This window comes from Streptomyces sp. SID3343 (assembly GCF_009865215.1).
Lineage (GTDB): Bacteria > Actinomycetota > Actinomycetes > Streptomycetales > Streptomycetaceae > Embleya.
Map to the genome: position 1 here is coordinate 1 of NZ_WWJX01000770.1, position 57,671 is coordinate 57,671.

The following is a 57,671-nucleotide window of genomic DNA, read 5'->3' on the forward strand; positions in this document are numbered from 1 at the left end:
CGGCCGGCGGGTGCGAGGGGGTGGGTGCGACGGGGGGTCGACGGGCATCGGCGTGAGGGTGGGTGCGACGGGCGCGAGGGGCGGGGCGGGTGCGACCGGCATCGGCGGGAGAGCGGGTCCAACCGGCGGGTGCGAGGGGCGGTGCGACCGGCGTCGGCGCGAGGGTGCGGGTAACCGGCGGGCGCTGCGAAGCGGCCGACGGGGTGGGTACGGCCGGCGGGTGCGAGGGGGTGGGTGCGACGGGGGGTCGACGGGCATCGGCGTGAGGGTGGGTGCGACGGGCGCGAGGGGCGGGGCGGGTGCGACCGGCATCGGCGGGAGAGCGGGTCCAACCGGCGGGTGCGAGGGGCGGTGCGACCGGCGTCGGCGCGAGGGTGCGGGTAACCGGCGGGTGCTGCAAAGCGGCCGACAGGGTGGGTGCAACGGGCATCGGCGTGAGGGTGGGTGCGGCGGGTGCGGGGGGCGGGGCGGGTGCGACCGGCATCGGCGGGAGAGCGGGTCCAACCGACATCGGCGCGAGGGCACGTGCAACCGGCGGGCGCTGCGAAGCGACCGACAGGGTGGGTGCAACGGGCATCGGCGTGAGGGCGGGTACGACGGGCCCGAGGGTGGGTGCGACGGGCGCGAGGGGCGGTGCGGATGCGACCGACATCGGCGCGAGGGCGCGTGCAACCGGCAGGTGCTGCGAAGCGGCCGACGGGGCGGGTGCGACGGGCATCGGCGCGAGGGCGCGTGCAACCGGCGGGCGCGAAAAGCGGTGCGACCGGCATCGGCGCGAGGGCGGGTGCAACCGGCGGGTGCGAGGAGCGGTGCGACCGGCATCGGTGCGAGGGCGCGTGCAACCGGCGGGTGCGAGGGTGGGTGCGACCGGTCGGTGTGACGGGCCGGGCCGATGTGGACGGCGCGAGAGGGCCCCGCGACTCCGACGGGGGGCGGACGCGACGGCCTCCGTGTGGTGTGACGCGCCGGCGCGTGTCGCGGCGATGTGTGTCGCGGCGACCACCCGACGGCGGGCGCTCGCGGGCGCGGGCGATCACGTGTCACCGGTTCGGTGATGTCCGCCACTTTCTCTGACTGCGCGTCAGATTGCGGGCGGACCTGCGGGGAAACCAGGGGCACCGGAACGGAAAAAGACGGGCGTCTCCCTTCAGGTGACGGGTCGTCAGGTGGCATGGTGACCCCAGCGCAGGGCTTCGTGCCCCGCGTGCAGGACCACGTGCCGCGCGAGCGGGAAACCGGTCCTGGCGAAGCGACTATGCAAGCGATCCACAGTGAGGTGCCTCCGTGCTGCTCGACCCTTCCGCCGCTCTGCTCACCGACCGCGTCGCCGTCGTCACCGGCGCCGCCCGGGGGATCGGGGCCGCGACGGCCGTCGCGCTGGCCCGATTCGGCTCGGACGTCGCCATCTGCGACCGCGAGAGCACGGGCCTGCAGGAGACCGCCAAAGCGATCGAGGCCACCGGACGGCGGGCGCTCGCGGTCGAACTCGACGTCCGCGACGGCGACGGCGTGGAGCGCTTCGTCCGCGAGGCGCACAGCACCCTCGGCCCGCTCGACATCCTGGTCAACAACGCCGGCGGCGGCTTCTGGTCGCCGTTCATGGAGATCCGCCCCAAGGGTCAGGCCGCGCTCGTCGACGAGAACTTCACCTCCGTCACGCACGTGATCCGGCACGGCGCACCGCTCATGCGCGAAGGCGGCTCGATCGTCAACGTCACCAGCATCGAAGCGTTCCGCGCGGCGCCCGGCTTCGCGGTGTACGCGGCGATGAAGGCCGCCGTCGAGCAACTCACCAAGTCGCTCGCACTCGAACTGTCGCACCGCCGAATCCGCGTCAACTGCGTAGCCCCCGACGCGATCCCCACCCCCGGAGACGCGGGGCTCGCGGAGACGTTCGAGACCGACGAAGGCGCGTACGACTACGGCGCCAAGGTCCCGCTCGGCCTCGGCGAGGCCGACGACTGCGCCGCGCCGATCGTGTTCCTCGCGGGCGACCTCGCGCGCTTCGTCACCGGCACGACCCTGCACGTCGACGGCGGCACGATGGCCGCCTCCGGCTGGGTACGCCGCCCGGACGGCACCTTCACGCCCTGACCCGCAGGGCCCGCAGGGGCCACGTACGACGCGCCGGCGCCCGCACCCGCACCGCCTGCATCCGCCCCCGCAACCACCTGCGATCCCCCGCACTCGCGACCACCACCCGCCCGCCACTCCCCTCACCTGCGACCACTCGACCGCCCTCGCCACCACCACCCACAACCGCCAAGTCACCACCGGCGACCGCACCCGCGACCGCCCGACCACAACCGACTCGACCCACCCGCACCCGCAGCCCCACTCAGCGCCTGCGATCACACCCCGACCGGCACGCCATCCGCGACCACTACCCACCACCACCCCCTCCGGCGACCGCAACGGCCCTCACCACCACTCCACCGCCAACGCACCGCCCGACCACCACTCGCGACCACTGCCCATCACCGCCCCCACCCGCGACCGCCGCCACCACATCACCCGCGCTCGACCGCACGACCACACGGCCACACCCGCAGCCCCATCCACCCGCGACCACCCCCACGACCGCCGTCCACCACAGCCCGCGACCGCCCACCACGCCACCACCACCCGCCGCCCGCGACCACGTCCTCCGCACCTGCACCCGCGCGCCCGCGCCCCATCGCACGTCCCGTACCACCGACCCGACCTCGGAACTGGGAGCGTTATGGAATTCGGCATCTTTCTTCAGGGGTACAACCCGTCCTTCCGGCGCGAGGGCAACCCCGACGCCGAGCACGAGGCCCTGATGAACGACATGGACTTCGCGATCGCGGCCGACAAGGCCGGGTTCAAGTACGCGTGGCTCAGCGAGCACCACTTCCTCGACGAGTACTCGCACCTGTCCGCCAATGACGTCATGTGCGGCTACCTCGCGCACGCCACCGAGCGGATCCACATCGGCTCGGGCATCTTCAACCCGCTCCCCCAGGTCAACCACCCAGCCAAGGTCGCCGAGCGGGTCGCGATGCTCGACCACCTCAGCAAGGGCCGTTTCGAGTTCGGCACGGGACGCGGCGCCGGCAGCCACGAAATCCTCGGCTTCCTCCCCGGGATCACGGACATGTCCGAGACCAAGGCGATCTGGGAGGACGTGATCCGGGAGTTCCCGAAGATGTTCCTCCAGGACACCTACGAGGGCTACAACGGCACCTACTGGCAGCTCCCGCCGCGCAAGATCCTGCCCAAGCCGTACGGCAAGTCGCACCCCGCGATGTGGTACGCCGCCGGCAGCCCGCCCTCGTACGCGATGGCCGCGCGGATGGGCCTGGGCGTCCTGGGCTTCTCGATCGGTGACCCGGAGAGCGCCGAGAAGCTGGTCTCCGGTTACAAGCGCGAGATCGTCAACGCCGAGCCGATCGCCGACTTCGTCAACGACAACGTGCTCGCCGTCAGCACCGGCTTCGTCGCACAGACCAAGGAACAGGCGATCCGCAACGCCGTCGAGGCGCGCCCGATGTACCTCACGAGCAATGTGTTCCGCTACCACGACACGTTCCCGCACCCCGAGGGCATCCCCTACTGGCCCGAGTTGATGGACGACCTGACCCCCGAACTGGTCGAGTTCGCCGCCGACGCGGGCGCACTGATCTGCGGCGACCCGGACAGCGCGCTGAAGGCGGTCAAGGCGTACGAGGCGGTCGGCGTCGACCAACTCGTACTGGGCCTGGGCTGCGACAGCCGCGAGAACACGCTCGAGACCATCGAACTGTTCGGCAAGCACATCATCCCCAAGCTCGACACCGACCCGGAACACCGCACCACACGGTTCCGCCGACAGGCCTGATCCCCCGTCCCGGTCGACACCGCCGACCGGGACACCACCCCGCCCGACACGTGTCACCGCACCGAACGCACGACGCGAACGCCCGAAAGGTCAGCCATGAGCTTCAAGGAATATCCGATCAAGGTCGGCAGCATGCTGTTCACCGCCGTCGACCCCGAGCGCGGCCACGAGGTGAGCTACAACCGCTGGTACGAGCGCGATCACTACTACGCCGGCTGCATGATCGGCCCCGGCATGCTCTCCGGCAGCCGCTGGGTGGCCACCGCCGACCTCAAGGCGCTGCGCTTCCCGGCCGACAGCGACGTCGTGCCGAGCATCGAATCCGGCTCCTACGTCGCGATCTACTGGATCAACGACGGCCAGTTCGACGAGTGGAACGCGTGGGCCGTCGACCAGGTCAACTGGCTCTACGGCAACGACCGCGGCTTCCAGCACCGCGTCCACGCGCACACGGGCATGTACCTGCACGACAGCCGCTGGTACCGCGACGAGGACCCGGTCCCGCTGGAACTGGCGCTCGACCGCAACTATCAGGGTCTGGTCTCGCTGACCGTGCAGCGCAACGAGGGCACCACGCAGGAGGACTTGGAGGCGTGGTTCTCCACGAACCTGCCGGACTTCCTCAAGGGCTCGCCGATCGCCTCGGTCGCCGCGTGGACCGCCGTACCGCTCAAGGACGACGCTCCCGCGTTCGTCCCGCGCGACCCGAACTCCGCCACCCGCAGCATGCAGTTGTACTTCCTCGAGGGCGACCCCCGCGAAAGCTGGGACGCGTTCGAGGCATGGGCCGAGCGGATCGACGCCTCGGGCATCGGCAAGGTGTCCTACTGCGCGCCGTGGATCCCCACCATCGTGGGCACCGACACGTACACCGACGAGCTCTGGGGCTGACCTCCCGCCCGCCGCCCTCGCCACCGCCGCCGATCCCCCGATTCGGCGGCGGACGAGAGCGCGCCCGGACCACCCGTACCGCCTCGCGACGGCAAACCCGCGAAACCTCCCGGGACGCCCGCGGGGCGGTACGGGCCGCCGCGGTCCACGCGGGCAACCGCCCCCGACATCACCCCAGCCGGCTGTGCCGCCTCCCGTACGTGAAGTAGATGCCGAAGCCGACCACCATCCACACCGCGAACCGGATCCACGTCTCGGCACTGAGGTTGAGCATCAGCCACACCGTGGCCAGCATCGACACGATCGGCAGCCACGGCACGAACGGCACCCGAAAAGCGCGCGGCAATTCGGGCCGAGTCCGCCGCAGGATCAACACACTCGCCGCGACCACCAGGAACGCGAACAGCGTGCCGATGTTGACCATCACGTCGATCTCGTGGATCGGCGTGAAGCCGGCGACCGCCGCGACCACGACCGCGATGAGCAACGTACTGACGTGCGGCGTCCCGTACTTCGGGTGCACCTTCGCGAACAGCGGCGGCAACAAGCCGTCGCGGCTCATCGCGAAGAAGACCCGGCTCTGCCCCATCATCAAGATCATGCACACCGTGGTCAGCCCCGCGACCGCGCCCACACTGATGATGGTCGCGATCCACCCCTTGCCCACCGACCGAAACGCCTCGGCCAGCGGTGCTGACGCCGAGAGCGTGTCGTACTTCTGCATGCCCACGACGACCAGGGACACCGCGACGTACAACACCGTGCAGATGGCGAGCGAGCCGAGAATGCCGATCGGCATGTCGCGCTGCGGCTTCTTCGTCTCCTCCGCAGCGGTCGCGACGACGTCGAAACCGATGTACGCGAAGAACACGAGCGCCGCGCCGGAGTAGATCCCCATCACGCCGTAGATCTGCGGATCGAACCCGAACAACGTCTGAGCGATCGGAGCCTTGAGCCCGCCGTGGCCGGCCGCCGGCGGCTGCGCGTCGGGCACGAACGGCGTGTAGTTGCCGGCTTTGACGAAGAACAACCCGGCGAAGATCACGAGCAGCACGATCGAGATCTTGATCGTGACCATGACCAGGTTGAAGCGCGCCGACAACTTGACCCCGAACACGAGGACCACCGCGACCCCGAGCACGAGCAACAGGGCGGGCAGGTTGACCACTCCGCCGTCACCGGGCGCGGCCGTGATCGACTCGGGCAGATTGATGTCGGCCTGCGACAGGAGCGAGGTCAAATAGCCCGACCAACCGATCGAAACGACACCGACGCCTAGCGCGAGTTCGAGGATCAGGTCCCATCCGATGATCCACGCCGGCAACTCGCCGAGCGTGGTGTAGGAAAACGTGTACGCGGATCCGGCCACCGGCACGGTCGAGGCGAACTCGGCGTAACACAGCGCGGCGAGCCCACACACGAGCCCGGCTCCCACGAACGACAACGCGACGGCGGGACCGGCGTAGTCCTTCGCGGCGGTGCCGGTCAGTACGAAGATCCCCGTGCCGACGACCACGCCGACCCCGAACACCATCAGGTCGAGCGCGGACAACTCCCTGCGTAGGCCGTGCCCTTCGGTGACATCGGTGTCCTGAATGGACTGCTCGATGTTCTTGGTGCGAAACAGCGCGTTGGCCATGGCAACACCTCCTGGTGGCGGAGACCGTTGCCATGATCCGGGTTTTCAGTCCTGTTTCCGGGTGACCAATCCCCGGCGCGTCAGGGTGATCCTCGAATCGACCCGCGATCGGAGCGCCGGACGGCAGGCCGGGGCACACAAAAACGACCTCGGAGTCGTAGGTGGCAGAACGTGGCCTGCCACCCACGACTCCTAGATCGTCTCGGCGCGCGGGTGAAGCGGATGGAACAGGTGAAGCGGATGGAGCGGGTGAAACGAGTAGAGCAGGTGAAAGGAGTGAAGCGAAAGAAACGAGTGGAGCGGGGCCTTCGATCAGGCGGACGTCTCGTGGGCTTCGGTGTCCGCCGTCTTGCGGGCGATCTCCTCGACCACCTGGCGCGAGATGTCCTGCGCGTTCAGGCCGATCCGACCGAGGATGTCACCGCGCTCGGCGTGGTCGAGGAACTCCTGCGGAATGCCGAAGTCGCGCAGCGGGACGTCCACGTGGGCGTCGCGCAGAGACTGGGCGATGGCGCAACCGACGCCGCCGGCGCGACCGTTGTCCTCGATGGTGACCACGAGGCGGTGTCGGGCCGCGAGCGGCGCGAGCGCGGCCGGGACCGGCTTGACCCAGCGCGGGTCGACCACGGTCGCGGCGATGCCCTGGTCGGCGAGCCGGTCGGCGACCTCGATGCCGACCTCGGCCATCTGACCCACCGTCACGATCAGCACGTCGCCGTGCTCACCGCCGCCGTTGCGCTCCGGGCCGGTGCGGCGCAGTACGTCCATCTCGTCGATCTTGCCGATCGCCGCGATCTCCGGACCGACCGCGCCCTTGCCGAACCGCACCACGGTAGGCGCGTCGTCGACCTCCATCGCCTCGCGCAGCTGCGCGCGCACCTGCGCCGCGTCACGCGGCGCGGCGAGCCGCAGACCCGGGACGACCTGGAGAATCGACATGTCCCACATGCCGTTGTGGCTCGCACCGTCGGGGCCGGTCACCCCGGACCGGTCGAGCACGAACGTGACCCCGCACTTGTGCAGCGCGACGTCCATCAGCACCTGGTCGAACGCGCGATTGAGGAACGTCGCGTACACCGCGACCACCGGGTGCAGACCACCGGTCGCCAGACCCGCCGCAGAGGTGACCGCGTGCTGCTCGGCGATCCCGACGTCGTACACGCGCTCCGGATACTTCGCCGCGAACTTGTGCAACCCCACCGGAATCAGCATCGCCGCGGTGATGCCCACGACGTCCTCGCGCTCGTCGGCGATCGTGACCATCTCGTCGGCGAACACCGACGTCCACGACGCGCCGGACTTCTTGACCGGCAGGCCGGTCTCGGAGTTGATTACGCCCACCGAGTGGAACTGGTCGGCCGCGTCGTTGACCGCGTGCGCGTAACCCTTGCCCTTTTGGGTGATGCAGTGCACAATCACCGGTCCGCCGAAGCCGCGGGCGCGGCGCAGCGCCGTCTCCACCGCCTCGACGTCGTGGCCGTCGATCGGACCGACGTACTTCAGGCCGAGGTCCTCGAACAGCCCCTGCGGCGCGACCGCGTCCTTGAGGCCCTTCTTGGCGCCGTGCAGCATGTCGTACACGGGGCCGCCGACGACGGGAGTACGGCCGAGGACGCCCTTGCCCCACTCCAGGAAGCGTTCGTAGCCGCGGGTCGTCCGCAACGTCGCGAGGTGGTCGGCGAGGCCGCCCTGGGTGGGTCCGTACGAGCGCTCGTTGTCGTTGACGACGATGATCACCGGGCGGTCCTTGGCGGCGGCGATGTTGTTCAGCGCCTCCCAGGCCATGCCGCCGGTGAGCGCGCCGTCGCCGATCACCGCGACCACGTGCCGGTCGTGCTGCTTGCGCACCTGGTACGCCTTGGCGAGACCGTCCGCCCACGACAGCACCGTTGAGGCGTGCGAGTTCTCGATCACGTCGTGCTCGGACTCGGCCCGGCTCGGGTAGCCGGACAGGCCGCCGGCCTGGCGCAGCCGCCCGAAGTCGTCGCGGCGGCCGGTCACGATCTTGTGCACGTAGCTCTGGTGGCCGGTGTCGAACAGGATCTTGTCGCGCGGCGACTCGAACACACGGTGCATCGCCAGCGTCAGCTCGACCACACCCAGGTTGGGTCCCAGGTGCCCACCGGTCTTGGAGACGGACTCCACCAAAAAGGTGCGGATCTCGTCCGAGAGCTGTGCCAGTTGCTCGGGCGAGAGGGCCTTGAGATCACGGGGTCCTCGAATGCCGTCCAGCAGGGCCACCCGTTCCTCCTTCATCGGATCCGTCACCGCCTCCAAGGGTCTGCGAGCAGCAGAGGCGTTCATCGAGTCTAGACGTGGCTGCGCCGCCGGATGGTTCGCATCGCGGTTCACGGCTGGACCATACGTGAGGAAACCCTCACCGACGGGCGCCGGCGGCCTGTACCTCGGGTGCGCGTTCGACCGAGAACGGGGTCGTCTCGCTCATCACCATCGCCATCGCACCGAGCACCTCGGCCCGCTCGCCGAGGGAGCCGGTGACGACGGTCAACCGGCGTGACGCGCTCGGGATCGCGTAGCGCCCGACCGACTCGACGATCGGCGCGATCAGCAGGTCGCCGGCGCCTGCGAGGTCGCCGCCGAGGATGATCCGCTGCGGATTGAGCAGGTTCGTCAGGCTTGCGACGCCCACTCCGACATGCCGTCCGGCGTCCGCGACCACTCGCCGGCAACCGGCGTCGCCGGCCCTGGCGAGCTCGATCATCCGCTGGATGGTGAGGTCGGGGCCGTGGCTGGCGCGCAGGAGGTCGAGCAGGTATGAGGCGTTGGTGAAGGTCTCCAGACAGCCGCGGTTGCCGCAGCGACACACCGGACCCGACTCGTCCAGTGTTATGTGACCGATCTCGCCTGCGGTGCCGCCGGGACCGCGGTACAGCCGGCCGCCGATCACCAGGCCCGCGCCGACGCCGCCGGAGACCTTGAGGTAGGCCATCTCGCTGCACCCCAGCCCGGCGCCCCACACGAGTTCGCCGAGCGCGCCGAGGTTGGCGTCGTTGTCGACGAGGACCGGGAGGCCGAGGCGTTTCTGCATGGCCTCGCGGGGGTGGCACCCCACCCAGCCGGGCAGGATCGTGGTCGAGCCGAGCGCGCCGGTGTCGATGTCGATCGGGCCGGGGACGCCGAGGCCGACGCCGGTGACCTCACTGCGCATCACGTCGGCCTGCTCCAAGAGGGTGCCCAGCAGCCGGTCGGCGAGCGCGAAGCCCTCGTCGGCGGAGGAGTCGACGTCGATGGGGACGTGCTCCTCGGCGAGTACGCGATGGGCGAAGTCGCCGATCGCCACCCTCAGGTGCCGGTGGCCGAAGTCGATACCCACGACGACGCCGGAGGCGCGGCTCAGCGAGACGTTGCGAGCGCGCCTGCCGCCGGAGGAGGTGGGGGTCACCTCGACCATGTCGAGGGCCTTCAACTCCCGCACGATGTTCGACACCGTCGCTGCGGACAGGCCGCTGCTTCTGGCGATCTCCGCCTGGGTGAGCGCTCCCGCCATGCGAACCACGTGCAGGACGCGATCGAGGTTCGCGCGATGCAGCGAGGACTGCGACCCCGACGACTGTGACCCCGGCGACCGGTCCTCCTGAAAACGGGACCCTGTCATGCCGTCGGACATCTGCGATCCCCTCGCCCCGGTGAAGCCGACCCACTTGATGTGTGCAAGTCCTGAACTCTATTGCGCCCTTCACTCGCACAGAAGAGTCAAACCTGAACACAGGCGTCACGATCGGGCTTCTATTGACCCTCCCGCGTACACATGCTGCATGGAACGTTACAAACCCCCCTTCCGTCGCGGTCCGGCAGCCCACAAGGCTCGCCGGCGAGCGAGCCGCCGCGTGCGCCCGCAGGCGCTTCCCCGCCCCTCGCGGGCATGACCCACGGCCCCGCCGGCGCCCGACACCGCACGGAGCACCGGCGGGGCACCGGTGGGACGCGGAGCGTGGGCTTCGCGCGTCGTCGTGGTGACGGCCTACAACTGGGGTTCCCAGCGTTCGCCGGCGAGGGCCTCCTCCACGAGGAGGACCGCGCGCTCGGTGGCCGCGGCACGCGAGCCCTCGTACTCGTACATGCGCAGCGCCGCCTCCAGTACGTGCACCGGCACCGCGTCCTTGAGGTCGACGCGCGCCGTGCCGTACCCGTGGCGCGCGGCCGCGAGCGCGGCGCCGACGTGTTGGCGGGCCATCCGGGCCAGGACGACCGGGTATTTGCGGAGTACTTCATGGCTTCGATACCCGGGAGGGCACAGGTCGTACAACCAGACGACGGCCGTGTGCTCCCAGTCCGGTACCCCGGGTGGCCGAACACCTCGCGGCCAGCCAGGTGGGGCGAAGCCGTCCTTCCCGCGTGGCTTCGCGTCCCCCGCTCCCCCGGCCGGTGTACGTGTGAAACGGCCCGGCTGCTCCCATGCCGGGGTGTCTCGATCGCCATTGCCGTACATATGTTCGATTATGCGCGGTGGTTGGCCGGAAATGAACTGTGGATCATGGAGGGGACGCCACCCGCAACAGCGTTCGATCCGATTCACTTCGCTTCCGTCCGCCTCCCCCTTGCCTCCCCCCTCAGGAGAACCCGTGAATCACGTTGCTTCCCCCGGCCACGAGGCCGCGTTCGCTCACATACCGCTGGTCGGCGTGTGGCGCAACGGCTTCCTGGAGTCGGTACACCACGGCACGGCCGTGCTCACCGGCACCGATGGCACCGTGGTCGAGGGGCACGGCGCGGTCGACGCGGCGATGTTCCCGCGCTCGGCCAACAAGCCGTTCCAGGGCCTCGCGATGGTGCGCAACGGGCTCGACCTGGACGGCGAGTTGCTCGCCCTCGCCTGCGCGAGCCACTCCGGCGAGGCATTTCACCTCGACGGCACGCGCCAAATCCTGGCCCGTGCGGGGCTGACCGAGGACGCGCTGCGCTGCGTGGCGGACCTGCCTCTCGGCGTCCCACAGCGCGACGCCTGGTTGGCCACCGGCAAGGGTCCCGAGCGGATCGCCATGAACTGTTCGGGCAAGCACGCCGCGATGCTGCTCACCTGCGTACACAACGGCTGGTCGACCGAGGACTACCTCGATCAGGGCCACCCGCTCCAAGGGGCCGTACGCAAGGCCGTCGAGGACGTTGCCGGCGAACCGGTCGCGGCCGTCGGCGTCGACGGGTGCGGCGCTCCCCTGTTCGCGATCTCACTCGCGGGCCTCGCGAGGTCGTACGGTCGCTTCGCGGGGGCGCCCGCAGGCACCCCCGAACGGCGTATCGCGGACGCCATGCGCGCGCACCCGCAGTGGGTCGCGGGCACCGGTCGCGACGTCACCGACCTCATGCGGGCGATACCGGGGCTGCTCGCCAAGGACGGCGCGGAAGCGGTGTACGCGGTGGGGCTGCCCGACGGGCGCGGCGCCGCGGTCAAGATCGCCGACGGTGGCGGACGGGCGCACATCGTCGCGATCGCGGCGCTGCTGTGGCGGATGGGCGCCGACGAGGACGCGCTCGCACCGTTCGCGCACGCACCCGTGTACGGCGCGGGCGACGTAGTCGGCGCCGTTCGCGCGTTCCCTCTTTTGGGTGAACCGACGGTCTAACCCTGTCGACGCGACCGCATGCGGCGCAAAACTGACGATGCGGCCGGTTGGGAAACCAACCGGCCGCACCAATTCTTCAGATGTGACTACGTGTCAGCCTGGGGGGCGAATCCGACCCCGCAGGCCGGACTCACTCCCCCGACCGGCGACCCGGTCGCGACCGGGTCAGCCCTTGTTGACGAGCGAACGCAGCACGTACTGCATGATGCCGCCGTTGCGGTAGTAGTCCGCCTCGCCGGGGGTGTCGATGCGCACGACCGCGTCGAACTCGACGCCCGTGTTGGTCGAGACCTTGACGGTCTTGGGCGTACGGCCCTCGTTGAGCGCGGTGATCCCGGTGAACGAGAACGCCTCCTCGCCCGTCAGACCCAGCGACGCCGCGGTCTGACCGGCCGGGAACTGGAGCGGGATGACACCCATGCCGATCAGGTTCGAGCGGTGGATGCGCTCGTACGACTCGGCGATCACGGCGCGCACGCCGAGCAGCGAGGTGCCCTTGGCCGCCCAGTCGCGCGACGAACCCGAGCCGTACTCCTTGCCCGCGAGCACGACCAACGGGATGCCCGCGGCCTGGTAGTTCACCGACGCGTCGTAGATCGTCGAGACCGGGGCGTCGGCCTGCGTGAAGTCACGCGTGAAGCCGCCCTCGGTGCCCGGCGCGATCTGGTTGCGCAGGCGAATGTTGGCGAACGTGCCGCGGATCATCACCTCGTGGTTGCCGCGGCGCGAGCCGTACGAGTTGAAGTCCTTGCGCTCGACACCGTTCTCGGCGAGGTACTTGCCCGCCGGGCTGTCGCCCTTGATCGAACCCGCCGGCGAGATGTGGTCGGTGGTGACCGAGTCGCCGAGCTTGGCCAGGACCCGCGCGTCGGCGATGTCCACGACCGGCGACGGCTCCATCTGCATGCCGTCGAAGTACGGGGGCTTGCGCACGTACGTGGAAGTCGGGTCCCACTCGAACGTGTTGCCGGTGGGGATCTCCAGCGACTGCCACCGGCGGTCGCCGGCGAAGACGTCGGCGTAGCGGTCGACGAACATGTCCTGGTCGATCGAGGAGGCCACCACGTCGGCGATCTCTTCGTCACTCGGCCAGATGTCGGCGAGGTAGACCGGCTTGCCCTCGGTGTCCAGGCCCAGCGGCTCGGTGGTGATGTCGATGTCCATCGAACCCGCGAGCGCGTACGCGATGACCAGTGGCGGCGAGGCCAGGTAGTTCATCTTGACGTCGGGGTTGATCCGGCCCTCGAAGTTGCGGTTGCCCGAAAGCACCGAAACGACCGCGAGGTCGGCCTCGTTGACCGCCGCGGAGACCTCCTCCGGCAGCGGGCCGGAGTTGCCGATGCAGGTCACGCACCCGTAGCCGACGAGCGAGAAGCCCGCCTTCTCCATGTACGGAATCAGGCCGGCCTTCTCGTAGTAGTCCATGACGACCTTGGACCCGGGGGCCAGCGTCGTCTTGACCCACGGCTTGCGGGTGAGGCCCTTCTCGACGGCCTTCTTCGCAAGCAGCGCGGCGCCGAGCATGACCGACGGGTTCGAGGTGTTCGTGCAGGACGTGATCGAGGCGATCACGACCGCGCCGTGGTCGATCTCGTACTCGACGCCGTCGTCACCGACGACCTTGGTCGGCTTGTGCGCGCGACCGTTGCTCGGGGTGGGCGCGTCCGAGGCCGGGAAGGACTCGATACCGCTCTCGTCGCCGTTCTCGGTGACGTAGTCCGAGAGCACGTCGCGGAAGCGGGTCTTGGCCTCGGCGAGCACGACGCGGTCCTGCGGGCGCTTGGGGCCGGAGATGGAGGGGACCACGGTCGAGACGTCGAGTTCGATGTACTCGGAGTACTCCGGCTCGTGGCTCGGGTCGTGCCACAGTCCCTGGGCCTTCGCGTATGCCTCGACCAGCGCGAGCTGCTGCTCGGTGCGGCCGGTCAGGCGCAGGTAGGTGATCGTCTCGCCGTCGATCGGGAAGATCGCGCAGGTCGAGCCGAACTCCGGCGACATGTTGCCGATGGTCGCGCGGTTGGCGAGCGGGACCGAACCGACGCCCTCACCGTAGAACTCGACGAACTTGCCGACCACACCGTGCTTGCGCAGCATGTCGGTGATCGTGAGCACGACGTCGGTGGCGGTGACGCCGGGCTGCGCCTTGCCGGAGAGCTTGAAGCCGACCACCCGCGGGATCAGCATGCTGACCGGCTGGCCGAGCATCGCGGCCTCGGCCTCGATGCCGCCGACGCCCCAGCCCAGTACGCCCAGGCCGTTGACCATCGTGGTGTGCGAGTCGGTGCCGACGCACGTGTCGGGGTACGCCTGGCCGCCTCGGACCATGATCGTGCGGGCCAGGTGCTCGATGTTGACCTGGTGCACGATGCCGGTGCCCGGCGGGACGACCTTGAACTCGTCGAACGCGGTCTGGCCCCAGCGCAGGAACTGGTAGCGCTCCTTGTTGCGCTCGTACTCGATGTCGGTGTTGATCTCGAACGCGTCGGGCCGGTTGAACACGTCGGCGATGACCGAGTGGTCGATGACCATCTCGGCGGGCGCGAGCGGGTTGATCCGGGAGGCGTCGCCGCCGAGTGCCTTCACGGCCTCGCGCATCGTGGCGAGGTCCACGACACACGGCACACCGGTGAAGTCCTGCATGATCACGCGCGCCGGCGTGAACTGGATCTCTTCGCTCGGCTCGGCCTTCGCGTCCCAGCCACCCAGGGCACGGATGTGGTCGGCGGTGATGTTCGCACCGTCTTCCGTGCGGAGCAGGTTCTCCAGCAGGACCTTCAGGCTGTAGGGGAGGCGCTCGCTGCCCTCCACCTTGTCCAGCCGGAAGATTTCGTACGACTCGTCACCCACATTCAGGGTGGAGCGAGCGTCGAAGCTGTTCGCGGACACGACGGTCTCCCTTGATCTTGTGCGTTTCTCCCGCATCCTGCCGACACCTGCTCGGCGTACGCCAAGCAAGGTGACCCTAAGTAGGGGATGCCGGGGTCTGCGCCCCGCAGATATCTTGATGTCAAGACAAGTCTAGTCTAGGCCCCGAGTCACCCGTGCGGGTACCCGCCACGCGCGCGTCGACCCGTCGCCGAGGATTCCCTCCGGGCCCCCCGGCGAGCGCAGCCCCTGCAAGCGCCCCCTCAGGGTCCCCCTCGCGACCGCCGACGAGTCCACCCGCCGAAGCCGCCCGCAAGCACCTCGGGCGAAAGAGTCTGGCGAGCCGCGGTCTTCGCAGGTGGTGCGGGCGGGCGGCCCTTGCGGGTGATTCGTCCGGCGCCCTCGCCGGCGACCCTTGGGCAATGCCCTGGGAAATCCTGCGCGTGATCTTCTCCCACGCGCACGCGTGCGCCCCTACCATGCGGGGCAGCGAATCCGGTGGGACCGCGCATCGCGTGTGACAGCGCATCGTGTCGGGTGGCGACGAGGGGGATGACGCCATGAGGCGGATCAGGATCGGCGTGTTGGGCGCGGCTCGGATCGCACCACTCGCACTGGTCAAGCCCGCGCGGATGATCCCGGAGGTACAGGTCGCCGCCATCGCCACACGCGACCCTGCCAAGGCCGACACGTTCGCGCGGCGCCAGGGCATCCCCCGCGTGCACACCACCTATGACGCACTGATCGCCGACCCGGAACTGGACGCGGTGTACATCCCGCTGCCCAACGGGCTGCACGCGCAGTGGACCATCCGCGCCCTGGAGGCCGGCAAGCACGTCCTGTGCGAAAAGCCGCTGGCCGCCAACGAGCTCGAGGCGCAGGAGATCGCGGACCGCGCCCAGCGCTCAGGCCTGGTCGTGATGGAGGCCTTCCACTACCGCTATCACCCGCTCGCCAAGCGCATGCGCGAGATCCTGGACGACGGCGAACTGGGCGAGATCCGGCGGATCACGACGTCGATGTGCTTCCCGCTGCCGCTGCTCGGCGACATTCGCTACCGCTTCGACCTCGCGGGCGGGTCGTTGATGGACGGCGGCTGCTACGCCGTGCACGCGATGCGGCTGCTCGCCGGCGACGACACGGCGGAGCCGATCGAGGTGCTCGACGCAAAAGCGCTGACCGTGCCCAAGGACCGGCGCATCGACCGCGCGATGACCGCCCGCCTGCGACTGCCGGGCGATGCGGTCGGCGTCGTCCACTCGTCGATGCTCTCGCGCCGGATCCTGGACATGCACGCACATGTGGTGGGCGAGTACGGGGAGATGCGCGTCCTCAACTACGTCATGCCGCACATGCCCCACCGGTTCAGCGTCGTCGTCGGCGGACGCAGGCGACGCGAACACCTGGGGCAGGCCGCGAAGACGCCGACGTATCGCCTGCAGTTGCAGGCGTTCGCGGACGCGATCCGCTCCGGGGAGCCGCCGCTCACCCCCGCTTCGGACGCGGTGCCAACGCTGCGGATCATGGACGCGATCTATCGTGCGGCGGGACTTCCGCTGCGTGGGCAGACGCCGGCGGCGCGGTGACCGCGAGCCCACTTCGGGGCGATTGTGCAGGTCAGCGGGTGATGTAGTGCAGGATGACGTCGTGCACGTGGCGACCCTTGTCCTCACTGCGGAACTCGACGCTGTAGGTCTGCGTGCCGACGTGGATGGCTATTTCGCTCGACGACAGATACGAGCCGGTGAAGGACTTGTTCGAGACCATGCTGACGCTGCTGATCTTCGAATAGGGCAGGCTCGTGATCGCGACCTTCTTGCCCACGAAGCTGTTGTCCTGGATGATCGCGCGCCGGTCGGTGAGGCCGATGAACCCGGTGCCGACACCCTTCGCGTCGTAGACGGCGAGGAGTTGCTCACCCTGCAGCAGACCACTTTGGATCTTCTCCAGCTGCTCGCGCTTGTCGAAGACGACGTCGCTCATCCCGTGCTCCTCCTCGTTGGGCCACTCGGCCTGGATCCGATCTCCCCGACCACCCTACGGCCGCCCGATCAGCGCCATTCGCTGGTCGAGTGGAAGTGGCGCAGAGTCGCCTCGTACGGAGCAACGTCCATGCCTTGGCGCGCGAGCCACTCGTCCGAGTAATAGGAATGCGCGTAGCGCTCGCCGCCGTCGCACAACAGCGTCACCACCGAACCGGTGCGGCCCTCGGCGCGCATCTCGGCGACCAGGCGCAGAGCGCCCCACAGATTGGTACCGGTCGAGCCGCCGGCCTTGTGCCCGGTCAGACGGTGCAGGTCGCGCATCGCCGCGACGGACGCGGCGTCGGGGACCTTGATCATCCGGTCGACGATGTCCGGCATGAAGCTGGCCTCGACCCGGGGCCGGCCGATGCCCTCGATACGCGACGAACACGCCTGCGTGTAGGACGCGTCGCGGGTGCGCCAACCTTCGAAGAAGGCGGAGTTCTCGGGGTCGACGACACAGATCTTGGAGTGGTGGCCCTGGTAGCGCACGTAGCGGCCCATGGTCGCGCTGGTGCCGCCGGTGCCCGCGCCGACCACGAGCCACGTGGGGATCGGATGGCGCTCCAGGGCCATCTGCTCGAACACCGACTCGGCGATGTTGTTGTTGCCACGCCAGTCGGTCGCGCGCTCGGCGTAGGTGAACTGGTCCATGAAGTGGCCGCCGGTCTGCGCCGCGAGAGAGCGTGAGACGTCATACACGGTGGACGGGTCGTCGACGAGGTGACATCGGCCGCCGTGGAACTCGATCAGTTCGATCTTCTCGGGGCTGGTCGTACCCGGGATCACCGCGACGAACGGCAGGCCGAGCTGCTTGGCGAAGTACGCCTCGGAGACGGCCGTCGACCCCGACGACGCCTCGATCACGGTGGCGCCCTCCTCGATCCACCCGTTGCACAGGGCGTACAGGAAGAGGGAGCGCGCGAGTCGGTGCTTGAGCGAGCCGGTCGGGTGGGTGGACTCGTCCTTGAGGTAGAGATCGACGCCCCATTCGGTGGGCAGCGGATATGCGAGCAGGTGCGTGTCCGCGGAGCGGTTCGCGTCGGCGTTGACCTTGCGGATGGCTTCGTCGACCCAAGCCCGCTTCTTCGCGCTGAAGCGGTCCACATCGTTGGTATCCGGCGTCACGTCGGCTCCCCTGGCTCGTTCGTTCCCCCGCGTCCGGGTCCCGGCCGTACAAGGGCTGCGGAATCGATGGTGATCGATCGTGGCCCAGGCTACGGGCCGACTCGCAGGCCCTGTCCGCAACCCCTCGGATGGGCTACGAGCTGGACTTTCGTATTGTCCGAGGAATTGTGTGACGTGCCGGGGGGGCCGCCGCGTCAATGGGGTGGGTACGCGCAAGGGCGCGTAGGGACGAGGAGGGCCTATGGCGGGCTTCGATGCTGAGCCGGCCGATTTCCTGGACTTCGCCAACGCGTGCAGCGGTCGGCTGTTCCGGACCGCATGGCTGCTGTGCGGCGATTGGCATCTGGCCGAAGACCTCGTACAGACGACGTTGGGCAAGCTGTATCGGGCTTGGAAGCGGGTGAGCCGAGCGGACAGCCCGGAGGCTTACGCGCGCACCGTCCTGACCCGGACGTACCTCTCCCATCGTCGGCGCATGAGCAGCTCGGAACAGCCCTATGCGGCGCTGCCCGAGGGGTCGGGGCACGAGGTCGACCAGGCGTTGCGGGTGACCCTGCTCCGGGGTCTGGCCGAGCTTGCGCCCAAAGACCGCGCCGTACTGGTGCTGCGGTACTGGGAGGACTTGAGCGTCGAGGAGACGGCGCGTCAGATGGGGGTGTCCGAGGGGGCGGTGCGAAGTCGGTCGATGCGGGCGCTGGAGAAGTTGCGGCAGGCGCTCGGGAGCGATGTGGCTTGGCTCTCTGTCGCGTGAGAGGTCGCTGAGTGCACCGCCGGCACGGCCGTACGGCTGGTGAGCAGTACGACCTGTGTTCCAACGGATGTCGAGGAGACAGTAGGTCTATGGGGTCTGACGAGAAGGAACTGGCGACCGCAATGCGGACGTCGGCGTCGGGGCTGGTCCCCCCGACGGGATTGGTGGCGGGTGGTATCGCGCGCGGCCGACGCATGAAACTGGTGCGCCGCATCCAGGTGGGCACATCCGCCGCGGCGGTATTGGCCGTCGCGGGAACGACACTCGCCCTGGTGTCGGGCACGAACGACGAGGGTGGCCGACAGCAGGCGGCCGGGCCGGCGAGCTCGACTTCCGTAAGCGCGACGCCCGTTCCGCCGACCAGGACTCCCAAGTCGCAGCCGACGCTGCCCGTGCCTGCGGGCATGGCCGTGGCGTCCCCGCAGTTTCTGCTGCAGGCGCTCTTGCCCAAGCTGCCGGCCGCTGTCGTGGGCCAGGCCACCACGGGGGTGGGGGTCACGGGTGGGGACACGTCGAACGTTCGGGACGGCGCGATGTACAGCGCGGGTTCACATGTGGAGTTGATGATCGAGGACGCCAAGGGGCCGACACTGCTGTCGGTGTCGGTCGGCTTGGACCCACACAATCCGAATTCCATTGTTTGCCCTCCGGTGGAGGGCACCAACGCCTCCTGCAGCGACTCGGTGCTGGCCGACGGGTCGCGGTTGCTCGTGAACAAGAACTGGGTCTATCCCGCGTCGGCGAACACGCCGGAGAACATCGCCGACGACAAGTGGGGCCCCAACGGCAGGGGCCCCAAGGAGTGGTCGGCGCACGTCGTGCGGCCCGACGGGGTCCAGATCATCGTCGACGAGATCGCATCGCGCGAGGAGAAGGGCGAACCTGCCCGGGACACTCCGCTGTTGCGGACAGAGCAGTTGCAAGCAATCGCGACCGATCCGGGATTCCTGCTGTGGGTGGCTCCGAGTGAGAATGCGACGGCTGCGGCTCGCTTCCCGAAGATGCAGGTGAGCGAGCCGCTGAGCAGCAGGATGTACCCCACGTCCAAGGCCCTGCCCGACCGGTCCGCAAATTCCCCGAGCTCCGTTCGAAGCCCCGGTTAACCCGGGTCGACACCTTTGACGTCGAGGTCGACGTCCTCGGGGTCGGTGGCCGAGGGGAACCGACCCCGACTCTTCGGGCCGATAATCTCCGGCGCCCGCTCGGTATGACTTTGCGTCAGCCGGGCAGGCGCCGGGTGTCGAGTCCCCGGGCGCCTCTGACTCCCCCCTCACGCTCCGGGGGCTCGATGCCGTCCGCGCCTGCCTTCTGGGATCCTGATGTGGGGGGTCCTGCCGACCCCGAATCTCGAGGGAGGCGGTCGCAATGGCCGAGGGCGTAGGTATCGGTCTGGGCGGCGTGGGGTTCGAGGGGGGCTACGCGGCGTACGGACCCGCAGATCCCGAACAGCGCGCGCAGCACATCCTGGAGGTCTTCGAGCGGGCCTTCGGCACTTTGATCGACGGCGACCCGGCCGCATTCCGAGTCAAGTTCCGCAAGATGGCCGCCTCGGCGTTCGCGTTCTACCGGGGCACGGCCTGCCTGTTCTACGCCGACCTGGACGAACAGGAGGATCCGTTCCTGGACGAGCGGACCTCGCGCGTGTGGATCCACGGTGACCTGCACGCGGAGAACTTCGGCACGTACATGAACGCCGACGGCAAGCTCGTCTTCAACGTCAACGACTTCGACGAGGCTTACGTGGGGCCATGGACGTGGGACGTCAAGCGCTTCGCGGCAAGCCTGGCCCTGATCGGGCACAGCAAGGCACTCAGCGACGACGCGATAGCGGATCTGGTCGCGCGCTACGGCGCGGCATACCTGGATCAGTTGCGGCTGTTGACCGACAAGACGACGCCTGAGCAGGCCGCGTTGACACTGGCGACGGCCCAAGGCCCGCTGCTCGACGTGCTGCACGAGGCCCGCCTGCAAACCCGGATCGGCCTCCTGCAGTCCCAGACCGTCGTGGTCGACCACGAGCGCCGGTTCGCCATGTCGGGCGGCGCGTTCCCGCTCTCGGACGAGGTCAAGACGACGGTGTTGGAGGCGTTCGGGCGCTACCTGGACACACTCCCGCCCGCGACCCGGCAGCGGCCGGACACCTACGACGTCAAGGACGTGGTCGGCCGGCGCGGGGTGGGCATCGGAAGCGCGGGCCTCCCCTCGTACAACCTCTTGATCGAGGGCAACACGGAGGCGTTGGAGAACGACGTCATCCTGTACATGAAGCAGGGTCAGACTCCGTCGGTGAGCCACCACGTGACCGACCCGCTGGTGCGCGCGTACTTCGAGCACGAAGGCCACCGAACGGTCATCTCACAACGCGCGCTCCAGGCTCACGCCGACCCGTGGCTGGGCTTCACCGACATTGACGGGATCGGGCAACTGGTCGCCGAGGTGTCGCCCTACGCCAACGATCTGGATTGGTCCGATCTCAACGAGGTGGGCACCATCGCGGAGGTCGTCGACTACCTCGGCCGGGCCACGGCGACGATGCACGCGGTTGCCGACGAGGAGAGCGGACACACCCTGGTGCCTTTCTCGACCGAGGACGCGATTCGCGAGGCGATCGAGCGCGACATCAAGGGCTTCACCGCCTCCCTCGTCGAATTCGCGCACGCATACGGGGCACGGGCCCGCGCAGACCACGCGATCTTCGTGGACCTGTTCCGTAACGGTCTCATCCGGGGGTTGTAGCCCACGACGGTGCTGTCCGATTCCCGCCGGCTACGGGTCGGCGGTCGCGTAACACTGGTTGGCGTGATGGACGACGAGCAGTGCTACCGAGCATGCAGCAGTCGAGACGGTCGGTTCGACGGCTGGTTCTACATGGGGGTCACGAGCACCGAGATCTACTGCCGACCGAGTTGTCCCGCGGTCAAGCCCAAGCGGGAGAACGCGCGTTTTTACCCCTCGGCCGCAGCGGCACAGGCAGCAGGCTTCCGAGCTTGCAAGCGGTGCCGCCCGGATACCTCCCCCGGTTCACCGGAGTGGGACGTACGGGCCGACGTGGTCGGACGCGCGATGCGCCTGATCGCGGACGGCGTCGTGGATCGCGAGGGCGTCGGCGGTCTCGCGGCGCGCCTGGGTTACAGCGACCGGCAGTTGAATCGATTGCTGATGGCGGAGGTCGGTGCGGGCCCTCTCGCGCTGGCGCGGGCCCGGCGGGCGCAGACCGCCCGAGTGCTGCTGGAGACCTCGGACCTGCAGATCGCGCAGGTCGCGTTCGCCGCCGGCTTCGCAAGCGTGCGGCAGTTCAACGACACCGTGCGCGAGGTGTTCGGGCGCACCCCGTCCGAGGTGCGCGGGCGAGCGGGAGTTCGAGGTGGGGAACCTGGTGAAATAAGGCTTCGGTTGCCGTACCGGACACCGATCGCGCTCGAGCACACCCTCGGCTTTCTGGGCGTGCGGGCCGTCCCAGGCGTCGAGGAGTTCGTGGACGGCGCGTATCGCCGGGTGTTGTCACTACCGCACGGTACGGGTGTGGTCGAGCTGTCACCCGGCCCCTCCTGGGTGTGGTGCCGGTTGGTCCTGGGGGACCTGCGTGATCTGGGCGCCGCGGTACAGCGGTGCAGACGACTGCTCGACCTGGACGCGGATCCGCTGGCGGTCGACGAGGCACTGGCGAGTGGCGGCCTCGCAAGGCTGGTGCAAGCCGTACCCGGAATGCGTTCGCCCGGTCACGTGGACCCGGACGAGCTCGCGGTGCGAGCCGTGCTCGGCCAGCAGGTCTCGGTCGCGGGAGCGCGCACGATCGCGGGCCGCCTGACGGCGTTGTACGGCAAGCCACTGGCGGCCCCGCAGGACGGACTCACGCACGCCTTTCCCACGGCGGCAGCCCTCGCGGACGCCGATCCGGCCGACCTGCCGATGCCCAACGCCCGCAAGAAGGCACTGTTCGCGCTGACCGGCGCACTCGCGTCCGGCGCGGTCCGGCTCGACTCGGGAGTCGATCGCCCGGCGGCGGAGGCCGCGTTGCTGGCGCTTCCGGGCATCGGGCCTTGGACAGCGTCGTACATTCGACTGCGAGCACTCGGTGATCCGGACGTGTTCCTGCCGACCGATCTGGGCGTCAAGCACGCCCTCGCACGGCTCGACCCGCTCGCCGCGGACCCACAGTTGTGGTCCCCATGGCGCTCATACGCACTGCACCACCTGTGGGCGAGCCTGTCCGCAGCCCCCACCGCCCCGGCGAAGGAAGTCGCATGAAGCAAGACGCCCTATTCGAAGCCGTCGAAGCGCCCGAGCCGAACCTGCCCGCGATCGAATTCCGGGCCACGTCGGCGGCCCCGCGGCGATACGCCGTGGCCGAATCCCCGGTCGGCGAACTGCTGTTCATCGGCGACGGCGAGTCGCTGACCGCGCTGTACATGGATGCCTCGCCCGAGCCCGACTGGGTCCACGACCCGGGCGCGTTCGTCGAGGCGCAGGCGCAGCTGCGCGCTTACTTCGCCGGCGAATTGCGCGAGTTCGACCTGCCGTTGGCGCCGGCGGGCACGGCTTTCCAGCTCAAAGTGTGGTCGGCTTTGACCACGATCCCGTACGGGCACACGATGTCCTACGGCGGCTTGGCCACGAAGTTCCTCGGCCAACCGACCGCCTCGCGTGCGGTGGGACTGGCCAACGGCCGCAATCCGATCAGCATCGTGATCCCGTGTCACCGGGTGATCGGTGCGGACGGCACGCTCACCGGATACGCGGGCGGCCTGCCCCGCAAGCAGCGGCTGCTGGCCTTGGAGCACGTGCGCGTCACCGGTTAGCCGCCTGTTGGGGTGCGTCACGACTGGAAGGCTCGGCGTACCACCTCCGCGATCCGCCCTCGTCGCAGTGTGTCGTACCACGTGAACCGAAGCACGAGGGCGCCCACCAGAGCGAGCTCGTTGGCCCGGGCCCGATCCCGGAACAGGGCGTCGGGCCGCGAGTGCACGTCTGCGCCATCCGCCTCGGCGAAGACCGGCCGCAGTCCCTTCAGCCACGCGAGATCCACGCGTGCCCGCCCGCCGCCGGCCAACGCGACCTCGTGCTGGAGTTCGTCCGGCGCGACTCCGCCCCGGACGCAGTCGAGTCGCACCCGCGACTCCAACGGGCTCTCGGCCCGCGCGTCCGCGATCTCCAGCAGAGGTCGCACGTCCGCGGCCCCGGGTCGGCCCGCCACCGCCCGCTTCACCTCGGCGAGTTCCTGCGGCGCGACCAGTCCCAGGTGAAGCGCCGAGTCGAGTACCGCGAGCCCTTCCTCCGCCGGCAGTCGCGGCACGAGGTCCGCGAGTGTGCGCACGGCCGTCGTTACGGGAAACCCGTCCACCACTTCGATCTCGTCCGCCCTCAGCCGTCGCCGATGTGGCACGATCCCGGGTCCACCAAGACGCGACGCGGTATCGGGCGTTCCGATATGCACGCATTCCACGCGCGGTACGCCACGCATCCCGTGCACGTACGCGGCACTGTGCAGCACGGCCACGGCCCGTTCCCCATAGGCGGCGAGCCCGGCGCGCAACAACCCGCGCGAGGTCGGCGCACACCGATCGGCATCGACGAATCCCACGCCGCGCGCAAGTTCGCGCATCCGTCCATCGCACACGAGCCCCCTCCACGCCCGCGCGGAAATCCCGGCGGCCGCCGCCCATTCCCGCGTCACCACTCCATCGCTCTGCCATGCCAACCTCCGCAAGACTTGTACTGCCTGATCCATTTCCGGATCCTCGCCTGCGGGTTCGACGCCCGGCGGAGAGAGCCTGCGATCTGTGGACAACTCGACTCTTGTGGACAACGGATGGCTCACTTTGCCCGGATTCTCGGATGATCTTCAACAGTTCGTCATGTTCGTGATCATCAAGTGCCACCGACCGGTTGGATCCAACCGATGTGATGGAGGCGTCCCCACATCTGCCTCCGTCCCGAGGATCGTCATGTCTACCGTCATGAAACGCCGGCGTATCGCGGCCGTGTGTGCCGCGCTCGCGCTCACCGCCGGTGCCGGCGCCGCCTACGCCGAGAATCGACCCGCCTCGCGCGAGTCCGCGCCGGTGACTGCCGCCCCCGCTCAGGCCAAGGTGTCCTTCAACGTCGTCAGCGACGTGCAGGGCGACCTCGCCGACTTCGGGCGCGCACTCGACCAGATGAAGGTCGTCAACCCTGGCAGCAGCGCGCTGGTGGTCAACGGCGACATCACGCCGCGTGGCTACAAGGCCGAGTACGACCAGGTAAAGCAGGTGCTGGACACGCGTCCGCACCCCGCGAACACGTTCTTCACCATCGGCAACCATGAGTTCTATGTGCCGAAGTACTGCTCCCCCGACAAGCTGTGCCAGGCCACGTGGCCCAATGGCACGACCGAGCAGTCCCTGTTCCAGAACTTCTACGACTTCACCGGCCTGGACAAGGTCTTCTACGAGCGTGTCGTCGACGGCGTCCCGATGCTGTTCCTGGGCACCGAGAAGTACATGAAGTACCACGACGACACCAAGTGGGACGAGGTCTGGTTCAGCGAGGAGCAGCTCACCTGGCTCGAACAGCGGATGAACTACTGGGAGTCGCAGGGCAAGCCCACGTTCGTCTTCTCGCATCACGTGCTTCCGGACACGGTCTCGGGCACGCGGAACAAGCTGTACAGCGCCGACTATCTCCAGGCCGACCGGATCATGAAGATTCTCGGCTCGCACAAGGACGCCGTGCTGTTCACGTCACACACGCACTGGGACCTCAACCTGTCCGACTGGGCCGTGCGCAAGGTGGTTCCGGAGACCGGCAACCTCGAAGGCTTCACCGTGGTGAACACCGGGGCGATGGAGACCCAGTGGACCGACAACGGGACGGGCGGCGAGAAGTCGCTCGGCCGCACCGAGAACAGCGGTCTCCAGGTCGAGGTCACCAACGACCGCGTAGTGATCAAGGCTCGCGACTTCCTTCGTAACAAGTGGCTCAAGGAACTGAGCGTTCCGCTGCACACCAAGTGCGCCGCTGCCAAGCCGTGGACCGACTCGGCGACCTACACCAATGGCGACACCGTCGTGTGGAACAACCACACGTGGCGTGCCAAGTGGTGGACTCGGGGCGAGCAGCCCGGAACCACCGGCCAGTGGGGCGTGTGGGAAGAGCAGGGCGCCTGCTGACGAAGGCACCGTCGGGCACGACGAGGGGGCGGGACCACGAGTTCGTGGGCCCGCCCCCTCGCGTGGTCTCACTCCATGGCACCGACACCGCCGCCACTGGCGTCGGATCGCAGGCGGCGGGCGGCGCGGGCTCCGAATGCGCGCAGCCCGGCTACGGCAGCACACGGTCCAGTGAAGTCGGCGGCCCGCGCTTCGTGTTGTCGAGCCGGCGGCTCGTCGTGGCGGGCACCGGAATCGACCGAACGAGCATCGCGTCGATAAGGGCAGCGACCACCACGCCCGCATCCATCGTCTTCGGCGTCACGTCAAAAGGGGACGCGACGCCGCGGGACCCGGCGATCATGATGAGTGCGGCCGAGCCGATCACTCGCCCGATCCGGGCCAGGCCGGTGACCACACTGCTCTGGGCATCGCCTGTGCGCAGCCACTTCATAGTCCATGGACTGTCCGAACAGCAGCGAACAACAAAATCGGCAGTCGCTTGAGGCCGCGCGTGATCGGCTTGAGCGAGCTTTTGGCCTGATCCCCTCGCCTGATACGCCTCCGAGCGTCGATAAACTCCCGAGCGACCGTGCCACGTCAGACAACCGAGTCGATGCGGACGATCGTCAGGTCCCCGTCGCCGAGTTCACCGGAGCGGCGCCGAGGGCCCGCCCATCGGGCCACGTCGCGGGCACTCCCACCGGCGGGCTCGCCCAATTCTTCCCACGGCTGCCCTCCGGCCTGCGCGGTCCGGAGAAACCACGCCCCCGCAGCGTCGTTGGCCAAAAACAGCCGGTCGCGGTCGGTCCACGTGCCGCGCGCACAGCGGATCCGCCCTGCGACCGCGCTGGGGCCCGCCCCGTTGCTCGTGACGAGGTCGACCCTGCGAGTCGTCGGGAACACGCGCCACAGGCGGTCGCCGCGCACCTGGAAGAGATACGCGTCGCCAAGCACCGCCGCCGCCCATTGACCGCGTCCGGACAGCCACGGGTGCGGTGCCACGTGCGCCGCGAGCACCGCCGACGCGTGCGCGCCGAGGTCGAGCTTGCGTAGTTCGTACGGCTGTACCGGCATGCCGCGTCGGTCGCGCTCGACCAGGTACCGCTTGGTCAGGGCCGGCCAGCGATCGGCCGCCCGCGCCAGTACCTCGGCAAAGCCCGTACCTTCGCACAGCAGCGGCGTGGGCGCCGCGCCGCACGCCCGCACCAGGAGTTCGGCCCAACGGCGCGCGAGCAGGCTCTCGGCCGCGCCGTCGGCCAGTGCGATCCGCAACGCGCCGGGACGATCCACCCGGGCCCGGTGGCACGCGGGCCCGGCCGCCGGCAGGAACCCGCGCCCGGCTCCGTCGCCGACCCACACCGCGTCCTCGTATTCGAGAGGTTCGCCTTCGTGCCGGTGCAGGGCGAGGACTGTGACGTTCGCGCGCACCGTGCCGTCTCCTCTGTGGTGGTACCAGAACCGCTCAGCCGCGTACGTCCGCGATCGGATTGGGTATGTCGACGTAGACGGACTGCGCTTCCAACGGGACTTCGAGTTCGTCCAGACCTGCGACTCGCGTGAGCAGGTTGGCCTTGCACCGCAGTGTGGCACCGTCGAGGAGGCGCTCAACGAGCGGTCGTCCGGCGGGGTGATCCGCGCGCGTGCGCACCAGCCGGTTCCGAAAGATCGAAATCAACGCCCCTTCGTCGGCGAGATTTTGGGCACCCATCGCGCCGACGAGGCCCAGTACGTTGTTGATCGCGAGGTAATAGCCCAGCCGTTCGTCGATCACGTGGTCCGGGCACCACGTGCCCAGGTCGCGGCCGGCGCCCGGCAGCCAGCGCGCAAGGCGCGCGCCGCGTTCGGCCGAGAAGTAGTAGCCCTGGTTGCCTCGATAACGCCCACCGATCGGGCACCCGTCGGTGTCCAGGACCACAAGCGTGTTCTGTTGGTGGGCCTCCAAGCCCAGGCCGTATTCACCGTGCAGCCACAGGATCGGCGCGACCAAGACGTCGAGGTAGCGGCGGAACCACGACTCGGCCGTCTCACGCAGCGGCGTCGCGGTGCGCGCGGCGAGTGTGTACAGGACCTCGGCCAGCATCGAGCGCCCGCGTGGCAGGTCGGGACGCGGCGCGGCGAGTCCCGCGATGCAATGGACACGATCGCGTGGCCCGAACGGGTTGTCACGCACCACGAGTTCGAGTCCGGATTCGCCGCGTCCACCGGGAATGTTCACCGCTATCCAGCCAAGATCGCGCAGCACGTCGAAGCCCGGGTGCGCGGAGTGCATGACGCGTTTGAGTCCGGCGTCGAGCATGCGGTGTACGGCGAGGCCTCGCCGCAGCTCGCCGCGGTGGTTCTCCCTACGCGAGTTGGTGATCTCCACGCCCAGTGACGTCTTGAGCATCACGGCCGCGCCCGAGCGGTACACGGTGCGAATCGACGAGGTCGCGGACCACGCGGGGCCGCCGGGGCCGAGGTCGCGCAGCAGGCCCCGATCGAGCAAGGCCGCGACGCCGGGCCGGCTGAGCACGTCACGCGCCTGCCACGGGTGAGCGGGCAGTGCGACGGTGCCGGGCGGGAAGTCCACGCCACCCTTGGCCAGGGCCGCCAGGACGACGGGTACGGGCAGCCCCAGGTCGCCGTCATATACCGCGACCGAGGGGTCGACGGCGAACCAGTGCAGCGGGAACGAGCCACGTAACTCGGGCGAGTAGCGCAGTGAGGAAGGCCCGTACATGCCCTGTCGGGACGCCGGCGAGGGGTGCATCGGGTGGCCGAGCACGATGGACTGCTCGGTACTCAGGAACGGCGTCGTGCCCGGCACATCCTCGGGCACTTTGCGGCGTTCGGCGAGGTGGTGTGCGACGCGCCGGGTCGAGTCGATCACGCGGTCGGTCATGTCGGCGATCGCGGTGATCGACCCGACCCGCCCGTGCGCGGCCTCGATCGCCAGGAGTACGGCGAGCGTGGTCGCGTCGAGCGCGACCCCGCTGCTGAGCCGTACGGGGCCGAAGCGGTGCATGCCGGTCTCGGAGCGATACAGGATCGGCGCGACGACGGTACTCGCGGTCGCGGGCAACGGCAGGCGCAACGTCCCGTCGGTAGGCAGCGCCGTGCCGCTCTCACGAATGCGGCAACGCAACAGGTTTTCGATCGCCGCGTGGTCGGCGGCGCGGGAGGGGGAAGGATCGAGCAGTGGGTCGCTTTCGACGTCGTCTTGTGGCTCGGTGTGTCCCGCCGTGCCCAAGGCAGCTTCAGGGCACGGGTGTTCGGGTTCGATATGGGCCGGGTGGGCGCGCGCCGGTGACGGTTCGTCGCCGGCCGGGGCCGGGGCGGGCGCCGGGATCGGCGTTCGCTGGCTTCCCGGTCGCACCGGCTCCGGAAGCGCCTCCGCGGATGTCGACATGTGCGGTACGTACCTCCCCTGGTCTGCACGGCCGTGGGTCGGGTCCGGTTCGATGGGTGGACGCGGCCCGTTCGTCACCGCTCCGAGGGACGTTCACCGTACGGCAATCCGTCGGTTATCAGAATCATGTCCCGCATCGGGCTCTCGTGTGCGGGCTTTCGCCGATGGCAACCCTTTGTCGTCGTCGACGACAGGGCCGCCGCGGCGACCGACTGCGGTTTCCTGCCGTCGACCGGAGATCGGCAACGGCAGGGCGCCGGGCCCGCGTCCACGATATGAACGCCCTCGTAAGAGCGCCGTCAGCACCCGGAGCCGAACGCGCCGATCCAGGCGCCCGTTGTGCGCACCGGTCGCGGCAAGCGAGCAGGGCGGGCCGGCCCACGACCTCGCCTGGGCTTGGTCGAACCCGGCCGCAGCGCCTGTACAAGCGCCCACTCCGGCGCCGCGGGTGGCGAACGGCGCGATGCCGGTCGACGCACCGGACGACCAGGCGCACGTCTTTCTCGGAGGTGGTCCACTCCACCCGGCAGCGACTCGAGCACGTGGAACTTCCCGGGTATTCCACTCGAATGAGTGCGCGCGTCACGCCACCGGCCACGGGAGAATCACCCACAGGGTCTTGCCGTCGGGGTGTGCCTCGATGTGGATCTGACCGCCGAACTCGGTCACGATGTTGCGTACGATGAGCAGGCCGCGGCCGGAGGTGTCGTCGACGGTCTCCAGCAGTGCGACGGGCCGGTAGGGGTGGCGGTCGCGAACTCCCAACCACAACCACCCGTCGTGCACGGTGCATGTGACGGACACCTCGGGCGACAGGACGGCCGCGTGTTCGACCGAATTGGTGATCAGTTCGGATGCGACCAGTTTCAGGGCGTAGCCCAAGTCGTGTCCGTAGGGCAGTCCCCAGTAGGTCAAATGGTCCGCGAGGGCCCGTCTGGCCTGGGAAACCGAGGCCGGTAGGGCGGGCAGGGTGAACCAGCAGGAGCGTTCGTATCCGGTTCCCATGTCACCCCTTTCGGCGCCGCGCCTCAGCGTACTGACCGGCGCGCGTGCGGGCGCGCGGTTGACGATTCGTCATATCGCTTCGATTCGATGATCGGTCGCGTGTGTGAGTGAAGGTCGACATGGGCAAGACCACCGCAGTCCACGCCCCTCCCGGCGCGTGACCGTGAGCGCCGAACAGCGGCATTCCTGTGCGAATGACCGACTTGTGAACGGCGCGGATTCCTGAAGGGTGACTACCTGTGGGTGAAGATCTCGACGCCGTCGAACAGGTCATGCTGGCCAACCTTCTCGACGGTCGGCGACCTCGCCGGCGTAGTTCGGAGATGCCGACCCGGTCCAATCGACAGCATCAACCACCGCAACAGCGCCGCCAGGCGCAGTCGGTGCCCCGTGCGGTGATTCCGGCCCCCGCGCCGGCCCCCGCCGCCAATCGCGACGCTACGCGCGTTCTCGACATCGGTCGAGTGATCAAGCAAATCGACCCGCGCACGACCCCCGAGCAGCGGCACGCGATGGCGACGAGCTGGACGCAGTTGGATCTGACCGCCGCACAGGTGTTGGCGTGGCTGACGGCCGGCATCTTGCCGAGCGAGCACGCGCTCGCGGCCACGTGCCTGGATCGAGGGCTGACCCCGCAGGACATGAAGACCAGGGTGGAGGGCGTGCGCGTGGTCGAGCGGCTGCGCAGCGAAGGCGTGGACGGTGTGGTGGCGTTGCTGCGCACGGGTACCGCGTAGGGATTCCGTCGGCAGGTTGCCGAGGATGATCATTGACATGGTTCATTACCAAGCCTAGTTTTTAGCGATGTGAAGGATTCGGGGGCGGGTACTGCCGCCCCACACTCTCTGACGCACCGCCAGATCTTGTTGGTCTTCTGCGGGTTGATGCTCGGCGTCATGCTGGCCTCGCTCGACTCGACCATCGTCTCGACGGCGATGCCGACGATCGTGGCCGACCTCGGTGGGCTCGAACACCTGGCGTGGGTGACCACGGCGTACACCCTCGCCACGGCGGTCTCGATCCCGCTGTACGGAAAGCTCGGCGACATGCACGGCCGCAAGCGGCTGTTCCAGTTCGCCATCGTGCTCTTCCTGGTGGGCTCCATGCTGTGCGGAATCGCGCAGTCGATGGGGACTCTCATCGCGTTCCGCGCGATCCAGGGGCTTGGGGCCGGTGGGCTGATGAGCAACGCGCAGGCCATCATCGGTGACCTGGTCCCGCCCGCCGAACGCGGTCGATACCAGGGATTCATCGCGTCCACGGTCGCGCTCACGACCGTGTGCGGCCCGCTGATCGGCGGGTTCTTCACCGAGGCGCTGTCGTGGCGGTGGGTGTTCTACGTGAACATCCCACTCGGCGCGGCGGCGCTCGTGGTCACCTCCGTCGTGCTCAGATTGCCGCGGAAGACGTACCGCAAGCAGCCGTTCGACGGGTCGGGGCTCGCGCTGCTGACGTGTGGTACGAGCGCGTTGATCCTGTTCACGAGTTGGGGCGGAACGCAGTACGCGTGGCTGTCCGCTCCGAGCGTGGGTCTTGGCGCCGCCGCGGTCGTGGCGCTACTGGGGTTCGTCCTGGTCGAGCGGCGCGCGGCGGATCCGTTGATCCCGCTGCGGCTGCTCTCGCGCAACACGATCGTGCGCGTGGCCTGTCCGCTCACCATGGTCACGGGGTGCCTGACGGTGGGCATGAGCACGTTCCTGCCGCTGTATCAGCAGATCGTGCGCGGTCACGGGCCGACCGCCTCAGGGTTGCTGCTCGCGCCGATGATGCTGTCGATGATGGTGTGTTCGACGATGTCGGGGCGGCTCATCTCGCGGATCGGCAAGTACAAGAGGTTCCCCTTGGTGGGTACGTTGCTCGCGGCCGCAGGACTCGTCGTGTTGTCGTGGCTGGGCACCGACAGTCCGTATTGGCACCTGTTGATCGGCCTGATGGTGCTCGGGTTCGGACTGGGCACGATCGGACCGGTGACCACGCTCGCAGTGCAGAACTCGGTGGAGCAGGCGGACATCGGGGTGGCCACGGGGCTGAATTCCTTCGCCCGTTCGATAGGGTCCGCGCTCGGCGCCGCCGTGCTCGGCGCGGTGTTCGCGCATCAACTGGGCGCCGGCGGCGGGGTGTCGGGGGCGGACGAGGGGGGCATGGGGGTGACCCGTCAGGCGATAGACGCGTTGCCGCCTGCGCAGCGCGACGCGGCGCTGAGCGGATTCGCGGACGCGCTCGACGCGGTGTACCTCGCGGCCGTCCCGATCGCGCTCGTCGGGTTCGCGTTGGCCCTGATGCTGCGGGAGATTCCCTTGCGCCGCGGCCCCAAGCCTGTCGCGGGCGGATCATCCGGCGCCGAGCACAGGCTGTCCGGTACGGCCTGACAGGTCCCGAAGATCCTCTGCGGCGTCCCAGGCCCAGTGGTTCGGGTTCTCCGTGAGCGCCTCGTCGGTCTCCAGACGACGCAGGGACAGGATCGCGAGGTCGGTGACGAGGTCGTGCTCGCTTTGTCCGCGCAGGCGGTGCAGGACGCTCACAACGTCGCACACACGTCGGGTGAGACTGCGTTCGGGGACGCCTTCGATCAGCCGGGACAGGCCGTAGCCGGCCATCAGGCCCAGGATCATGCCCCGTATGGCGGGTAGGTCGTGCCGGTCGCGAACCGGTTCGAAGCGTCGCCACCAGCAGGTCCACGCCTCGGCCTCGGTGGTCGCGCGAGCCTCGATCGCGTTGCGTCGCGGCGCCGTGGGCGCGGCCTGCCCGGAGTCGGCCTGAAGCAGTTGCTCCAAGGCAGTGTCGACCGCTGCTTGCAACTCGGGGCGGAACTCGCCGCTTTGCGTGGTGTCCACAAGCGCTTCGGTGGCTGGCAGCGTCATCGTCGTCATGCGATGTATGGAAGCGGAGTGTCGCGTAGCGGCGCCCTGAGATCACTCGAACGAGGGACACTGTGTCGTATGAACGAGTGGGAGTTGTGGCGTCAGGACGACAATGGCGCCCGCTTTCGAATCCGGGGCTACACGGATCGTGTCGCGGCGTTCGCCGGCCTGTTGGTGATCGAGTCCGGGATGCCGCACAAGCAGGTGTACTGGGTCGAGGGGCCGCGTGCCCCGGCCTGCCCGACGCTTGCCGCGGCGGCGGATCTGATCGAGGTTGCGACTGCGGGTCGGGAGCCGTCGCCTGCCGCGTTCGTGGCGGCCTTTCGGCATGTGGGGGTGTCGTTGCGGGACGAGCAGCGGCTGGCCCCGGACACGATCGCGGCCGTCTTCCGCGCGGCGTGGGACACCGCAGTGCCCGATACCGATCCGGCTGCTGCCACTGATGTTGCCTGTGGCGACACTCGGCTGCTCCTGTCCCGCGCCACCGCCGGGCTGCGGGCTCACGAGGTCGACGCGGTCCTGCGGTGGCCGGATCTCGTCGGCCTCGTGGTGGCGGCGCCGTGCTGACCGCGGTCGGCATCTCCCCTGACAGTTCGTCGACTCGGCGGGAATCGGTGCGTGAGCCGCCCCCCGGCACCCCGGCACCCCGGCACCCCGGCCCGGAACGGTCCCTAACCGATCCGGGCACGTCTCGGCGCGGACGGTTTGGGCTGTGTGTTCGTGAACCGTCCACCAGTGACGACCCATCGCTCGACATCCGGGGCGGCGACCGGCACGGGCGCGGTGAAGAAACCAGTCCGGGCGCCACCACCCCGGGCCCGGTCTCGCCCGCCCCTGTGGACCGTCCCCACCGAAACGGCTCGACCGCGCTGACCGGCTCGGCTGCCCCGGCTGCGGCGGGCCCGACGTCGAGCGCAGATCGATCTTTGGCGGCGAGCGAGATTCGGCACAACCTGCAAGGCACCACCTTCTCGGTGCCCGCAGGCTGGGCCGTGGCCCGGGGCTCGACCGACCGAACGTCATCGTTGTGCTGCCACCCGCCGCTTTGGTGGGTCGGCCGTTGGACGGTTGCGACGTAGACGGCGTCGAGATCCGCCTCCCCCACCTACCCGGCGACGAGTGGGGTCGCGCCGTGGACTCGAATTCGGCTCGGGCCCGGTCCCGGGCGAGTGACCCCTGGTGGCGCGACGTCGTGCCGCGCGGCCGTTCGATGCCCACATCGTCCGCGATCATCGAACGCGGCTTTCGTTCGGTGGGCCCAAAGACAACCGACAACCGCCGCCGGCAGGAGACTTGTGCCACCGACCGGTCGTATCACCCACGGGTGGGATGGTCGCCGGTCACGAAGCTCTCCATCCAGACGTTCGCGATTCCCCCGAGTCCGGACGCGACGATCGATCGCATCGCCGCGTCCTTCGACTTCTCCGGCTACGCCGGAGCCCCCGGCTTAGCGCAGCCGGTCAGGGCTTCTCCCAGATCTGGAATGCGCGTACCACATACGGCACTTTGGGCACGAAAACGCCTTGGCCCGGATACGTACTGAAATCGCCCTCCGTGGCGCACTCGCGGCTCTGATACATCGTCACGTATCGATCCATGCGGTTGGCGAACGACAACGCGTCGACACCATCGGGCAGCGACACACACTCGTTGGCGTTGGTCGTCGCCAATTCGAAAGTCGCCGCAGGCGTGCCGGTGAAACCCGGCGCGGCCCAGAAGCAGACCTGCCCCGGTACGCAAGATGCGGCAGTGGCCTCGCCTGCGAACGCACCCGGCGACGCCATCGCGGACAACAGGCTGGTGGTCAAAGCAAGAGCGCAGACAATACGACGTCGCATGCCGCTCATCGGTAATCCCCGTTCGTCGAATCCTTGCCCCGGTTCCGACGTGCCCCAACTGTCACCCGTAGAGCGTGAGATCGCATGCGAATCGGGTCTGATTCGCTCGAAAGAGTGCAGTAGGCCGCAAGTGACCCTATTGGGGAACCGACCCACGAAACGTTTCGTCTCAGTTGATATCGCGTCTCTCGGAGGCTGTCATGACTGTTGCGTCCACTCCTCGCCGCCGTCTCGCCCGTTCCGCCCTCGGCGTCGCCGCCGTCGCGGCTATCGCAGCTACCACCGTGTTGTCCGGCACCGCGCAAGCAGCCGGACCGACCTACCTGACCGACATGCGCACCGGACAACACGCGACGTACGACCGTGTTGTGCTCGACTTCTCCACCGGCGTACCCGCGTACGGAACGACGACCACGAGCGGGCTCGAGAACTGCGGGAGCGGCAAGCCGATCACATTCCCCAACAGCGCCGCGTACGTCGAACTCGACATCGCGAGCGCCGCCCACGACCCGAACACCGGCCAGCCGACCTACACCGGACCGCGCACCGTCGTCACCAATCTGCCTTCGGTCACCGGTTATGCGATCACGTGCGACTTCGAGGGCCATTTGTCGGTCGGCATCGGTTACAAGAGCAACGTGCGCGAGGTGTCCACAAGCATTCTCACCAACCCGAGCCGCGTCGTCGTCGACGTCAAGCGCTGAGCCTCACCGCCCGAGGACACGCCCACTTCGCCGTCCGCGGGCACACGCTTACTGCGCCATCCGCCGTTCGACCGCCGCCAGTTCGGCGGCGGTCAGGATGTTGGGTGTCCCGACCGCGAGCGAACGCACATAGACCTCGCACAACCACTCCAAGACCCGCGTACGGTCGTACGCCTGGGTGAGGTCGCGTCCCACCGTGACGCCCCCGTGATTGGCCAGCAGCGCCGCGCTGCGGCCACCCGCGACCGCCTCGCGGACGGCCGCGGCCAACTCACGGGTGCCGTAGGTTGCGTACGGTGCCACTCGCACGTCGTGCCCGCCGAGCAGCAGCACGTTGTAGTGGATGGCCGGCAGGACGGGCAGCGTTGTCGCGACGACCGCGCCGAACACCGCGTGCGTGTGCACCACGGCCCCCGCGTCGGGGTCGGCTTCGTACAGCGCGAGGTGCATCGGGGTCTCGGAGGACGGTGCCCGCGTGCCTTCGACGACGGTCCCCGACAGGTCGACGACCACGCAGTCGTCCGGCGTCATGCGCTCCAACGGTGCTCCTGAGGGCGTTACCGCGATCAACCGTCCGCGGCGCACGCTCAGGTTGCCCGACGAGCCGACGACGAGACCGCTCTCGACGATCAGCCGGCCGAACTCGCACAGTTCCCGACGCTCGTCCTCCAACAACACCGCGGCCTCCAGCCGGATCACGATCACGAGGGGATCCGAACAGAACAGAACGAATCCGAACGGATCCAATCAGACTCACGGCGCCTGGCTCCGCGCCACCCGGCTCTGCGCCCTCGAATGCGCGCTCTCGAATCCGATTCTGTTCGACCGTGCGCCCGCGGTCGGAGATCGATCGGTCGGGCCCGGCCCGATCTCGCGCCCCCTTCTCCGCGCCGGCTCGATCAGATCCCTCCGTGGTGGCGGTGAAACGCCTCCACGTCGATCTCGTCCTCCTCGTCGCCCACCGTCGTCCGCACCACGTCGGACAGTCCGCGTGGCCGAATCCGACGTGGCCCCGGTGCCACCATCGGGTCACTGCTCAGATCCTTGACGAGTGCGACGCACAGCGCGAGCATCACGAGCACGAACGGCAACGCGACCAAAATCGTCGCCTGTTGCAACGACGTGAGGCCACCCGCGACCAGCAGTACCGCGGCCACCGCCCCGATCAGCACGCCCCACCCCACCACCAGCCACCGAGCGGGCTTGAGCGACCCGCGGCTGGTCAGCGAACCGAGCACAAGCGATGCCGAGTCGGCGCCGGTCACGAAGTACAGCGCCACCAGGACCATCGCCACGATCGCGGTGATGGCGTACAGCGGGAGCGCGTCGAGCATCGCGAACAAGCCCGACTCAGGCCCCTCCGCGACCTTGGACACCAGATCGGCCGCCCCGGTCTGCTGAAACCGCAGCGCGGTTCCGCCCATCACCGCGAACCAGATCGTGCTCGCCCCGCTGGGCACGAGCAGTACGCCGATCACGAAATTGCGCACCGTGCGACCACGAGAGATGCGAGCGATGAACGTCCCCACGAAAGGTGCCCAGGACAGCCACCACGCCCAGTAGAAGATCGTCCACTCGCCCATCCAGGCATCACCGCCGAACGTCCCGGTTCGAGTGGCGAGGGTGAGCAGGTCGTTGAGGTAACTGCCGACCGACGCGGGCAGCACCCCCAGGATGTACACGGTCGGCCCAACCACGAACACAAACAGCATGAGTACGAGCGCGAGCATCACGTTGGCGGTACTGAGCCACTTCACGCCGCGATGGATCCCGCTGAACGCGGACACCACGAACGCCGCCGTGAGCGCCACGATGACGACCACGTGCAACGTCGACGTGTCCTTGATGTCGGTGGTCAGGTCGAGACCCTTGCCCACCTGAAGCGCGCCCAGGCCCAGGCTCGTGGCCGAGCCGAACACGGTGGCGAAGATCGCCAGCAGGTCGATCGCTTGGCCGGCCGCACCGTCAGCGTGGCGCCCGAGCAGCGGTACGAACGCAGCGCTGACCCGGTTGCCACGACCACGACGAAACGTCGCGTACGCCAGCGCGAGGCCGGCGATCGCGTAGATCGCCCACGGGTGCAGCGTCCAGTGGAACAACGTCCACTCGATGGCGGCCCCGGCGGCCTTGGGAGTCCCCGCGACCGCGCCCGAGGCCGGTGGCGGGGTCGCGAAGTGCTGGATGGGTTCGGCCACCGCGTAAAACATCAGGCCGATGCCCATCCCGGCGCTGAACATCATCGCGACCCACGCGCCGGTACCGAACTCCGGTTCGTCGTCGTCCTTGCCGAGTCGGATACGGCCGTACTTGGACACCGCGATGAACACTGCGAGTACCAGAAAGATGTCGGCGGCGACCACGAACAGCCAACCGAAGTTGCGGATCGTCCAGGCGAGACCGTGCGAGGACGCGCTCTCGAGGGACCCCTTCGCGAGTACGCCCCACAGCACGACACCGAGGACGGCCGCGAAGCCGACACCGGCGACTACCGGGTCCACACCGGGCGCAGCGGCGGCATCTCGGCTCGATCCGCTCACTGAGTCGTCCTTTTCATCCGCTTATCTGCCATACGACATCGTGCGGTCTGGCGGTCCCGGCGCTGCGGGGCGCGCCGACCATCCCTTGGGCATCACCCCAATGCCGCACGTACTCAGGGCGGTCGCGGGCGCACCCCTGGGGCGGACGCGGGGATGCCTGCGGAGAACGTCGGGCTGTGGTTGTTCCGGGCTTCCTCTCGAACGCCCGCAGGTGTGCGGCCGGCTCGCACGAAAGCATCGGCCTCGTCGCAGACACACGTGCCGGTCGTCGAAACAGGACAGACCTTCGCGGACGGACGCGCCCGGTTGCGCGCGTGTGGGGCACACAGGGCAAGCGCACACCGGGTCGCGGGCGACGCCTTCAGCAGCCCAGCCTCACGCAGATTTGGCTGCCTGCGCCTGCCGGCGCCCTCCGGCGCCGGCAGGGCCGCCCGCACGCGCACCGGGCACCGGGCGCCCGCAGGCAAAGCCCACTCCACGCGCGCAGTCGCAGTCGGCGCGCCGACCCTCCCGGGCCTCCCGGAACCCCGCCGTGACCCCGGCCATGGCCGCAGCACCGGCTCCGGGAGGCATGTGCCCCGCGGTGCGACCAGCCCGCCTCGGACCGCGATCCCAAAGCCCGACGAGAGCGGACGCGACCGGCGAGAGCGGCGGGACCGCACTCGCCCGCCCGGTCTCGCCGGCCCTCCCCGCCCACCCGGAGGCACCCCCACCTCGACTCTCCTCCGTTTCCCCGGCGCGCCGCTGCGGGTGCTCCCTCGAATCGGCTGCCTCGACCCGCTGCCGTCCGCCCCGGCCCCCGCGCCCACCACCGAACGCGCCCGCATCGCTCGAGACGTCCTGAGCCTGCGGCGATCAACGGCCGTCCCCGACACCGACTCGGCCGCGACCGCCCCACCCGCAAGCGCTCACGCCGGCGGCCCCAAGCCCCTCACCACCCACTGCCGCTCGCCCGCCGGCGCCGCGCCCCGCCGTGTCGGCGCACCGCTCGCGATCACCCCCGCTCACCCCCGGTACAGCCGTGCCACCACTTCCTCGATCGTCGGTTCGAGCACGGACACGTCCCGCAGCCCACCTCCGTGCGCGATGCGTGCGATCAGTTCACCCGCCGGCACGCCCTCCAGCGCGAAGGTCACCCGTCGCCCTTCCGCCTCGACGCTCTCGACCGTGACGCCGGGCATGGCCGCGTCCGCGTCCACCGCCCTCGGCTCCTCCAGATCCACCACGACCCGCCGGCGCGAGCCGTAGCGTGTGTGCAGTGCCTCCAAGGTCCCGTCGTGCACGACGTGCCCGTGGTCGATCACGATCAGCCGCCGGCACAGGTGCTCGATATCGGCGAGGTCGTGCGTCGTGAGCACGGTCGTCACGTCGCCGCGATCGCGAATCTCCCCGAGAAACGCCCGCAGCGACTGCTTGCTGACCACGTCGAGGCCGATCGTCGGCTCGTCCAGAAAGAGCACGTCGGGCGCGTGCAGGAGCGCGGCGGTGATCTCGCCGCGCATCCTTTGCCCGAGCGAGAGTTGGCGCACCGGCGTGTCCATGAACTCGTCGAGTTCGAGCATCGCGCGACACTGCCTCAGTCGGGCCTCGTGGTCGGCTGCGGGCACCGAGTAGACGTACCCGAGCAGCCGGAACGACTCGCGCAGCGGCAGGTCCCACCACAGTTGCGACCGCTGCCCGAAGACCACGCCGATCCGGCGGGCGAGCCGTCGTCGGCGCGGGACGGGTTCAAGGCCGCACACCCGCACGTATCCCGAACTCGGCGACAGGATGCCGGTCATCATCTTGAGCGTCGTGGACTTGCCGGCGCCGTTCGGGCCGATGTAGCCCACCGTCTCGCCACGCGTAATGCTCAGCTCGACCCCGTCCACGGCCGCGACCGTGTGGCTCTCGCGCCGGATTCGGCCGACCTTGCGTTTGACGGTGAACTCCTTGCGCAGGTCCCGCACTTCGATCATCACCTCGGCCTCGCCTGCGCCCCTGCCCCTGGTTGCGCCCTTGGTCGTGGTCGTGGTTGTGGTCTCGCCCTCGGCCTCGACACCGGCCCCGTTGTCTGCTCCGGTCACCTGCACAGTCACGATCCCGTACTCCTGTAGTGCCGAATGCCCGTACGCCACACGAACAACGCGAGTGCCCACGCGCCCAGTGCGGCGATCGGAACGAGCCACGCGAGCCAGGACGGCCCGCCGAGCGGATCCGCGCGTCCGGTCAGGACCAGCGCGGGGTGATAGCCGACGAGCGCGAGGCCCAGTCCGTACCCGAACACCCGGCGCAGTGCGACCGGGTAGATCGTGGCCGGGTAACGCGCGAACTCTTTGCCGCCGTAGGTGAACGCGTTCGCGATTTCGCCCGACTCGACGAACCAGAACGCGACGCTCGCGCCCAACACGAACGTCGCCGCGAACAGCGCGCAACCGGCAATCGGAGTGACCACGAGCAGCAGCGCGCGCCCTGGCGTCCACTCGATGTCGACGTACCAGAGCACGACCACCAGCAGCAGCGCCGATTGCGCGACGCGCCCGATCCGCCGCAACGAGAAGTCCGTACACAGAAGTTGCGGCAGTGCTCCCAGCGGACGAACCAGGATGGTGTCCAACAGACCGGTGCGAACATAGCGTGAGAGCCGTTCGATGTTGCCCACGAGAAGGTCGGCGAGATCAAACGAACATGACGCGAGCGCGGACATCAGCAGCACTTCGCGTAGGTCGAATCCGCCGATCGTGGGCGTGACGCGGAACAGGACCAGGACCACCGCGGCCTCGATCAATGTGGTGAACGCGGCCATCACCAGGTCCACGCAAAACGACGCGCGGTATTGGGTCTGGCTGCGGATCTGGGCCCGGACGAGCCGGGCGTACGCCTCAACCACCCTGGATCACCAACCGGTGGGTCGCGGCCCGTTGTACCCGACGCGCGAGCGGTATCAGCACGGCCACCCACGCGAGCTGGAGGGCGACGCTGCCCCATTGGAGGGCGGGGTCGGCGCGTTCGACCAGGACGTCGAGGGGGATCTGGTAAAGCCCGGGGAACGGCGTGCCGAACCACAACAACACCTGCGCCCATTCGGGCAGGAAGCGCAGCGGAAAGAAGGTGCCGGCGAAGACGCTCGCCGCGAGTACCCACACCGCGTTGAGTCCGCGTACGTCGAGGAGCCAGAACGAACCGAGGTTGACGAGATAGCGCAGCGTGAAACTGATCACGGTGCCCAGGGCCAGCGAGAGCGCGAACAGCGGCCATGTATGGGGACGTTGTGGCAGATACATCGAGAAGACGAGGGCGCCGACGAGCACCGGAACCAGCATCCGGGCCAGCACGCTGTAGAGGGCACGGCCCAAGTCGGCGGCGAGGAACGCCTCGAACGGGTCGATGGGACGCAGCAGGTCGGCGGTCACGTCGCCGCTGCGGATGCGATCGGCGAGTTCGTTCCAGTTCCAGACGTGGACGACGCTCATGATGCCTTGGCCCACCCACACGTATGTCGCGAGCTGTGCGGCTTCGTAGCCTCCCGGACGGCGACCGTCCGCGGCGACGGCAAGCATGAGCGAGTAGATCATCACACCGAAGACGGTGTTGGTGAACAGCCCGGCGAGGGCTGCTTGTCGATAGGTGGCCCAGCGGCGAAAGCCCGCACCGACCAACGCGCCGAAGCAACGCGCGCGATCATGCGGGCCGGGTCTGGGCCGGTCCGCAGGGCCGCGGGCGGTGGAGGAGCCGGCCGGCGCATCAATGGGTGGATCCATCGCAGGATCGGCGGTGCGATCGGCCCTGAACAGGCGTGCGAAAGCGAACGGCATGGTGAAAAATCCCTTTCCCGGGACGGGCTGCGCCGGGCATGCCGAGGGGGCCTCGGCAGGAGGCGTGGGGGATGCTCACTCTTGGTTTCGTTGCGCCGGGCCTGATGCGTGTCGAACGCCGGCCCCGGCTCGCAACACCCCGGGCAAGGCGAACAACCCTAGCCCATCCTTCGGGCGCACTCTCCCTCTTTGGGCTGACCCGTACGAGTGGGCACCCTAATTTTTCGCGGCAAAGGATGAACCGATCAGCACACTCGTGTGACGATCGTGCGCATGGTGCAGCAGCTGGGTAAGGGACAGAACACGCCGGTGACCGCGACGAAAGTGCGTGCGGTCTTCGTTTGGCGCCCGGGGCCGGGTAGTCCGGGCCTGGACGCTTCGGCGCTGTTGCTGGGCACGTCGGGTCGAGTGGCCGGCGACGAGGACTTCGTGTTCTACAACCAACCGACCCATCCTTCGGGCGCGGTGCGACATGCCGGCAAGGAGGAGGGTTCCTTCTCACGCGACGCGTTGGACATAGATCTGGGCGCATTGCCGCCGAGCGTGGACCGCGTCGTGCTCGCGGCCTCGGCGCACAGTGGCACGTTCGCCGGCATCAGCGGCCTGCACCTGTTGGTGAGCGATCCGACGGCCGAGGTCGATCTGGTCAGGTTCGACATCGAGAACGCGACGGTCGAGACGGCGATGCTCGCGGGTGAGCTGTACCGGCGCGGCGGTGCGTGGAAGTTCCGCGCGATCGGCCAGGGCTACTCGACGGGTCTCGAAGGACTCGCGACCGACTTCGGCATCTCGGTGAGCACGCCGGCCCCGGCCCCGCGGTCGCAGGCGGTCCCGCCGGCGCCCCCGCGACCACATATCGCTCCCACACCTGCGCCTGCGACCGCGCCCGCTCCCCGCCTGAATACGCGCAAGCCCGAACGGGCGCCGCGCCCCGCCCCGCAGGCTCCCGCGGCGCCTGCGCCGGCGAGCGCCCCCGCACCCGCGCGCCCGCCGGTGCGTTTGAGCAAGGTCACGCTCACCAAGGCGTCCCCGATGGTCTCGCTCGCCAAAGAGGGCATCACCGGCAGCCGGATGCGGGTCAACCTCAATTGGGTACAGGCCGCCCCGGGCCGAGGCATGCTCAAGCGGCTGATGGGCCCGACCGACCTCGACCTGTGCTGCCTGTGGGAGCTGAGCGACGGCCGCAAGGGCATCGTGCAGGCCCTCGGCAACATGTTCGGCTCCAAGGACTCGCCGCCGTACGTGTTCCTCGACGGCGACGACCGCACGGGCGCGGTCAGCACCGGCGAGAACCTCTACATCAACCTCGACCACAAGGCCAGCTTCAAGCGCCTGTTGATCTTCGCGTTCATCTACAAGGGCGTGACGTTCGACGACGCGCAGGCAGTCGTGACGTTGACGCCGGCGACCGGTCCCGAACTGGAGATCCGGCTCGACGAGACCGGCGGCGGGGCGCGTTCGTGTGCGATCGCGCTCGTGCAAAATCAGGGTGGCGATCTGACCATCCAACGCGAGGTGCGCTACATCAAGGGCAACCAGGCAAAGGTGGACCAGGCCTACAACTGGGGCCTGCAGTGGACGGCGGGCAGCAAGGACTGACTTCGCGTCGCTCGTGCCCGACACCTGGCCCGCGCCCGCGTCGGCGACACCGTGAGGGACTTCGTACCGGCGCCGGCGCCGGCCCTGCGCACGGTGTTCACCGGCGCGACCGCGCCCGCGACCGCCGGCGGCGTCGCCCGGCCCACCGTCACGCGTCGTCGGGGTGGGTGCCCTCGGGGCGTACGCCGATACCGGGCAGGTCGACGTAGCCACCCGAGGTCCACGCCCGGGTGCGCAGCCGGCGGGCGCGGTCGATGCCCCAGAACGCGAACGCCTCCAGGATCGACTCGGCCGCCGTGGCTGCGTGCTCGGCGCCGGGCCGCAGCCACACCTGGCGACCGTTCCCGGGCACGTTGCCCAGTTCGAGGCGGTCCTGGCCGACCCGGACCTCGGCCGTGTGCGCGGGTTCGAGCACGTCGCCGAGCACGAGCAGGACCGGTTCGACCCAGCCGACCAGCGGCATGTCCACGACGAGCGAGGACAGTACGCGTGGCAACGCCGCGTGGAAGTCGACCCAGTCGCGCGGTTCCGGGCCGAACGGCAGGAACAGTTCGGCCAGGCTCATGTCGGGACGGCTGACGCACCAGATATAGGGCAGTTCCGCGAGCGAACCGGCGGTCTCGAACGCGCGGCGCTCGAAGGCCTCGCCCACGCGGGTGGGAAACAGTTCCATCACGAGCGCCTCGTGCGCGTCGTCGCGCAAGAGCCGCAAGGTGATCCCGCGCGACCGCCAGCGCAGCCACGCGTTCGGCCCGCCGCGCCAAGGCGCGGGCCCGAGCGTCGCGGTCAGCGCGGCGCCGAGCCGGGTGTGCGCGGCGTCCAACTCCCGCCCCCGGTCCCGGACGTAGGGCACCGTTCCCCAGGCGCCAGCTTGACCGGCCACGTATCCGAACTGTTGCGCCGTCGCGGCCCCCGGCCCACCGGTCGGCGTGGGATCGGCGCGGATCGGGAGCGGCGCGGTGAACCGCACGCTCGGCGCGCCGGCGGCCTGTTCGGCCGGTTCGGCCCGGCACGCCAGGCCCGGCACGCCAGGATCGATCGACATCGCGCCGTCCTCGTCGAGCCGAACCTGCCAGCCCAGCCGGCCGGCGGTCTCCCGCACAGCCCCGGCGGACCAGTCCCCCCACTCGGCGCCTCGGGCGGCGAGCAGCGTTCGAGCGAGTGTGTCGGCAGCAGGCATCACGGAGACGGCCATGCCCGCCATGGTCACAGGACTCGGGCCGATCGGACCAGACCCTTTACCGATCCGCGCCCGAAAAGATCGTCCACGAACCCACATCGGCGGATTCGCATACCCCCCGCGAACTCGCCGAGGCACCCTCCGCGCCCCGCCCGTCCACACCCTTCGACGAACGACCCCATTCATACGGGCCGGGCCGGGCCGCCCCGTCCCGCTTCCGCCGCGCCGTCACAGCAAATTGGTCTCCGGGTACTTCCCACTCGGCGTGACGATCGTGCCCGCGTTGCCCTTGAGGATCTCGCCGGCCTGATCGAGCGCACCGATCGCGGCCATGTCACCGGTCATCTCGACGAAGCGGCAGGTCGCGTCGACCTTGGGTCCCATCGACCCGGCCGGGAAGTCCTCCGCACGCAGTTGTGTCGGGGTCGCGTTGGTGATCTCCTGCGCGTCGGGCTCTCCGAATCCGCGGACCACCCGGGGCACATCGGTGAGCAGCAGCAACGCGTCCGCGTCGAGCGCCTCGGCCAGGAGCGCGGCGGTGAGGTCCTTGTCCACCACCGCCTCGACACCGGTGAGCCGGCCGAGTTCGTTGCGTACGACGGGGACGCCGCCGCCGCCCGCACACACCGCGATCGCGCCGGAAGCAAGCAGTTGCCGGATCAGGCGGGTCTCGACCACGCGCGCGGGCTTGGGCGAGGGAACCACGCGTCGCCACCACTTGCCGTCGGGCTTGACGGTCCACCCGCGTTCCTCGGCGAGGCGCTTGGCGTCGGCCTCCTCGTAGACCGGGCCGACGAACTTGGTCGGGTTTTGAAACGCCGGATCGGCGCTGGACACGAGCGTCTGGTTGATCAGCGAGCACACCTGACGGCCCGGCAGCGCGTTTTGCAGGGACTGGAGGAGCCAGTAGCCGATCATGCCCTGTGTCATCGCTCCGAGGACGTCGAACGGGTACGGCTGGCGGAGCGACCGGTCGGCCGCCGATTGGAGCGCGAGCACACCGACCTGGGGGCCGTTGCCGTGGGTCACCACCAGTTCGTGATCCCGTGCGAGCGGGGCCAGCGACGCGACGGCTTTTTGGATGTTGTGGAGTTGGGTGTCGGCGTCGGGCTTGTCCCCGCGCTGAAGCATTGCGTTCCCGCCGAGGGCGACGACGACGCGCATGGTGGGTCCCTTCGATCCGGGCGGCGATCGCGACCGAGACAACCGTCGCGACCGCCACGGCAAGACAGACAAGAAGTCGTACGCAACCCGCACGACGCACAGGACGCCCATGCCCTTGCACGACCCGCACCACGTACACGACCAACGCGACCTACCCAAAGCGCAGGACACACCGGACGCGATGCACGAGAGGACCAAGCGCATGGAGCACACACAGCACACGAAAACGAGACGCCCAAGCCCACAGGGCACACAAGCCCGCAAACGCACAAGCCCACAAGCCCGCAAGCCGTCCGAACCGCACCATCGAGAACACCCGCGACCCCGGTACCGGATCGGTCCGGCACCCAGGCCGCGAGCGACAACCGTCGTTGCCGGTCGCCTAATCCCCCAAAGTGGCGACCATGATCGCCTTGATGGTGTGCAGTCGGTTCTCGGCCTCGTCGAAGACGATCGAGAAATCCGCCTCGAAGACCTCGTCGGTGACTTCGAGGGCCTCCATGCCGGTCTTCTCGTAGATGTCCTGACCGACCTGGGTGTTGCGGTCGTGGAACGCCGGGAGACAGTGCATGAACTTGACCTTGGGGTTTCCGGTCGCCTTCACCACGTCCATGTTCACCTGGTACGCCTTGAGCTGCGCGATCCGGGTGTCCCAGACCTCCTTGGGCTCGCCCATCGACACCCACACGTCGGTGTAGAGGAAGTCCACGCCCTTGACGCCCTCGGCGACGTCGGCGGTGTGGGTGATCCGCGCGCCGGTCGTGGCGGCGATCTCCTTGGCCTTGTCGATGATCGCGCTGTCGTTCCACAGTTCCCGCGGCGCGACCATGCGTACGTCCATGCCGAGCATCGCGGCGGTGATCAGGAGCGAGTTGCCCATGTTGTAGCGGGCGTCGCCCAGATACGCGAACGCAACGTGGTGCAGCGGCTTGTCCGAGTGTTCGCGCATGGTCAGCATGTCCGCGAGCATCTGCGTGGGGTGCCACTCGTCGGTGAGGCCGTTCCACACCGGCACGCCCGCGTACGCGCCCAACTCCTCGACGTACTCCTGCCTGCTGCCGCGGTACTGGATGCCGTCGTACATCCGGCCGAGCACGCGCGCCGTGTCCTTCATCGACTCCTTGTGGCCGATCTGCGAGCCGCCCGGGTCGAGGTACGTCACGCCCGCGCCCTGGTCGTACGCGGCGACCTCGAACGCGCACCGCGTACGGGTGGAGGTCTTCTCGAAGATCAACGCGACGTTCTTGCCGACGAGGCGCTTTCGCTCGGTACCCGCGTACTTCGCGGCCTTGAGGTCCGCGGCCAGGTCGAGCAGGTGGTTGAACTCCTTGGGAGTGAAGTCCAGTTCCTTGAGGAAGTTGCGGTGACGCAGGTTGAAGGCCATGGCTCCAGGCTTCTCTTCGGGCGAGTCGGCACAACGACAGGCAGCGGATCGAGGAACGTACGAACGGCAAACCATCAGGTTATGGGACGGTCTTTCATCGGATCACCCGACGGCCTCACGCTCGACCGGGCAGCTCATGCAGCGAGGTCCGCCGCGTCCTCGGCCGAGTTCGCTGCCGCGTACGGTCACGACCTCGATGCCGTTCTTGCGCAGATAGGTGTTGGTGGTGACGTTGCGCTCGTAGGCGAAGACCACGCCGGGCTCGACGGCGAGCACATTGCAGCCGTCGTCCCATTGCTCACGCTCGGCGGAACGTACGTCCTGGGTCGCGGCCAGGACCCGGATGTCGGACAGCCCGAGCGCGTGCGCGATCGCCTTGTTCATGTCGGACGCGGGGTGGTCGGTGACCTTGAGCTCGTTCTCGGAGTCGCCCGGCTCGATCGTGTAGGAGGGCAGCATGCCCATCCCGGCGTACTTGGTGAACGTCTCGCCGTCGAGCATCGTCATCACCGTGTCCAGGTGCATGAACGCGCGCCTCTTCGGCATGTTCAGCGCGACGATCTTGGTCGCCGAGCCCTGCTTGAACAGCGCCCGCGCGAGCGCCTCGACGCCCATCGGGGTGGTGCGCTCGCTCATCCCGACCAGGACCGCGCCGTTGCCGATGACCAGGACGTCGCCGCCCTCCATCGTCGCGGGGAAGCTGCCCTGTCCCGGGTTCCAGACGTTGAAATCGCCCTTGGCGAAGTTGGGGTGATAGTTGTAGATCGCCTCGAAGTGCACCGTCTCGCGGCGCCGCGCCGGCATCGTCATCGCGTTGATCGCGACGCCGTCGTACACCCAGGCCGAGGTGTCCCGGGTGAAGATGTGGTTCGGGAGCGGCTTGAGCACGAAGTCGTCCACGTCCATCGTGTGGAACGCGACGCTGTGCGGCTCCGGGATGTACTCCATGACCTCGCGCTTGGTGATGCCGCCCACGAGATAGCGGATCAGTTCGTCCGGGTCGAACCCTTCGAACAGGCTGCGGAGTTCGTCCACGGCGAGCAGGCCGAACTCGCGTTCGTCGAAGACTCGGTCCAGGACCAGCTTCTTCGCCGCCGGTTCGCTGCCCAGGCTCTCGCGCAGCAGGTCGGTGAACAGGTGGACGCGGATACCGCGGTCGCGTAGCGCGTCCGCGAAGCCGTCGTGTTCCTCACGGGCGCGCTTGACCCACAGCACGTCGTCGAACAGGAGATCGTCCTTGTTCGTCGGGGTCAGGCGTTTCATCTCCAGATCCGGGCGATGCAGGATCACCTGCTTGAGACGACCGGTCTCCGAATCTACGTGGAACCCCATGGAATGCTCCTCCTGACCGTTGGTGAAGTGAACTGCGGTTGTTGCGTGCACTCGTGCGGGTGGGGCGGGTCGTGCGGGTGTTACTACCCAAGTCGATGCGCCGGCGGTACGTCGGTCGACCGCGGTGTGCAGCGGGCGCAGGTGCAGGGCGTGCCCCCTACGTGCGCATGTCGATCGTGACGTCCTCGACGTACGTCGCCTCCTTGCCGCCGGGGCCGTACTCGCCGCGCGAGGCCTTCACCCAGATGTAGACCGGGATGCCGAGCAGCAGCATGATCAGGCTCTTGAGCACCGCATCGGAGCCCGCGCCGTAGACCATCCACAGCGTGAACAGGAAGCCGACGATCGCGATCGTGACGTCCTTTGCGAGGGCCGCGCGGCTGACAGGGCGTTCTCGGGTGACGAGCCAGAACAGCTGGGCCGACGCGGAGAACATGTAGGGAACCACCGTGGTCACCGTGGCCAGGAGCAGGATCGTCTCGAACGCGTCCTCGGACCACACGTAGTTCACCGCGACCACGACCGAGGTCAGGATGGTCGCGACCAGGATGCCGAAGCCCGGGACGCCTGCCTTGCTCACCGTCGCGAACGGTTTGGGGAACATCCCGTCCTTGGCCGCGGCGTAGGGCATCTCCGCGCACAGCATGGTCCAACCGTTGAGCGCGCCGATGCCCGAGACGATCGCCATCGCCGCCATGATGCCGCCCCAGACGCCGCCGCCGAACATGTTGTTCAGCGCGTCCGAGAACGGCGCGGAGGAGTCCACGAGTTCGCCGTGCGCGACGTTGCCCATGACCGCGATCGTGCTGAGCATGTACACCGCGGCGCACGCGAGGGTCCCGTAGATCGAGGCCCTGCCGACGTTGCGCTCGGGATCCTTGACCTTTTCGGAGGCCACCGCCGCTCCCTCGATGCCGGAGTAGGCGAACACCACGAGTGCGGCGGAGACCTGCAGTGCCCCGAGGAAGCTGTCACCGCTCGCGTTGAACGGGCCGAAGTTGGCCTTCTCGATGAAGAAGAGCCCCACGATGGCCACGAACATCAGCGGTACGAACTTCAGGATCGTCGTCACGAGTTGGAACGCGCCCATGTTCTTGACACCGGAGAGGTTGATCAGCGCGGGGACCCACAGGCCCACCAGGGCGATGGCGATTCTGCCGGGTGTGGAGTCCCAGTGAAGGAAGTAGTTCACGTAGCCGACCCAGGCCACCGCGATACCCGCGTTGCCTGCCCATGCGGTGATCCAGAACGACCATGCGTTCAGGAAGCCGGGGAACTCGCCGAACGCTTCGCGGGCGTAGGCGTACGGGCCACCGGCCGCCGGGATGCGGGCGCCCAGTTTGCCGAAGATCACGGCGATGGCGAGCGCGCCGACCGTCACGAGTGCGAAGGCCAGGATGCTGATCGTGCCGTACTTGGCGAGTGTGGCCGGGAGCAGGAAGATGCCGGTTCCGACGACGCCGCCTACCACGAGGGCGGTCGCCTGGGACAGGCCCAGGGTGCCCTCGGGGTGGTCGGCGGATGCGGATGCGGGGTCTTGCGGCGGGGCCGGCGTTTGCGGGGCCGCCGCGTGGCTCATCGTCCCTCCGGCGAGGTTCGAGTCCGGTCGGATTCGGTGTGCGGGTCCCACCGTTCCGCGCGTCTTGAGGGTGCGCCTCGCCCGGGCGGCCGGGCACCGGCGCACGTCACGACCTGTTCCGGCACTCGCTCCGGCTGATCAGGGGCGTTGGACTCGCTTCGATCTCCCAGTGACACCGAAGCGACATACCCGAAAAATCAAGGTCAATCACCCTCCGTCATACGTCGGTCGAGGCTCCGTCACGCTCGCGATCGGTGCTGTCGGCGCGCCTCGACCGTGCGGGTGATCACCCACCGGCACCCGCCGCGCACCAGCGAGGGGCGGCACTCGCGCTCACGCGAGTGCCGCCCCTGCGTGCGAACAGGTCGATCACCGTGCGCGGGTCGACCCGAAGGGTCGGCGGCCGCCCGCCCACTCGTCCGATCGTCGGCTCATCGGTCGCCGGCTGCCGGTCGCCAGAGCACCGGTCGCCGGCTCACAGGCGCGGGTCCACCGGCTCCGATTCGAGCGCGAGTACGGCGAAGACCGTCTCGTGCACCCTCCACAGCGCCTCGCCGGCGGCGAGCCGGGTCAGTGCTTCCGCGCCGAGCGCGTGCTCGCGCAGGGCGAGCGAACGCTTGTGCCCCAGACCGCGATCGCGCAGCCTGTCGAGGTTCACCGGTTCGGTGTAGTCCGCGCCGTAGATGATCCGCAGGTACTCCGGTCCACGACACTTGACACCCGGTTGCACTCGGCGGTTGGTCACCCGGTCGGCCTCGCCTGCGAGCGGCTTGACCACCATGCCCTCGCCGCCGACCGCGGTCAGGCCCTCCCACCACGCGATGCCCGCCGCGACCTGCTCGTCGTCGGTGACATCCACGACCAGTCGACCGGTCGGCGCGAGCAGCCCCGAGGTGTCGGCCGCCACCAACCGGTCGAGGAGGGCGAGGTGCCAGTCGTGGCCCTTGTCGAGGTAGGACATGCCTTCCCCGGCGAGCACCTGGAAGGGCGCGAAGCGCAGCCCGTCGAGCCCGTCGGTATCCCAGCAGTAGCGGCCGTACGCGTCGACGAACGCGTGCGCGTTCGCCTCACGCCCGGTGATCCGACCGGCCAGGTCCGCGACGTCGATGCCGCGTGCGGCGGCCCTGGCGAGAGCGGCGCCCGCGACCGGCAGCGCTGCGGTCGCCGCAGCGCCCACGGACGCGTACTGCTGCCGCAGCAACTCCTGCGCCTTCGCCGACCACGGCATCAGCTCGGCGTCGAACAACAGCCAGTCGGTGCCCAACTCGTCCCACAGGCCGGCGGCGTCGATCGAGGCGCGCAGCCGGGCGAGGAAACCGTCGGTGACCTCGCGGTCGTGGAAGAACCCACGCCCTGTACGCGTCCACACCGCCCCCGAGCCCATGCCCTCGTCGACACCGAACGCCTTGCGCGCGGCCTCCTCGTCCCGACACACCAGCGCGACCGCCCGCGAGCCCATGTGCTTCTCCTCGCACATCACTCGGGTGACACCGTCGGCACGAAACTGCGCGAACGCCTCGGCCGGGTGTTCCAGCAGCCCCGGCAGGTCGCTCGTCGCACACGGCGCCATGGTCGGCGGCAGGTAGACGAGCCAGCGCGGATCGATCGCGAAGCGGCTCATGATCTCCAAGGCCGCCGCCGCGTTCTCCTGACGCACCGTCACCATGCCCGTGCCAGCGGTCTCGATGTGCCGGCGACCGACCCCGCCGGGAGTCAGGTCGAGCACGTCGCCGAGGTCGAGCGTGCGCCCGTCGCGACCGCCGGGGGCGTCCGACGCGAGCGGTCGCACGGGTTCGTACCAGACCTGCTCGGCCGCGACCGCGACCAGTTCGCGCTCGGGCCACCGCAGCGCGGTCAGGTCGCCGCCGAACACCGCTCCGGTGTCGAGACAGATGGTGTTGTTCACCCACACGGCGCGCGGCGTGGGCGTGTGCCCGTAGACCACGGTGGCCTTGCCGCGGTACTCGTCGGCCCACGGGTAGCGCACCGGCAGGCCGTACTCGTCCGTCTCGCCGGTGGTGTCGCCGTACAGCGCGAAGCTGCGCACGCGGCCGGACATCCGGCCGTGGTACTTCTCCGGCAGGCCGGCGTGGCACACCACGAGCTTGCCCTCGTCGAGCAGGTAGTGACTGACCAACGACTCGCAGAAGTCGACGACCTCGCTGCGGAACTCCTCGCTTTCGGCGGCCAGTTGTTCGAGCGACTCGGCGAGGCCGTGGGTGGTCTTGACCTGGCGACCCTTGAGCGCGCGCACAAGCTTGTTCTCGTGGTTGCCCGGTACGCACAGCGCGTTGCCGGCGCCGACCATGCCCATCACCAGACGCAGTACGCCGGGGGTGTCGGGCCCGCGGTCGACGAGGTCGCCGACGAACACGGCGGTGCGACCGTCCGGGTGGACGGCGTCGATCGGCGCTCCCGCGTCGTTGCGCTCGAGGGCGTAGCCGAGTCGGACGAGCAGCGACTCCAGTTCGGCGCGGCACCCGTGAATGTCGCCGATCAGGTCGAACGGGCCGGTCAGGTGTCGCAGGTCGTTGTAGCGGCGCTCGTGGACGATGTCGACCTTCGCGATCTCCTCGACTCCCTTGAGCACGTGGACCTTGCGAAAGCCCTCACGCTGCAGGCCGCGCAGCGACTTGCGCAGGTCTCGGTGCTGGCGCTGGATCACCTGCGGGGGCAGGTGCATGCGATCGGGGCGGTCGGCGTTGCGCGCCTGACACTCCTGCGGAGGGACGTCGAGGACGATCGCGACCGGGAACAGGTCGGCCTCGCGCGCGAGCGCGACCAGTTGCGCGCGGGCCTCGCGCTGCACGTTGGTGGCGTCGACGACGGTGAGCCGACCGGATGCCAGTCGCATCCGGGCGACGTGGTGCAGCAGTTCGAACGCGTCGCGCGACGCCGACTGGTCGTTCTCGTCGTCCGCGACGAGGCCGCGGAAGTAGTCGGAGGAGAGCACCTGGGTGGGCTTGAAGTGGGTGCGCGCGAAGGTGGACTTGCCGGCGCCGGTGGTGCCGACGAGAACCACCAGGCACAGGTCGGGCATGGTCAGCTCGCGTCGGTCGCTCGCTTCGTGGGTCATGCCGTTGCTCCGGTGCGGTCGTCGTGCGGGGTGGCGGTGTCGGGGACTTCGGGGGCGGCGGAGGCGGAGGCCGCAGGGGTTTGCGAGCGTTCAACGTGATCGCCGGCGACTGCTTCGGTGCGGTCGCCGGCGATGGCGTTGTGATCGCCGGCGACGGTGGTGCGGGCGCCGGCGACCGTGCTCTCGCTGCGGCTGAACACGGCCATCTGGGTCGACGGGCCGACCTCCGGGTCGACGTCGCCGACCGGTTCGAGGCGGGCCGCGTAGCCGTACTTGGCCGCCGCGTTCTCCGCCCACGCGTGAAACGTGGCGCGGTCCCACTCGAAGCGGTGGTCGCCGTGGCGCATCGCACCGGCCGCGAGCCCTTCGCCGCCCGGCTCCTCGGGCGCGTAGCGGACGTTGTACTCGACGTTGGGTGTGGTGACCACGACCGTCGCGGGTCGGGCCGAGCCGAACACGGCGTATTCGAGTGCGGGCAGGCGCGGTTCGTCGAGGTGTTCGATCACCTCGCACAGCACGGCCGCGTCGTAGCCCACGAGCCGCTTGTCGGTGTAGGTCAGCGCACCCTGGATCAGCCGGACGCGCTCGCGCTGCCGTTCGGACATCCTGGCGAGTTTGAGCTTGCGTTCGGCGATGGTGAGCGCGCGTGTGGACACGTCCACGCCGACGATCTCGCGGAAGCGGGGCTCCTTGAGCAGGGCCCCGATCAACTTGCCGTCGCCACACCCGAGGTCGAGCACGCGCTCGGCCCCGGCCGCGCGCAGGGCCTCGAGGATCGCGTCGCGGCGGTGCATGGCCAGGGACACCACCCGAGGCGCGTCGACATCCGGCTGCGCCGGAGCCTGCGACGGCGTGGCCTCGGCCCCGGCCTCGGGTGCACCCACGCCGACTCGGGCCTCGGCTCCGGCCTCCGCCCCCACCCCGGCGCGCGGCTCCGCCCCCACCCCGACGTCGGTCCCCAGAGCGTCGTCCGCGTCCGTGTCCGGCTCGTCCGCGACGGCGTTGTCGATCTCCTCGGGCGCGGTCTCGTCGATCTCGGCGAGGCGCTCGAGCGCGCTGCGGGTCAGCGTGTGCCGGCGCGACAGGTAACGCGACGCGATCAGGTCGCGATCCGGGTGTCCGGCCAGCCAACCCTCGCCGGCGCGCAGGAGTTTGTCCACCTCGTCGGGCGCGACCCAGTAGTGCTTCGCGTTGTCCAGGACGGGAAGCAGGACGTACAACTGCCGCAGCGCGTCCGCGAGTGGCATCGTGCCCGCGAGCGCGAGCTTGACGTAGCGCGACTCGCCCCAGCTCGGGAACCGCGGGTCGAGCGGGATCGGATCGGCGCTCACCTGCCAGCCGAGCGGCTCGAACAGTCGCCGAACCATGTCCTCGCCGCCGCGCGCGGAGAGCGCGGGCACCTCGATCTCCAGCGGCATCGCCTGCCCGGGCAACTCGGGGCGCGCGTCGCACCGCCCCTGCATCGCGGTACGAAACACCGTGCCGAGCGCGACCGCCAGCAACGACGATGCCGCGTAGGGCCGGTCGTTGACGTATTGCGCGAGCGCGAGGTCGGGTGAGCTCTTGCCCCGTTTGACGCCGCGAGTGAGCGTGATCGGGTCGACGTCGAGCAGGAGCGCGGCGGTGCAGCGCTCGTCGTCCGCGTCGGGGTAGAAGACGTGGGCGTCGCCGAACGTGGTGGAGAACCGCTGGGCCTTCTCCGGGTGTTTGTGCAGGAGGAAGCCGAGATCGGTCGCGGGCTGACGGGTGGTGGCGATCGTGAGGAACACCGCCCGATTATGTGCCGCGCGCAGCTTGTCCGACGATCCCTTTATTTCCGGAGACAGGGCGAAGACACAGACGAAGAGCGGGACCGAACGAAGGCGCGGAGAAGACGGAGACCGACATCGAGGCGGACACCGAGAACGAGACCACGACCGAGACCAAGACTGAGACCAAAACCGACCGAGACCGACCAAGACCGACCAAGCCCGAGACGGACACCGAAACGACCCGCAGGCGGCAGGACCGGCTCGACGCGCGCGACCGCGAGCACCCCCGTTCGTCGTACCGACGCGGCGCCTTGACCGTCGATCCATCACACGCGCGACATCCCCGACCCCGAAATCCCCCTCGCCGCCTCCGGGTCGATCGGTCGCCCCGTTGCCACCGTCCCATCCCCCGCTACAGGAGAGTCCGGTGCGAGGCCCCGATCGCCCAGGAGGCCGGTCGTCGTCACGAACTCGGTGACCGCACCCTCCACGTGCGCACACCTTCGTCGTCACGCGCCGGCTGCCGGCTCACCAGTCGTGTGGTTCGGTGACCGTCAACAAACGCACGAATCTCTCGTAGGAAACCTGACAACTCTCGAGCCGCTCGTAGGTGCGTGCCGACAACGCCACCGGGGCGCTGGGTTCGAGGGCGACGCTCCAGAACCAGCCCGGCGCCCCCGTCGCCCGCCCGATGACGGGGACCAGATCGGCGACCCTGCGGCGCAGGCGGTCGAGTTCGATGCGGCAGGCCCCCGCAGTGACATGGCCCCGAGCCGACCGCGCGAGCACGCGGCCGTTCGGGGCGATGAGCCGCCAACGCACGTGCTGCTCCGGGTCCAGGTGGACGTCGTAGCGAGCGTGGCGTTCCGGCGTACCGTCAGGGACCCGCGACTCATCCGAAACGACCGGCGACATAGTCGGCCGTCCGAGGGTCGCGGGGTGTTCCGAAGATCTCCGTGGTGGGGCCGGACTCGACGATGTGTCCCGGGGTGTTCTCCGCGGCGAGAAAGAACGCGCAGTGGTCCGAAACCCGCTGAGCCTGTTGCATGTTGTGCGTGACGATCACGATCGTGATGTCGTCGCGCAGTTCGCCGATGGTCTCCTCGATCCGCCGAGTCGAGGTCGGGTCGAGCGCGGAGCACGGCTCGTCCATGAGCAGCACGTCGGGGTCGACCGCGAGCGAGCGGGCGATGCACAGACGTTGCTGCTGACCGCCGGACAGCGCGCCGCCCGGTTGCCGGAGCCGGTTCCTGACCTCGTTCCACAGGCCGGCTCTGGTCAGCGAGCGCTGCACGATCGTGTCCTTGTCGACGCCTCGCACGCCGGTGAGCTTGAGCCCGGCCACGACGTTGTCGTAGATCGACATCGCCGGGAACGGGTTGGGCTTTTGGAAGACCATGCCGACGCGACGTCGGGTCTCGATCGGGCGCCGTGCCGAGTCGTAGATGTCCTCGCCGTCGAGCAGGACTCGGCCCGCGAGTTGGGCGCTGGGGACGAGTTCGTGCATGCGGTTGAGGATGCGCAGGAACGTCGACTTGCCACAGCCCGACGGGCCGATGAGGGCCGTGACGGAGTTGGCGGCCATGACGAGGTCGACGCGCTCGAGCACCTTGTGGGTGCCGAACCAGGCGCTGACCGATTCCGCGACGAGCGTGGAACCACGCCCGTGCGGTGGTGCCGCCGGTATGGGAGTCGCTAACGGCTGCGTGTCGGCGGCGGGAGCGAGGGTCGTCGCACCGCTGTCCGGGCTGGTCACGTGCGGAGCCTCCGGGGTGTGCAGTGATGGACAGGTCGGGCCGGTTCGTCCCGGCGTCAGAGCGTTGCCGGGAGTATGAGGGCGGCGGATTCGTACAGTGCCCACACGACGGCGAGCACGATCGGGGTGCCGAGCAGGAGCGTGACTCGGCGGTCGTCGTAGCGGCGCAGTGCCCACACGAGCACGCCCGCGACGAGGACCAGGGCCTGTGCCCACAGGAGGAGTCGGATACCGAAGCCGGTGTATCCGCCGGTGCCCTTCTCGTCGGCGTGCAGCCCCTGCGGGCGGCGGCCTTCCTGGGGGCGCGGGGCGCCTTGGAGGTCGGCGATCACCACGGTTCGTCCGCCGGGGCGGATCCACGAGTCGGCGGTGATCAGCACGAGTCGGTTCTCGGGGCCGGGCGCGAGCACGTCGTCGTGGCCGTTCTTGACGTGTTTGCGCTCGACCACCTTGTAGGTGAACTCACCCTGTTGGGTGACCGTTTCGATGCGCTGACCCACCTTCAGGTCGCCGATGTCGCCGAACGGTCCGCCGAAGGTGTGTGCGCGTCCCATGATCACGCTGTGCCCGCCCTGTCCGGGCAGGCCGCTGGTGCGCAGGTGCCCGGGGCCTTTGGCGAGCGAGTCGGCGGTGGTGCCCTCGACCACGACTTGGCGCAACCCGATGGCGGGGATGCGCAGTTGGGCCACGGGCGTGCCCTTGGCGATCGTGCCGCCCAGCGGTGCGACGTCGCGATACAGCGAGTCGGAGAGTTCGTCGGCCAGGATGCTTTGGTTCCGCGCCTGTTGGACGTCGGAGACGACGTACAGGTAGCCGACGAAGCCGGCGACGAGCACGGCGATCAGCGCGACCGCGACGCCCGCGATCGTGTA

45 protein-coding genes (1 of these 45 running past the window's edge) are annotated in these 57,671 nt (G+C 69.1%); 16 read left to right on the plus strand and 29 right to left on the minus strand.

Translation table 11 applies throughout. From position 1 onward, the window contains the following. Positions 1 to 1,284: 1,284 nt before the first annotated feature. The 3 genes from GT354_RS23385 to GT354_RS23395 all read left to right on the plus strand — a co-directional run bounded on the left by GT354_RS23385 (position 1,285) and on the right by GT354_RS23395 (position 4,732). The gene (locus tag GT354_RS23385; RefSeq protein WP_161358334.1) at positions 1,285 to 2,094 is read left to right on the plus strand and encodes an SDR family oxidoreductase; all 810 of its coding nucleotides are present in this window, start codon (positions 1,285 to 1,287) and stop codon (positions 2,092 to 2,094) included. A gap of 628 nt (positions 2,095 to 2,722) precedes the next feature. Then, on the plus strand, positions 2,723 to 3,841 hold the full coding sequence (locus GT354_RS23390) for an LLM class flavin-dependent oxidoreductase (protein ID WP_161358335.1): 1,119 nt from the start codon (positions 2,723 to 2,725) through the stop codon (positions 3,839 to 3,841). 96 nt (positions 3,842 to 3,937) lie between these two features. After that, positions 3,938 to 4,732 carry a hypothetical protein gene (locus GT354_RS23395; RefSeq protein WP_161358336.1) on the plus strand — a complete coding sequence of 265 codons (795 nt, stop codon included), beginning with the start codon at positions 3,938 to 3,940 and terminating at the stop codon, positions 4,730 to 4,732. Between the two features lie 169 nt (positions 4,733 to 4,901). On the opposite strand, the gene GT354_RS23400 is transcribed toward GT354_RS23395, so the two are convergent. The 4 genes from GT354_RS23400 to GT354_RS23415 form a co-directional block, all read right to left on the minus strand. Continuing rightward, positions 4,902 to 6,371, minus strand: coding sequence for an amino acid permease (locus GT354_RS23400; RefSeq protein WP_161358337.1), 1,470 nt, complete (start codon positions 6,369 to 6,371; stop codon positions 4,902 to 4,904). Between the two features lie 312 nt (positions 6,372 to 6,683). Next, positions 6,684 to 8,612 carry a 1-deoxy-D-xylulose-5-phosphate synthase gene (dxs, locus tag GT354_RS23405; RefSeq protein WP_161358369.1) on the minus strand — a complete coding sequence of 643 codons (1,929 nt, stop codon included), beginning with the start codon at positions 8,610 to 8,612 and terminating at the stop codon, positions 6,684 to 6,686. Between the two features lie 136 nt (positions 8,613 to 8,748). Continuing rightward, positions 8,749 to 9,987 carry an ROK family transcriptional regulator gene (locus GT354_RS23410; RefSeq protein WP_161358338.1) on the minus strand — a complete coding sequence of 413 codons (1,239 nt, stop codon included), beginning with the start codon at positions 9,985 to 9,987 and terminating at the stop codon, positions 8,749 to 8,751. 366 nt (positions 9,988 to 10,353) lie between these two features. Next, the gene (locus GT354_RS23415; RefSeq protein WP_202512199.1) at positions 10,354 to 10,638 is read right to left on the minus strand and encodes a hypothetical protein; all 285 of its coding nucleotides are present in this window, start codon (positions 10,636 to 10,638) and stop codon (positions 10,354 to 10,356) included. Between the two features lie 316 nt (positions 10,639 to 10,954). Between GT354_RS23415 and GT354_RS23420 the strand changes: the two genes are divergently transcribed. Continuing rightward, positions 10,955 to 11,953 (plus strand): asparaginase, encoded by a 999-nt coding sequence (locus tag GT354_RS23420; RefSeq protein ID WP_346012139.1) that lies wholly within the window; start codon positions 10,955 to 10,957, stop codon positions 11,951 to 11,953. Positions 11,954 to 12,118: 165 nt separating this feature from the next. Here the strand turns inward: GT354_RS23420 and acnA are convergent, their stop codons facing one another. Further along, entirely contained in the window at positions 12,119 to 14,839 is a 2,721-nt protein-coding gene (gene acnA, locus GT354_RS23425; RefSeq protein ID WP_161358340.1) for an aconitate hydratase AcnA, read from the minus strand. A 539-nt stretch (positions 14,840 to 15,378) separates the two neighbouring features. Here acnA and GT354_RS23430 point away from each other — a divergent pair. Further along, entirely contained in the window at positions 15,379 to 16,404 is a 1,026-nt protein-coding gene (locus GT354_RS23430) for a Gfo/Idh/MocA family oxidoreductase (RefSeq protein ID WP_161358341.1), read from the plus strand. 31 nt (positions 16,405 to 16,435) lie between these two features. Here GT354_RS23430 and GT354_RS23435 read toward each other — a convergent pair whose 3' ends face one another. Further along, positions 16,436 to 16,801: a PH domain-containing protein gene (locus tag GT354_RS23435; RefSeq protein ID WP_161358342.1), complete on the minus strand. Its 366-nt coding sequence runs from the start codon at positions 16,799 to 16,801 to the stop codon at positions 16,436 to 16,438. A gap of 68 nt (positions 16,802 to 16,869) precedes the next feature. Continuing rightward, positions 16,870 to 17,970, minus strand: a complete 1,101-nt coding sequence (locus GT354_RS23440; protein ID WP_161358343.1) for a PLP-dependent cysteine synthase family protein — start codon at positions 17,968 to 17,970, stop codon at positions 16,870 to 16,872. A 241-nt stretch (positions 17,971 to 18,211) separates the two neighbouring features. Between GT354_RS23440 and GT354_RS23445 the strand changes: the two genes are divergently transcribed. The 5 genes from GT354_RS23445 to GT354_RS23465 all read left to right on the plus strand — a co-directional run bounded on the left by GT354_RS23445 (position 18,212) and on the right by GT354_RS23465 (position 23,520). After that, on the plus strand, positions 18,212 to 18,721 hold the full coding sequence (locus tag GT354_RS23445; protein WP_161358344.1) for a SigE family RNA polymerase sigma factor: 510 nt from the start codon (positions 18,212 to 18,214) through the stop codon (positions 18,719 to 18,721). A gap of 89 nt (positions 18,722 to 18,810) precedes the next feature. After that, positions 18,811 to 19,824, plus strand: coding sequence for a hypothetical protein (locus tag GT354_RS23450; protein ID WP_161358345.1), 1,014 nt, complete (start codon positions 18,811 to 18,813; stop codon positions 19,822 to 19,824). Between the two features lie 262 nt (positions 19,825 to 20,086). After that, positions 20,087 to 21,457, plus strand: a complete 1,371-nt coding sequence (locus GT354_RS23455; protein WP_237535374.1) for a DUF2252 domain-containing protein — start codon at positions 20,087 to 20,089, stop codon at positions 21,455 to 21,457. Between the two features lie 66 nt (positions 21,458 to 21,523). Next, complete coding sequence (locus GT354_RS23460) at positions 21,524 to 22,969, plus strand: AlkA N-terminal domain-containing protein (protein WP_161358371.1); 1,446 nt, start codon at positions 21,524 to 21,526, stop codon at positions 22,967 to 22,969. Continuing rightward, on the plus strand, positions 22,966 to 23,520 hold the full coding sequence (locus GT354_RS23465) for a methylated-DNA--[protein]-cysteine S-methyltransferase (RefSeq protein ID WP_161358346.1): 555 nt from the start codon (positions 22,966 to 22,968) through the stop codon (positions 23,518 to 23,520). Before GT354_RS23460 ends, GT354_RS23465 begins: the two co-directional genes overlap by 4 nt. 17 nt (positions 23,521 to 23,537) lie before the next feature. Here the strand turns inward: GT354_RS23465 and GT354_RS23470 are convergent, their stop codons facing one another. Beyond that, positions 23,538 to 24,323, minus strand: coding sequence for a hypothetical protein (locus GT354_RS23470; protein ID WP_161358347.1), 786 nt, complete (start codon positions 24,321 to 24,323; stop codon positions 23,538 to 23,540). A gap of 343 nt (positions 24,324 to 24,666) precedes the next feature. On the opposite strand from GT354_RS23470, the gene GT354_RS23475 reads away from it, so the two are divergent. Beyond that, entirely contained in the window at positions 24,667 to 25,869 is a 1,203-nt protein-coding gene (locus GT354_RS23475; RefSeq protein WP_202512202.1) for a DUF4073 domain-containing protein, read from the plus strand. A gap of 151 nt (positions 25,870 to 26,020) precedes the next feature. Here GT354_RS23475 and GT354_RS23480 read toward each other — a convergent pair whose 3' ends face one another. The 4 genes from GT354_RS23480 to GT354_RS23495 all read right to left on the minus strand — a co-directional run bounded on the left by GT354_RS23480 (position 26,021) and on the right by GT354_RS23495 (position 30,244). Further along, complete coding sequence (locus GT354_RS23480; protein WP_161358348.1) at positions 26,021 to 26,302, minus strand: hypothetical protein; 282 nt, start codon at positions 26,300 to 26,302, stop codon at positions 26,021 to 26,023. Positions 26,303 to 26,448: 146 nt separating this feature from the next. Beyond that, positions 26,449 to 27,279, minus strand: a complete 831-nt coding sequence (locus tag GT354_RS23485; protein ID WP_161358349.1) for a hypothetical protein — start codon at positions 27,277 to 27,279, stop codon at positions 26,449 to 26,451. 34 nt (positions 27,280 to 27,313) lie between these two features. Further along, the gene (locus GT354_RS23490) at positions 27,314 to 29,080 is read right to left on the minus strand and encodes an IucA/IucC family protein (protein WP_237535375.1); all 1,767 of its coding nucleotides are present in this window, start codon (positions 29,078 to 29,080) and stop codon (positions 27,314 to 27,316) included. Between the two features lie 741 nt (positions 29,081 to 29,821). Continuing rightward, positions 29,822 to 30,244: an ATP-binding protein gene (locus GT354_RS23495; protein WP_161358351.1), complete on the minus strand. Its 423-nt coding sequence runs from the start codon at positions 30,242 to 30,244 to the stop codon at positions 29,822 to 29,824. Positions 30,245 to 30,708: 464 nt separating this feature from the next. On the opposite strand from GT354_RS23495, the gene GT354_RS23500 reads away from it, so the two are divergent. After that, a complete protein-coding gene (locus tag GT354_RS23500) occupies positions 30,709 to 30,981 on the plus strand; it encodes a hypothetical protein (protein ID WP_161358352.1) in 273 nt (90 codons plus the stop codon). Positions 30,982 to 31,107: 126 nt separating this feature from the next. Further along, the gene (locus GT354_RS23505) at positions 31,108 to 32,613 is read left to right on the plus strand and encodes an MDR family MFS transporter (RefSeq protein ID WP_161358353.1); all 1,506 of its coding nucleotides are present in this window, start codon (positions 31,108 to 31,110) and stop codon (positions 32,611 to 32,613) included. Here GT354_RS23505 and GT354_RS23510 read toward each other — a convergent pair. Continuing rightward, positions 32,575 to 33,105, minus strand: a complete 531-nt coding sequence (locus GT354_RS23510; protein ID WP_237535376.1) for a hypothetical protein — start codon at positions 33,103 to 33,105, stop codon at positions 32,575 to 32,577. The two genes, GT354_RS23505 and GT354_RS23510, sit on opposite strands and share 39 nt — an antisense overlap. Positions 33,106 to 33,183: 78 nt before the next feature. On the opposite strand from GT354_RS23510, the gene GT354_RS52715 reads away from it, so the two are divergent. After that, positions 33,184 to 33,672, plus strand: coding sequence for a hypothetical protein (locus tag GT354_RS52715; RefSeq protein ID WP_202512203.1), 489 nt, complete (start codon positions 33,184 to 33,186; stop codon positions 33,670 to 33,672). An 893-nt stretch (positions 33,673 to 34,565) separates the two neighbouring features. Here the strand turns inward: GT354_RS52715 and GT354_RS23515 are convergent. Beyond that, complete coding sequence (locus GT354_RS23515) at positions 34,566 to 34,952, minus strand: peptidase inhibitor family I36 protein (protein WP_237535377.1); 387 nt, start codon at positions 34,950 to 34,952, stop codon at positions 34,566 to 34,568. A gap of 191 nt (positions 34,953 to 35,143) precedes the next feature. Here GT354_RS23515 and GT354_RS23520 point away from each other — a divergent pair, with 191 nt between their 5' ends. Beyond that, on the plus strand, positions 35,144 to 35,647 hold the full coding sequence (locus GT354_RS23520; protein WP_161358355.1) for a hypothetical protein: 504 nt from the start codon (positions 35,144 to 35,146) through the stop codon (positions 35,645 to 35,647). Between the two features lie 48 nt (positions 35,648 to 35,695). Here GT354_RS23520 and GT354_RS23525 read toward each other — a convergent pair whose 3' ends face one another. The 5 genes from GT354_RS23525 to GT354_RS23545 all read right to left on the minus strand — a co-directional run bounded on the left by GT354_RS23525 (position 35,696) and on the right by GT354_RS23545 (position 41,924). Continuing rightward, positions 35,696 to 36,352 carry a class II aldolase/adducin family protein gene (locus GT354_RS23525; protein WP_346012140.1) on the minus strand — a complete coding sequence of 219 codons (657 nt, stop codon included), beginning with the start codon at positions 36,350 to 36,352 and terminating at the stop codon, positions 35,696 to 35,698. Between the two features lie 194 nt (positions 36,353 to 36,546). Further along, positions 36,547 to 38,145 carry a BCCT family transporter gene (locus GT354_RS23530; protein ID WP_346012142.1) on the minus strand — a complete coding sequence of 533 codons (1,599 nt, stop codon included), beginning with the start codon at positions 38,143 to 38,145 and terminating at the stop codon, positions 36,547 to 36,549. A gap of 1,043 nt (positions 38,146 to 39,188) precedes the next feature. Beyond that, positions 39,189 to 40,262, minus strand: a complete 1,074-nt coding sequence (locus GT354_RS23535; protein WP_346012141.1) for an ATP-binding cassette domain-containing protein — start codon at positions 40,260 to 40,262, stop codon at positions 39,189 to 39,191. Beyond that, entirely contained in the window at positions 40,259 to 41,053 is a 795-nt protein-coding gene (locus tag GT354_RS23540) for an ABC-2 family transporter protein (protein WP_161358357.1), read from the minus strand. Before GT354_RS23540 ends, GT354_RS23535 begins: the two co-directional genes overlap by 4 nt. Further along, positions 41,046 to 41,924: an ABC-2 family transporter protein gene (locus GT354_RS23545; RefSeq protein ID WP_161358358.1), complete on the minus strand. Its 879-nt coding sequence runs from the start codon at positions 41,922 to 41,924 to the stop codon at positions 41,046 to 41,048. The genes GT354_RS23540 and GT354_RS23545 overlap by 8 nt, the downstream gene beginning before the upstream one ends. A gap of 327 nt (positions 41,925 to 42,251) precedes the next feature. Here GT354_RS23545 and GT354_RS23550 point away from each other — a divergent pair, with 327 nt between their 5' ends. Next, positions 42,252 to 43,577: a TerD family protein gene (locus GT354_RS23550; RefSeq protein ID WP_161358359.1), complete on the plus strand. Its 1,326-nt coding sequence runs from the start codon at positions 42,252 to 42,254 to the stop codon at positions 43,575 to 43,577. A gap of 148 nt (positions 43,578 to 43,725) precedes the next feature. Here the strand turns inward: GT354_RS23550 and GT354_RS23555 are convergent, their stop codons facing one another. The 10 genes from GT354_RS23555 to GT354_RS23600 form a co-directional block, all read right to left on the minus strand. Beyond that, positions 43,726 to 44,772 carry a hypothetical protein gene (locus GT354_RS23555; protein ID WP_161358360.1) on the minus strand — a complete coding sequence of 349 codons (1,047 nt, stop codon included), beginning with the start codon at positions 44,770 to 44,772 and terminating at the stop codon, positions 43,726 to 43,728. Positions 44,773 to 44,985: 213 nt separating this feature from the next. Next, a complete protein-coding gene (arcC, locus tag GT354_RS23560; RefSeq protein ID WP_161358361.1) occupies positions 44,986 to 45,921 on the minus strand; it encodes a carbamate kinase in 936 nt (311 codons plus the stop codon). Between the two features lie 382 nt (positions 45,922 to 46,303). Next, positions 46,304 to 47,305, minus strand: a complete 1,002-nt coding sequence (gene argF, locus GT354_RS23565; RefSeq protein ID WP_161358362.1) for an ornithine carbamoyltransferase — start codon at positions 47,303 to 47,305, stop codon at positions 46,304 to 46,306. Positions 47,306 to 47,407: 102 nt separating this feature from the next. Further along, positions 47,408 to 48,637, minus strand: coding sequence for an arginine deiminase (locus tag GT354_RS23570; RefSeq protein ID WP_161358363.1), 1,230 nt, complete (start codon positions 48,635 to 48,637; stop codon positions 47,408 to 47,410). Between the two features lie 157 nt (positions 48,638 to 48,794). Next, the gene (locus GT354_RS23575) at positions 48,795 to 50,216 is read right to left on the minus strand and encodes an amino acid permease (RefSeq protein ID WP_161358364.1); all 1,422 of its coding nucleotides are present in this window, start codon (positions 50,214 to 50,216) and stop codon (positions 48,795 to 48,797) included. 475 nt (positions 50,217 to 50,691) lie between these two features. Continuing rightward, a complete protein-coding gene (locus GT354_RS23580) occupies positions 50,692 to 53,292 on the minus strand; it encodes a polynucleotide kinase-phosphatase (protein WP_161358365.1) in 2,601 nt (866 codons plus the stop codon). Then, a complete protein-coding gene (locus GT354_RS23585) occupies positions 53,289 to 55,061 on the minus strand; it encodes a 3' terminal RNA ribose 2'-O-methyltransferase Hen1 (RefSeq protein ID WP_161358366.1) in 1,773 nt (590 codons plus the stop codon). The genes GT354_RS23580 and GT354_RS23585 overlap by 4 nt, the downstream gene beginning before the upstream one ends. Before the next feature lie 510 nt (positions 55,062 to 55,571). Beyond that, positions 55,572 to 55,865: a hypothetical protein gene (locus GT354_RS23590; RefSeq protein ID WP_161358367.1), complete on the minus strand. Its 294-nt coding sequence runs from the start codon at positions 55,863 to 55,865 to the stop codon at positions 55,572 to 55,574. A gap of 70 nt (positions 55,866 to 55,935) precedes the next feature. Beyond that, entirely contained in the window at positions 55,936 to 56,652 is a 717-nt protein-coding gene (locus GT354_RS23595; RefSeq protein ID WP_346012143.1) for a phosphate ABC transporter ATP-binding protein, read from the minus strand. A 203-nt stretch (positions 56,653 to 56,855) separates the two neighbouring features. Further along, positions 56,856 to 57,671: part of a class D sortase coding region (locus GT354_RS23600; RefSeq protein ID WP_161358368.1), annotated on the minus strand (this coding region is incomplete at its 5' end). 53 nt of the annotated region lie beyond the right edge of the window; the window shows 816 of its 869 annotated nt.

What these genes read in the sequence shown, in the direction of transcription:
- GT354_RS23390 (WP_161358335.1), top strand. Translation starts at nt 2,723, where the DNA reads ATGGAATTCGGCATCTTTCTTCAGGGGTACAACCCGTCCTTCCGGCGC.
- GT354_RS23395 (WP_161358336.1), top strand. Translation starts at nt 3,938, where the DNA reads ATGAGCTTCAAGGAATATCCGATCAAGGTCGGCAGCATGCTGTTCACC.
- GT354_RS23400 (WP_161358337.1), bottom strand. Translation starts at nt 6,371, where the DNA reads ATGGCCAACGCGCTGTTTCGCACCAAGAACATCGAGCAGTCCATTCAG.
- GT354_RS23410 (WP_161358338.1), bottom strand. Translation starts at nt 9,987, where the DNA reads ATGACAGGGTCCCGTTTTCAGGAGGACCGGTCGCCGGGGTCACAGTCG.
- GT354_RS23430 (WP_161358341.1), top strand. Translation starts at nt 15,379, where the DNA reads ATGAGGCGGATCAGGATCGGCGTGTTGGGCGCGGCTCGGATCGCACCA.
- GT354_RS23435 (WP_161358342.1), bottom strand. Translation starts at nt 16,801, where the DNA reads ATGAGCGACGTCGTCTTCGACAAGCGCGAGCAGCTGGAGAAGATCCAA.
- GT354_RS23445 (WP_161358344.1), top strand. Translation starts at nt 18,212, where the DNA reads ATGGCGGGCTTCGATGCTGAGCCGGCCGATTTCCTGGACTTCGCCAAC.
- GT354_RS23450 (WP_161358345.1), top strand. Translation starts at nt 18,811, where the DNA reads ATGGGGTCTGACGAGAAGGAACTGGCGACCGCAATGCGGACGTCGGCG.
- GT354_RS23455 (WP_237535374.1), top strand. Translation starts at nt 20,087, where the DNA reads ATGGCCGAGGGCGTAGGTATCGGTCTGGGCGGCGTGGGGTTCGAGGGG.
- GT354_RS23460 (WP_161358371.1), top strand. Translation starts at nt 21,524, where the DNA reads ATGGACGACGAGCAGTGCTACCGAGCATGCAGCAGTCGAGACGGTCGG.
- GT354_RS23465 (WP_161358346.1), top strand. Translation starts at nt 22,966, where the DNA reads ATGAAGCAAGACGCCCTATTCGAAGCCGTCGAAGCGCCCGAGCCGAAC.
- GT354_RS23470 (WP_161358347.1), bottom strand. Translation starts at nt 24,323, where the DNA reads ATGCGCGAACTTGCGCGCGGCGTGGGATTCGTCGATGCCGATCGGTGT.
- GT354_RS23475 (WP_202512202.1), top strand. Translation starts at nt 24,667, where the DNA reads ATGTCTACCGTCATGAAACGCCGGCGTATCGCGGCCGTGTGTGCCGCG.
- GT354_RS23480 (WP_161358348.1), bottom strand. Translation starts at nt 26,302, where the DNA reads ATGAAGTGGCTGCGCACAGGCGATGCCCAGAGCAGTGTGGTCACCGGC.
- GT354_RS23495 (WP_161358351.1), bottom strand. Translation starts at nt 30,244, where the DNA reads ATGGGAACCGGATACGAACGCTCCTGCTGGTTCACCCTGCCCGCCCTA.
- GT354_RS23510 (WP_237535376.1), bottom strand. Translation starts at nt 33,105, where the DNA reads ATGACGCTGCCAGCCACCGAAGCGCTTGTGGACACCACGCAAAGCGGC.
- GT354_RS52715 (WP_202512203.1), top strand. Translation starts at nt 33,184, where the DNA reads ATGAACGAGTGGGAGTTGTGGCGTCAGGACGACAATGGCGCCCGCTTT.
- GT354_RS23515 (WP_237535377.1), bottom strand. Translation starts at nt 34,952, where the DNA reads ATGAGCGGCATGCGACGTCGTATTGTCTGCGCTCTTGCTTTGACCACC.
- GT354_RS23520 (WP_161358355.1), top strand. Translation starts at nt 35,144, where the DNA reads ATGACTGTTGCGTCCACTCCTCGCCGCCGTCTCGCCCGTTCCGCCCTC.
- GT354_RS23545 (WP_161358358.1), bottom strand. Translation starts at nt 41,924, where the DNA reads ATGGATCCACCCATTGATGCGCCGGCCGGCTCCTCCACCGCCCGCGGC.
- GT354_RS23550 (WP_161358359.1), top strand. Translation starts at nt 42,252, where the DNA reads ATGGTGCAGCAGCTGGGTAAGGGACAGAACACGCCGGTGACCGCGACG.
- GT354_RS23555 (WP_161358360.1), bottom strand. Translation starts at nt 44,772, where the DNA reads ATGGCCGTCTCCGTGATGCCTGCTGCCGACACACTCGCTCGAACGCTG.
- arcC (WP_161358361.1), bottom strand. Translation starts at nt 45,921, where the DNA reads ATGCGCGTCGTCGTCGCCCTCGGCGGGAACGCAATGCTTCAGCGCGGG.
- argF (WP_161358362.1), bottom strand. Translation starts at nt 47,305, where the DNA reads ATGGCCTTCAACCTGCGTCACCGCAACTTCCTCAAGGAACTGGACTTC.
- GT354_RS23570 (WP_161358363.1), bottom strand. Translation starts at nt 48,637, where the DNA reads ATGGGGTTCCACGTAGATTCGGAGACCGGTCGTCTCAAGCAGGTGATC.
- GT354_RS23575 (WP_161358364.1), bottom strand. Translation starts at nt 50,216, where the DNA reads ATGAGCCACGCGGCGGCCCCGCAAACGCCGGCCCCGCCGCAAGACCCC.
- GT354_RS23580 (WP_161358365.1), bottom strand. Translation starts at nt 53,292, where the DNA reads ATGACCCACGAAGCGAGCGACCGACGCGAGCTGACCATGCCCGACCTG.